Source organism: Alkalihalobacillus bogoriensis ATCC BAA-922 (assembly GCF_000621445.1).
Taxonomy (GTDB): domain Bacteria; phylum Bacillota; class Bacilli; order Bacillales; family Bacillaceae_F; genus Bacillus_AO; species Bacillus_AO bogoriense.
The window spans coordinates 1-46,152 of sequence record NZ_JHYI01000037.1 but is presented as its reverse complement, the minus strand read 5'-3'; the positions used below and the strand labels follow the sequence as shown (position 1 = coordinate 46,152).

Genomic DNA, 46,152 nt, shown 5'->3' with positions numbered 1-46,152 from the left:
ACTAAACCTATTGATACCAAGCTATTTCTGTGCATTTAAAATAAACTCTTCCGAAAATCCTTCCCAAAACCCGCATTCCACCGTTCGCTGTCATAATAAAGTTTTCCGAAAATCACCGATTTCCACTCATTTCTCACTCAAAAACAAGCGTTTTTTTCCGCACTTTTCACTCATTTTTTCACTCTTTTTCTCAAGTTAAAATAAAGTTTTCCGAAAGGGAAAACGTAAAAAGGCAAGTCCCACAAGGGATTGCCCTGATTTTTTACGAAAACTTCCCTCTTCCTTTTTAACGAAAATCGGAAATGTTTATTATTTTTCGGAAGAGAGAATTAGTGGGTCACATTTTCAATTCAAGTACTGCAACATTTTCTATATGATTCGTATGCGGAAACATATCCACTGGCTGCACTTCTTTTGTCACATACCCACCATCTTCTAATATCCGTAAATCCCTTGCTAATGTCGCAGGATTACAGGATACATACACGACCCGCTTTGGTTTCATTTGAATAATCGTCTGCAGAAGCTTTTCATCACAGCCTTTTCTAGGCGGATCCACAACGATAATGTCTGCTCGGATCCCTTGTGCATGCCACCATGGGATGACATTTTCAGCTTCTCCTACAGCAAAATCTGCATTTTCAATATGGTTTAGTTTCGCATTTCGTTTCGCATCATCAATTGCTTGTGGGACGATTTCTACACCGTATACATGTTTTGCTTTTTGCGCAAGGAAAAGCGAAATTGTTCCAATTCCACAATAAGCATCAATGACGGTTTCATGGCCTGATAAGTTTGCGTATTCGAGCGCTTTGTCATAAAGCACTTTTGTTTGTTCAGGGTTTACTTGATAAAACGAGCGCGCGGAAATCGCAAATTTAATATCGCCGATAAAGTCATAAATGTACGTTTCGCCCCATAAAACGACCGTTTTGTCTCCAAAAATAACATTTGTTTTTTTACTGTTTATATTTTGGACAATCGACTTTACTTTCGGTAGCTTTGCTTTAATTTGCTCGATGATTTCATCTTTATGTGGGAGTTCAGCTGTTCTTGTGATAAGGACAACCATTGTCTCACCTGTCATCAGTCCATAACGTGCTACTACATGGCGGAGAGTCCCACGATGAGTTTGTTCATTATACCCACGTACGCCATATTGTTCGCAAATCGTTTTAACCGTTTGTACGACTTCATCATTTTCCTCGTGTTGGATGAAACATTCGTCCATATTAATAATTTCGTGGCTGCGTTGTTGGTAAAAACCTGCAACAAGACCTCCTTCACGGTCCGCGACAGGAACTTGTGCTTTATTTCGGTAACGCCATGGGTTGTCCATTCCTATTGTAGGGTGGACTTTTACATCTGTTAGTTTTCCGATCCGTTCTAACACGTCTTTTACTTGTTTTTGCTTTTGACTTAGCTGAGCTTCATAGCTTAAGTGCTGCAATTGACAGCCACCACATTGGTCGTATATTGGGCAAATAGGCTCAACCCGGTCATTGCTTTGTTCTATCGTTTCCATGACTTTCCCAAAGCCATAGCCTTTATTTACTTTCAGTACTTTCACTTTGACCTTTTCGCCCGGTAATGCTTTCGGAATAAAAAGAGCGTACCCATCGATTTTGGCAACACCTGCGCCTTCATGGGTTAAGTCTTCTATCGTTACTTCTACAATATCGTTTTTTTTGACTGGTGCGTTTGGTTTATTACTCATTATTTAACGTCCTTTTCTGCTCATTTCTTTTTCCATCTTAGCATAGTTTTGAACAAAAAAGAAAAAGACAAACGTTAGATTGTGCTTACGTTTGCCGTTCCATTATCCCTCTTAATATGTTTGTTGCTTCTTCTACTACTTCATCTGTTGGTGGCTCGACATCTTTTAATTGATACTCTAATCCTAATGACTCCCATTTGTACATTCCTAATTTATGATAAGGAAGTACTTCTACCTTTTCCACGTTCGTTAACGTAGAAATAAAGTCTCGTAACCGAAACAAATCATGTTTATCATCCGATATTCCTGGCACTAGAACATGACGAACCCAAACCGGCACATGCTTTTCTGCTAAATACGTTGCAAAGTCAAGAATATGTTCATTAGATAGTCCTGTTAATTTACGATGCTTTTCATCATCAATATGTTTAATATCTACTAAAATTAAGTCGGTCACTTCTAGTAACTTTTCAAATGATTGGATGAAATTTGGCTTTCTTGAAAAACAGCCACCTGACGAATCAATGGTCGTATGAATGCCAAGCTTTTTACAGTGTGTAAACAATTCAATTAAAAAGTCCACATGTAGTAATGGTTCTCCACCACTGACTGTTACTCCACCAGATGAAGCTTTCATGAACGGAAGATAGTCTTTTATATCAGCCATTAATTCTTCGACAGTCATCGAATTGCCCGTTCCAATTTCCCACGTATCTGGATTATGACAATATTGACATCGCAATAGACAGCCTTGTGTAAAAATAACATAGCGTAATCCTGGTCCATCTACAGTGCCACATGATTCAACTGAATGAATTTTTGTTTGAATTTTCATCGCGATCAAATCCTTTTTGTTTCGAAGCACTAGTAAAAGAAAGAGAGAAATCTCCCCGGGGGGGATGGAGAGATTCCTCATTGTTTTTATAGTGATTCGTGGAATGTTCGATTGATTACATCAATCTGTTGTTCTCGTGTTAGTTTAATAAAGTTCACTGCATATCCAGAAACTCGAATCGTTAATTGCGGGTATTCTTCAGGGCGCTCCATCGCATCAAGTAATGTTTCTCGGTTAAAGACGTTAATGTTTAAATGATGCCCTTTTTTCTCCGCATACCCATCTAAAATTCCCGTTAAATTCGTAATTCTTGTTTCCTCTTCTCGTCCTAACGCTTTTGGAACAATCGAGAATGTGTTAGAAATTCCATCTAATGCTGATTCATATGGCAGCTTAGACACTGAACTTAATGATGCTAGTGCACCTTTTTTGTCGCGTCCGTGAAGTGGGTTTGCTCCTGGCCCAAACGGTTCACCCGCTCTTCTACCATCTGGCGTATTTCCTGTTTTCTTTCCGTATACGACATTCGATGTAATCGTTAAAATCGACATCGTCGTTTTTGAATTACGGTACGTTGGATGTTTTTTCAACTTATTCATAAACGTTGTGACAAGGTCAACCGCAATTTGGTCCACTCGATCATCGTTATTACCGTACGCTGGATACTCACCTTCGATTTCGTAATCGACAACTAACCCATTTTCATCGCGGATTGTTTTCACCTTTGCATGTTTAATTGCACTAAGTGAATCTGCAACAACAGACAAGCCCGCAATCCCTGTAGCCATTGTTCGCAGGACTTCACGGTCATGTAGCGCCATTTCAATACGCTCATAGCTGTATTTATCATGCATATAGTGGATAACATTTAACGTATTAATATACAATCCTGCTAACCATTCCATCACGTGGTCGAACTTCTCCACCACTTCATCATAGTCTAAATACTCTGATGTAATCGGTGCAAATGCTGGACCTACTTGGAATTTTTGTTTTTCATCAATCCCACCATTAATCGCATAAAGCAAAGCTTTTGCTAAGTTGGCTCTGGCGCCAAAGAATTGCATTTGTTTTCCGATGGCCATTGCCGATACGCAACACGCAATACCATAATCGTCACCGTATTCTTTCCGCATAATATCATCATTTTCATATTGAATCGAACTTGTTTTAATCGACATATATGAGCAATAATTTTTAAAATTATCTGGTAGCTGTTTTGACCATAACACCGTTAAGTTCGGCTCTGGCGATGGTCCTAAATTATCTAACGTATGCAAGAATCGGAATGAATTTTTTGTTACAAGTGGACGTCCGTCAAGTGAAACACCACCAATGGACTCTGTTACCCATGTTGGGTCACCACTGAATAATTCATTATAATCTGGTGTTCTTGCAAATTTCACAATACGGAGCTTCATCACAAAATGGTCAACAAGCTCTTGTGCTTCCTGTTCTGTTAATCTACCTTCTGCTATGTCGCGTTCAATGTAAATATCTAAAAAGGTTGATACCCTTCCTAAACTCATCGCTGCTCCATTTTGTTCTTTAATTGCTGCTAAATAAGCAAAGTAGAGCCATTGAAATGCTTCTTGTGCCGTTTGGGCCGGCTCAGAAATATCAAAACCATACGTCTTAGCAAGCTGCTTTAATTCTTTAAGTGCTTTAATTTGTTCTGCCATTTCTTCACGTTCACGGATAATTTCTTCTGACATCATGCCGTTTCCAGTTAAATCATAATCTTTTTTCTTTTCATTAATTAAGAAGTCGACACCATACAAAGCAACTCGGCGATAGTCACCAATAATTCTACCGCGTCCATATGCATCTGGAAGCCCTGTAATAATTCCTGCTTTTCTCGCTAATTTCATTTCAGGTGTATACGCATCAAATACGCCTTCATTATGCGTTTTACGATAAGCTGTAAAAATGTGTTCCACTTCTTCATCTAATTCATATCCGTATGATTCACACGCTGCTTTTGCCATTCGAACTCCACCAAATGGTTGCAATGAGCGTTTAAATGGTTCATCTGTTTGCACACCTACGATTTGCTCTAACTCTTGATTAAGATATCCTGCTCCGTGTGAAATAATCGTAGATACGATTTTTGTATCCATATCATACATGCCACCACGGTTTCTCTCTTCTTTCGATAACTGCATGACTTGCTTCCACAATTCATTTGTATTTTCTGTTGGTCCTTGTAAAAATGCTGCATCCCCAGTATACGGAGTGTAATTTTGAATAATAAAGTCACGAACATCGACACCTTTTTTCCAACTACCTTCTTTAAAACCATTCCATTGATTCATTTGAATTTGCCTCCTTATTTGAAACAAATATTTATAAAGTATTGTTTGCTCAATGATGAACAAAAGACTTTTTTCTATGAATTAAACGTAACATGTTCCTGATTTTGCAAGTGTGATCTTTATCACACTTAAGGGCCCAAAAGCGGTTATTTTGGTCATTGTTCGTTGAATTTTCACATTTTCATCAATCTGTATCACTCATTCACTTTATCGAAGTAAAACAGATACATATTCCAAACAAAGAAGATTTTAGCAAATAGTATATATGTTTTATTGTAGTATAAGCTCCCATATTCAAATCTGTTATATAGTAAAATCAGAAGGGATGTTCTTCTGTTTTATAAAAAAATGCAGGAGCGTCTTTTCGTTTCAAGCGAAGTGCGCAGCCTTCGCTCTTTTATCTTTTGAAAAACGAAACAAAGACTGGGAGTCCACCGACTCACAGTCTTTGTTATTATTTACGAAACCAACTCTTCTTCCACTTCAACACTATGTTCGCCGTTACGAATATCAATTTCGATTTCTCGGGGCACGATGAGAAAAGATGACATGCTCACATACGTATCTATAATTCCTGAGGATCTTGGAGGCTGCTTTACGGTTATATACAATGTATCTCCACTTTCATGCAAAGCCACATAATCCGACCGTTTAACTAACGGCTCAGGATCTTCTTTTACAATTTGAGCACGATATGTCCCAAACATCGATAATTCATTCTCATCTGTTCCTTCTACAATAATATATTGATAGTTCGCATCTATGACAATTCTTTCAATATGCTCAGGTATTTGCTCTTTTACAACAGGCAAATCAAATGTTCGTTCTTCTGTCGCAAGGATGCGTTGAACTTCAGGTAAAATACCAGATACATTTAAGAGCATAAACGATAACGCCACCGTCCCTAAGACGCCAACAAAGAAAATACTAAACAAATCATATTTTATATACGCCGTTTCTCGCTTCGCTAATGCTAAATAGACTAAAATTTCTACCCCTAGCACAACACATAACAGTGGCCACCATGATAAAAACAACGAGTATATATCAAGCCATTGACCTAGAAATAATAAGACTCCTAATAGGATAAGGGAAGCCCCCATTGAGATTGTTCCGACACGCCACGTTCTCATCCTTGTTCCACCCCTTTCTTTTTCTTACTTCCAGCTAGTAGTTTAATGCCGCCACCAATTAATAAGAGGCATACGACTGTTGTTTGAAGATAACTGCGATACATATAGACCATATTTGTATTAAAATATTGATCTAGCATAGGAACTACACCTGGTAAAAGGACTTGTTCGAAAAAATAATATAAGCCTAATAATAATAGTCCGATACCAATCCAACGTTGATGGTTTACAAAATAAGAAACAATTGGTTTATCTTCTAGTCGTCCCTCATCATAGGCGGCACTTTTTTGCATCGCATCAAAAATACTATAAAACCAAATAAGCGGAATAATAAACAGGAAAAATGAAATCCGCAACACATCAATAATATAAATCGCAAACAAAAACGCAGCCATTAATTGAAGACCTCTCCGTTGTAACCCTAAATACAAGTGACCTAAGCCAGGGAACACCGCTAATAATGTCGCAACCGTTTTACTCTTTTTCCCTTCGACTCTATTTTTCTCAAAGTCTTCGAAAATCGTCACGTCCTTCAGTTCTATACCTTGTTCTTTTCGTTTTAATAGTGACATAACATCAAATACATTAAATATCCAAATAATCGGTACGAGTCCAAGGAAAATAATGAAACCATCTTGTCTCGTTAAAAATGCAACAAATAAAATCATCGTTATTAATCCGAAGAAACCAACAAGAAACGGTAAGCCACGATTCATTAAGCCAATATGAAAATGCCCTAGTCCTGGGATAAACGATAATAACATCGTCTTAAAGCGCTCATCACTTTGCTTTACTTCTTCTATTTCATGCTCCCTTTCAGATGAACGGTCAGGTTTAAGAAGTAATAATATCATATCAATAAAACTCACCCCATAAAAAAATCCTGGAATAAACATGAGAAGGAGAAACCCGTATAAATCTGCCCCAAATATAAACGTTATAAATAGAACACCAAGTCCTGCCAAAATCGTTGTCAACCCGTAAAAAATACCTCTTCCTGTTTTGTTCAAATATAAAAACCCGAGTCCTGGAAAAACCGAAAGGAAAAACGCAAGTGTTTTACTTCTATTGTTCATTCTTTACCCTCCTTTAAAGGTACTATCGAAATTTTGTCTAGTATTTTTTCTGAAAATGGTTGTTCTTGGTTTGATAACACATCATATTGCATTTCAGTATTGACGACTCCTTGAAAGATACCAGATACCATTAAAACCATTGTCGCTGCAGCTGCAATTGTATAATGGAGTAATAATTGTTTCTTTTTATTTGACTGTTTTGTTAGTTGTTGAGGAGGAAGTTGTGCCATTACTTCTTCTGTCCATTGCTCAGGGTCTTTTATCGTTGGTAGCGTTACATGCTCTAACATGTCCATATAGTCGTCTAAACATTGAGGGCACGAATATAAATGAAGTTCGAGTTCTTCTTGTTGGTTACGGTCGAGTTTATTTTCAATATATAAGTTCCACATGTTTTTCTTGTAATGACTCATTTAAATTCCTCCTCTTTCCAATTTCGTTTAACCCAATGCCTTGCTCGGTATAATTTTGTTTCAATCGTTTTTACTTCTACATTGTGTTCAGTCGCCATTTGCTTATAGCTTTTTTCATGTATGTAAAAATCAATAAGGACATCTCGGTAATTCACAGGAACATCTTGCAATCTCCGTCTTATTAGCTCCACTTTTTCTTTTGTTATTACTTCTTCTTCCACCGATGTTTTGTCATCGACTTCCTGTTGGTTGATTTCCTCGTGCTCAACTTTGGCTAATTTCCTCTTTACATCAATTGCATAACGAACAGCAATTGTTGTCATCCATGTTTTAAAGCCATTCCCTTGATATTGAGGGAGAGCATGATAGACTTTTAGAAACACTTCTTGAGCCGCATCTTCTGCATCTTTTTGGTTGCGCAACACACTGTAGACCGTTTTGAAAATATGGTCTCGATACGTCGTGACAATAAGTCGAAACGCTTGCTTATTGCCCGCTTTCGCTTTCTCTATTATTCTTTCATCTAAAATAAGCTCTCCCTCCTTTCTGTCTTGCTATAGTAATAGACGATCGTTCGTAGCGAAAACCCTACACTTCTTTTGAAAAACTTTTTTCATTCGGACATCTGTTCCGCTATTTAATGTAAAATCGGGCCTTTTTGAATTTTATCGGACATTCGTTCCGTTATTGCCATGTTTTTCGGGGGTTTTTGTCTTCATTTTTCACTAATAGCGGAATAGGTGTCCATTACGTTATTAATTCTGCTGTTTTTTCCCACGTTAAAGGATTATATGTCCGTAAGATTTTGCTTCCATTACACAAAAAAGGGTGTCCAAAAACTTATTGTTTGGACACCCCGCTTAAAATAGCGAATTGACTTTATTTGTCTTTCGGTTTTGGTGCTAGCATATCAAAATGATGATATAAATTTACAAACTCACCTGGAAGCATCCCACCATATTCGCCGTCAAGATTGAGCTGCATATCGCCCGCCACTTCAACTTTCACTCGACTTGCTTGAATATACATCACTTTTTCATCATTAATATGTTCGCCACGTAATGCCCTACTAGCAATTCGAATAAATTCTGGGAATGATGTTTTTTTGACTAGCAATAAATCAAACATCCCGTCGTTCAACAGCGCTTTCGGAGCTAAACGCTCAAAACCTCCAACTGAATTAGTGTTACAAATTAAAAACATCATGATTTCGCCTTCAAACAGCTTCCCATCATACTCAATTCGAACAGCGGTTGGCGCAATAGTCGGTAGCTTTTCAAAACCTTTCATATAATAGGCTAGTTGCCCCATTAATGTTTTATGTTTGCTCGGCACTTCATACGTTAGCTCTGTCAACGTCCCGCCTGCTGCAATATTAACGAAATAATGATTTTCCGCTCTTCCAATATCGACAGGGATCGTATGACCTTCACATAAAATGTCACACGCTTCGATTATATCTCGTGGGATCGATAACGCTCTGGCAAAATCATTTGTTGTCCCTGCTGGAAGCAATCCTAATTTAGGACGATATGGTTGTTCAGCCAACCCATTGACCACTTCATTAATTGTTCCGTCACCACCAGCTGCAACGACGAGATCATAACGACGCTCACTTGCCAGCTTTGCTGCTCTCGTTGCGCAACCATCTCCAGTTGTCGCGTGAGCAGAAGCTTCATAACCAACCTTTTCTAAGCGTTCTAATATATATGGCAAATGTTTGCGCATTTGTTCTCTTCCTGATGAAGGATTATATATTACTCGAGCTCTCATACTATCTCCTACTTTTTTCAAAGAATTATTCCATCATTTAACATGTCCATTGTACCTTTTTTTAATAATGTTTTCTAGTGACGTGCATAACCTGATCTATTTTAAAGGGTTTTCTTCCAATAAACCCGAATATTTACATTAAAAAAGGAGGTATTCGATGGAAATTAAAATGAATTACATTATTTTATATGTCGACGATACAACACGTTCTGTTCAGTTTTATCATCATCTTCTCCAATTACCGATTCGTGGCGAACACGGGACCTACATTGAATTTTCCACAGGAAATACGATACTTGCAATTAATATAAAAGAAGACATTACTGAAATGACAGGTTTTACTTTTCAAGAAAGAATGTCCTCTAACACATTTGAATTAGGATTTGTTGTAGATGATGTACCTGCTACTATTGAATTTCTTCGTGAAAAAGGGGTACCTGTGTTAGTCGAACCTATTGAAAAGCCATGGGGCCAAATTGTTGCTTATGTGTCAGACCCTGATGGCCATTATATTGAAATTTGTAGTGCAATAGAGTAAGAAATAGAGCCCCTTGAACAATTTCACCAGGGGGCTTTTTATATTTCCATAACGGACATGTGTTCCGCTATTCTAGCAAAATCACGTTTTTTTCGTTTCTTATCGGACATACGTTCCGCTATTTCACAAAAATAGTACTCTAGTGCTCTCCATTTCTTACAATAACGGAACCAGCGTCCGTTACCATTGTGTAATCAGTAGAAAACCTTCAAATAGCGGAACCTATGTCCGCAAAAAATAAGGAAGCTGTCGAGATTGTCTCGACAGCTTATGAAGCAGACCTGTTTGGCTACTTCTATTCTTTATCTTTTCTTTAGTTCTTCCATTAACAATTTATTCACCATTGGTGGATTTGCTTTTCCTTTAGTCGCCTTCATAACTTGTCCGACGAGGAATCCAATCGCCTTTTCTTTTCCAGCTTTGAAGTCTTCAACAGACTGTTGGTTGTTATCGATAATTTCCGTTACTATTTTCAATAATTCCCCCTCATCTGAAATTTGAACAAGTCCTTTTTCTTTTACGATATCCTCAGGATTTCCACCTTTTTCAATTAAATCTTTAAAAACTTGCTTTGCAATTTTCGAAGAGATCGTTCCTTTTTCAATGAGTCCAATTAACGAAGCTAAGCTTTCTGGTGTTAGCGGAACATCTCCAATTTCTTGCCCATTTGCATTTAGATAAGCAGAAACTTCACCCATTAACCAGTTTGAAGCTTGTTTGGCATCAGCACCAGCCCCTACAGTTGCTTCAAAGAAATCAGACATTTCCTTCGTTAATGTTAAGACGTTAGCATCATATGCTGGCAACCCTAGCTGTTCCACATAACGCGCTTTTCGTTTATCTGGTAGCTCTGGTATTTCGGCACGAATCCGTTCTTTCCATTCATCATCAATATATAATTCCACTAAATCTGGCTCTGGAAAATAACGATAATCATCCGATCCTTCTTTAACCCGCATTAAAATCGTTTCGTTTTTCGCTTCATCAAAACGACGTGTTTCTTGATCAATCACGCCACCAGCTAGTAAAACTTTTTCTTGGCGAATTTCTTCAAACTCTAACCCTTTTCTTACAAAGTTAAACGAGTTTAAATTTTTCAATTCCGTTTTCGTTCCAAATTCTTTTTGTCCGACTGGACGTAAGGAAATATTAGCGTCACAACGTAACGATCCTTCTTCCATCTTACAATCAGACACACCTGTATATTGGATGATCGACTTTAATTTCTCAAGGTAAGCATAAGCTTCTTCAGGTGTTCGAATATCTGGTTCGGATACGATTTCAATTAAAGGTGTGCCTTGACGGTTAAAATCGACTAATGAGTAGCCATTACTCGTATGCGTTAGTTTCCCTGCATCTTCTTCTAAATGCAAGCGAGTAATGCCGATTCGCTTTTTCTCTCCATTGACTTCGATATCAATCCACCCATGTTCCCCAATCGGTTTATCAAATTGCGAAATTTGATATGCCTTAGGATTATCCGGGTAAAAATAATTCTTTCGGTCGAACTTCGTTTCTGTCGCTACTTCACAATTTAACGCCATCGCAGCTTTCATCGCAAATTCTACAGCTGCTTTATTTAAAACAGGTAACACACCTGGGTAACCTAAATCTATAACAGACGTATTTGAATTTGGTGAGTCCCCGAAATGGTTCGGACTTGCAGAGAAAATTTTTGATTCTGTTTTTAACTCGACATGGACTTCAAGACCAATGACCGTTTCATATTTCATTTTCGTTTCACCCCTTTACAATTGTGGTTTTTGTTTATGGTAATCTGTTGCTTGTTCATATGCGTGAGCAACACGATAGACAGTGCTTTCATCAAAATGCTTTCCGATGATTTGTAATCCTAGTGGAAGTCCATTTGAAAATCCGCACGGCACTGATATACCAGGTACACCAGCTAGGTTTACTGGAATCGTTAAAATATCATTGGCATACATTGTCATTGGGTCATCGATGTTTTCTCCAACTTTAAATGCAGGAGTTGGTGCTGTTGGTCCGATGATGACATCATATTTTTCAAACACATTTTCAAAATCTTCTTTAATTAACGTCCGTACTTTTTGTGCTTTTTTATAATACGCATCATAATAGCCTGAACTTAATGCAAACGTTCCAAGCATAATTCGACGTTTAACCTCTTCACCAAAGCCTTCTGCTCTCGTATTTTTGTACATATCAATGAGATTATCTGCGTTGTCTGAACGATATCCGTAGCGAACACCATCAAAGCGTGAAAGATTAGCTGATGCTTCAGAAGAAGATAGTAAATAATAAGTCGCAAGGGCATATTTAGAGTGAGGAAGAGATACTTCTTCCCATGTTGCTCCAAGCCCTTCTAACACTTTAAGGGCATCAAGAACCGATTGCTTTACCTCTGCTTGCACACCTTCCATTAAGTACTCTTTTGGCACTGCAATTTTTAAGCCTTTTACATCTCCTGTTAAAGATGATAAAAAGTCTGGGACATCAACATTAGCTGAAGTTCCGTCCATTTTGTCGACCCCAGAAATCGCTTGTAATAAATACGCATTGTCTTCGACTGTATTTGTGATTGGACCAATTTGATCTAATGATGAAGCAAATGCCACTAATCCAAAGCGAGAAACACGGCCATAAGTTGGTTTTAAGCCAACGACACCACAATAAGAAGCTGGCTGCCGAATCGACCCACCTGTATCAGAGCCTAGTGAAAATGGGACTTCTCCTGCAGCAACCGCAGCAGCCGAACCACCACTTGATCCTCCTGGTACAGTATTTAAATTCCAAGGGTTTCTTGTATCAGCAAATGCTGAATTTTCAGTGGAGGAACCCATCGCAAATTCATCCATATTAAGCTTTCCAATCGTTACAGCTTCGGCGCTTGTTAACTTTTGCACAACTGTTGCATCATAAATGGGGTTGAAGTTTTCTAAAATTCGACTTGCACATGTTGTACGTAAGTTTTTTGTCACGATATTATCTTTAATTCCAATCGGCATACCAAATAAGAGGCCATATTGATCTTTCGTTCCCACCGCCTCATCTAATTGCTTAGCATATGCTGTTGCGCGTTCTTCATCAAGGGTAATGAACGCCTTTACTTTGTCATCCACCTCATGAATGCGTTTATATGATTCACTGACTAAATCCGAAACCGATATTTCTTTTTTATGTAATTTGTTATGTAGTTCAGCTATCTTAAAATCAAATAATGACATGAACGTAAATCCTCCTCTCTATTCTAATATCGAAGGGACACTAAATTGTCCTTCTTCTTTGTCAGGGGCATTTTTTAAAACTTCTTCAACTGGCAATCCTTTTTCAGGCTTGTCCTCACGTAATACGTTTTTCATATCCAACACGTGAGAGGTTGGTTTAACGTTTTCTGTATCAAGCTCATTTAATTGTTCGGCAAATGTGATGATCGCATCTAATTGTTTCGTAAATTTAACCGCTTCCTCATCTGTAATTGAAAGTCTTGCAAGATGAGCGACGTGTTTCACTTGTTCTTCTGAAATTCGAGACATTTTCTCCACCTCCATTAGTCGTTCCGTTTACAATAAATTGATAATACCAAATTACGTTCTATTAGGCAACAAACCTCAAGCACCATGCAAGGTTTCTCCATTTCTATCACTTTTTAAAAATTATATTCGCATAATAATACTAGTCCCGTTCCGGACATCTATTCCGCTACTTTATAAAATTCTTCGTTTTTCTCTTCCTTTTCGGACATACGTTCCGTTATTTGACGAAACGAGCGACAAAAACATCTCATTTTGCGATAGTAACGGATCCTGTGTCCGTAAGCTTTTGAGAAACAGTGTTTTTCCTTTAAATAACGGAACCTATGTCCTTAAAAAAGAGCAAAGAAAGCTGTCGAGAAAGAATTCGACAGCTTTGGATGTTTAGCGGTAAATATGAATAAATGGTTCTTCATCTGGATTACGGACAATTAAGCTTTCTTGACCACTAATGGATGTGATATATACTTGGACTTTATAGCCGGATGGAAATATTTGTGTAATTTTATCAGCGACATATTGACTTAAAGCAACAACTTCCGTTTTTCCATAAAAGCGAATCGGAACTTCAATGCTTAGTTCTTGAAGCTGTTCGTTTTTATAGTAACCTTTTCCGACAACTCCAATATAATTATCAAAGAAGTCATTAACTTCTTCGTTAAATTTACTAACTCGTTCGGCGTCATTTCGTTGGTCATTATTCGCTTCAGTGGATGGGAACAAATAATAACGTTCATTTATTTTTTGCCAGTTTCCGATTTCACGATTCGGCTCTGCCACCGCTTTATAAATAAAAGTTCCAGGAATAACCGCTTCACGTTGTTGCTCTTCAAACAACGCAACGACAATCGGAATTTCACTTAAAATCCCTTCTTCTCTCGTTTCGGAACGGAGCCGCTCGACCACTTGATCTGCCATTTTTTGTCCCGCTTTAATCATCTCATCACGGTCGACTTCTTGCTCATAAAAATAATAGCCACCGTTTTCATCGATGATTCGGAAATGATAGATACTGTTCATCGAGAGGCCAACGACAATTCCACCTAGCTCAAGTTGTCCGTTGGAATTTTCAACTAAATAATTATGCTCGAGAATATGAGACAAATACCGAGGTTGGTTTTCTTCTCTTGCTTTGTCATCTTCCCCTTCACCTAATGGCGGGTTAAGACCGTTCGGGTTATCTTCAGACTCACGCATTAACCAGCTATTTAACTCATCACGTTTAATATATTTTCCTTCTCTAAAAAAATATTGTTCCGGATCAAATTGTTCTTGTGCGATAACCGTTAAACCTAACTCTAGCTGTTCTAAATCAAGACGGTTATGAACAACAGCCGTGCTAAACCCTCTTGCTTCCCCGTGTTGATATTTCCCATCATACAATACACTGCGATAATAATTTTCCGGTGTATATACATCAGGACTTAACTCCACGACTTGTTCTTCTTCAATCGGACCTTCTTCTACGATTTCTTCCTCAGGCTGTAAGAACGGTGAACATCCTGATATGAAAACTATACTTCCTACTATAGCAAGCCATATTCGTTTAACCACCATTGTCCCTCCTCTTCCACACTGTTCTCTCGTTTTTACTTTTCTAACGCTGCTAGCTCATCAACAAGGCGATTTTCGTCCCAAACTGGAATGCCTAGCTGCTCTGCTTTTTCTAATTTTGAACCGGCATCTTCACCAGCAATGAGAAAGTCGGTCTTTTTACTGACACTTCCCGTCACTTTCCCACCGAATAGCTCGATTTTTTCTTTTGCTTCATTTCGCGACAACTGTTCTAACTTGCCTGTCAATACAACGGTTTTCCCTGAAAACGGATTGTCTTCACTTTGTTCTTGCACGACAAGCTTCGGACCTTTATATTCCATATTAACACCAAGCCTGCGAAGCTCTGCAAGTAATTCTACTACTTCTTCATTTTCAAAATAGCGGACAACTGAAGCCGCCATTTTATCGCCAATTTCATGAACCGCAACTAATTCTTCAAATGAAGCTTGCTGGAGGTTTTCCATTGTTTCAAAATGCATCGCCAATGTTTTTGCTGCTTTCGCACCAACAAATCGAATGCCTAGTCCAAACAATAATCGTTCAAGAGAGTTTTGTTTTGTTGCTTCTATCGCTTGTAATAAATTATCAACAGACTTTTCACCCATTCGTTCTAATTGAAGAAGCTCATCACGGTTTAATTTATATAAATCAGCGACATCTTGCACTAATTCATGAGCAAACAATTGCGCGATGACTCGTTCACCTAAACCATCAATATTCATCGCATTTCTCGAAACAAAGTGAATCAACCCTTCCCGAATTTGCGCTGGGCATTTTGGATTAATACACCGAAGAGCGACTTCTCCTTCTAACCGAACAAGTTCACTTCCGCATTCTGGACAATGTGTTGGCATTTGAAAATCTACTTCTTCTCCAGTCCGTAGCTCTGGTAAGACATTGACGACTTCTGGAATAATGTCTCCTGCTTTTTTTACAATAACAGAGTCGCCAATTTTAATGTCTTTTTCGCGAATTAAATCTTCATTATGCAAAGAAGCACGTTTAACTGTTGTTCCCGCTACAGTAACAGCCTCAAGCAATGCAGTTGGTGTAATTGCTCCTGTTCGTCCAACAGTCAGTTCAATTCCAATCAGCTTTGTCATGACTTCTTCTGCTGGAAACTTATAAGCTACCGCCCATCTAGGACTTTTCGCAGTAAATCCTAACTCTTTTTGATGAGCTAACTCATCGACTTTAATGACAATGCCATCAATTTCATATGGCAATGATGCCCTTTTTTCTACCCATTCACTAATATAGGCAATTACTTCATCTATCGATTTACAATAACGATTTTGTTCATTCACTTTAAATCCAAGCGCTTTTAAATACGCTAATCCTTCATGATGGGAGACAAGCTCTTTGCCTTGAAGTAACCCGATCCCATATAAAAAAATATCTAAATTCCGTTTTGCCGCAATTTTCGGATCTAGTTGTCGGAGTGAGCCGGCAGCTGCGTTTCGAGGATTGGCAAACTTTTCTTCACCCGCTTCCTCTTTCGCCTTGTTTAACGCTTCAAACGAGCGTTTTGGCATAAAGGCTTCTCCTCGCACTTCGATATCAACGGCTTCTTTTAAGCGAAGTGGAATTGATCCGATCGTACGAAGGTTTTGCGTAATATCTTCACCAACCGTACCGTCGCCACGAGTTGCTCCACGAACAAGTCGACCTTCTCGGTAAAGTAAAGAAACAGCCAAACCATCAATTTTTAATTCACAGCTATACGTTGGCTCACCGTCAATTCCTTGACGAACACGACGATCAAAGTCACGTAAATCTTGCTCATTAAAAGCATTTCCTAGGCTAAGCATCGGAACTTCATGCTCTACTTTCACAAAATGAGGCAGAGGCTGTCCCCCTATGCGAACAGATGGAGAATCTTCCGTTTGGAGCTCCGGGAATTGTTGTTCGAGTTCTACAAGCTCTCGCATGAGTGAATCATATTCTGCATCTGACACTTTTGGTTGATCTAAGACATAATAATGATAACCATAGTCCTCAAGTAATGCTCGTAATTTTTGGATTTGTTGTTGTGCTGCCGTTTTTTCCATGATCGTCGTATCCTTTCCTTACACCTTTGTAATTGGGGCAAATTTAGCAAAAAGCCGTTTAATGCCAGTAGGTTGTGGGAATGCGATATCTAATTCGATATGCTCTCCTTCCCCTTTTATGCTAACGATTGTGCCAACTCCCCACTTTTTATGTTCTGCTTTATCACCAACACTCCAGCCAAACTTTTCTCCACCTGTCGTCTGAATTTGCGGACGTGGAATTTGTTTTTTTGTCATTGGGGCTGCTTGCGGTCGAGATGATTTCATCCAAAGTGGTTCTGGCTTTTCTTCTTGCATTGATTCGAGTAACTCACTTGGAATTTCGTTAATAAATCTTGATGGCGGATTTGTATTTGTCCGTCCGTATAAAGTTCTAAGTCTAGCACTTGTTAAATATAATGTTTGTTCGGCTCGTGTAATTCCAACATACGCGAGTCTTCGTTCTTCTTCCATTTCATCATTTTCAAATAACGAACGGCTGTGAGGGAAAATCCCTTCTTCCATTCCAATTAAAAAGACAATCGGAAACTCTAATCCTTTAGCGGAGTGTAATGTCATCAGGACAACCGCATCTGCCGGTTTCGCTTCATCTTCATCTAGTTTATCAATATCGGCAACAAGAGCCAAATCAGTAAGGAATGCGATTAATGATTTATCATCGTTTTTCTTTTCGAAGTCCTGTGTAACCGATAAAAACTCATCGATATTTTCAAGCCGGCTTTGTGACTCAAGCGTATTTTCTACTTTTAACATTTCACGATAGCCTGTCCGGTCTAGTAACTCTTCAACTAGCTCTGTTACGGATAAATAGTCTTGCATCGCAATCCAATTATTCATCTGATTCACAAAATCCCGTAGCTTTGTAACAACTCTTGCACCTAAGCCAAGTTCCTCGACTTCTTGTAGTGCTTGAAACATCGAGATATCTTGGTCAAGCGCAAATGCTCCAATTTTATCAACGGTTGCTGCACCAATCCCACGTTTCGGAACATTAATAATTCGTTGTAAACTAATATCATCATCAGGATTGGCGACAAGACGTAAATAAGCAAGAATGTCTTTAATTTCTTTTCGGTCATAGAACTTTGTGCCGCCAACGATATTATATTCAATATTTGCTTTAAGAAGCATTTCCTCAATCACACGTGATTGTGCATTTGTTCGGTATAAAATTGCGATATCTGCATTTTTATACGTTCCTAATCGTGTTGCTTCTTTTATTTTATCCGTCACAAAAAATGCCTCATCTTGTTCTGTGTCTGCCTCGTAATAAAAAATCTTCTGACCATCTTCATTTTCTGTCCAAAGATTTTTCGGTTTACGATTACTATTATTCGCAATGACTTCATTTGCTGCTTGTAAAATGGTTTTTGTTGAACGATAGTTTTGCTCAAGCATAATGACAGTCGCATTCGGGTAATCTTCTTCAAAAGACAGGATATTGGCAATATCGGCCCCACGCCAACGGTAAATCGATTGATCGGAATCCCCTACAACACAAACGTTTTTATATTTCTCACTTAATAGATTCACGAGCTCATATTGCGCTTTGTTTGTATCTTGATACTCATCCACATGAATATATTGAAATTTATTTTGATAATAATCAAGCACTTCTGGAACGAGCTTAAATAATCGAATCGTTGTCATAATTAAATCATCAAAGTCTAAGGACTGATTTTTCTTTAACTGCTTTTCATATTCAACATAAACTTCTGCCGCTGTAGAACGGAATAAATCTTGGTTGCTTGTCGTTTTCATAAAGTCATCGGCTCGTTTTAATTCGTTTTTAGCCGAGCTTATCGTTGCTAATATACTTCTTGCATCAAATTTTTTTGGGTCGATGTTTTTTGTTTTTAAAATTTGCTTTATAACGGATAGCTGGTCAGACCCATCTAAAATCGTAAAATTACTATTTATTCCGATTCGATTACTATCTCTTCTTAAAATTCGAACACACATCGAATGGAATGTTGAAATCCAAATATCTTCTGCGACTGGTCCAACAAGCTTAGCGACACGGTCTTTCATTTCACGTGCGGCTTTGTTTGTAAATGTAATCGCCAAAACATTCCAAGGGGCAACTCCCTTTTCTCGTAATAAATAAGCAATACGATGCGTTAACACTCTTGTCTTTCCACTACCTGCTCCCGCCATAATCAAAAGGGGACCTTCTGTTGTTTTCACGGCTTCTCGTTGCTCTGGATTTAATCCTGCTAGCATTTTCTCAATGATTTTACTTTGCACATTCCCCACCACCAAACGTTTGTTCTTCTATTTATTGTACCTGAACTTGTCTTTAATCACAATCTATCGTTTCACTGCATGAACGGTTTGTAATGCCGCTTGTATGTCATCATATATAATATTTCCTACTATTACAGTGTCTGCAAATTGAGCCATTTCTTTTGCTTGCTCTGCAGTCGTTATGCCTCCACCGTAAAAAAGCTTTGTTTGCTGTAACACTTCTTTCACTCGTTTTACTACAGAAGGCGAGCCATAAGTGCCACTATATTCTAAATAAAAGACTGGTAAAGAAAACATTTTCTCTGCCATTTGCGCATAGGCTACAATGTCATCTTCATCGATATCGGTCATTGCGCTTGTTAACTTCGCTGCCTTGGAATCGCCATTAACGATACAATACCCTTCCATGACGATTTCATCCCAATTCATCATATGTCCAAACTGCTTTACTGCTTGATGATGCAATTGCGTCACCCACATGACATCTTCACTGTTTAACACAAGTGGGATAAAATAATAATCAAAACCAGGAGTAATTGATTCAATATTCGATATTTCTAACACACACGGCACAGAATACCGACGAATACGAGAAAGTAATTGTAACGTATTATCTAATGTTACACCATCCGACCCACCAACGATAATGCCATCTGTACCTGACTCACAAATTAACTCTAAACCTTCATCCGAAATCTCTTTATTCGGGTCTAATTTAAATATATGTTTCCATTCTCTATATTCTCGCATTTCCATTTCCTCCGATACACCATGCAAATTCCTTCCTTGACGATTATATCAAAAAAAGCACCGCATTCTAAGTAGGAAGCGATGCTTTTCAATATTTCTCTTTTTTTCTATTATTTTGTTGAACCTGTCGACACAATGGTAACTTCCACATGAGTCGTCATTTCTGTTTGTGCAAACACATCTCGCCACCTTTCCTTATCCCACTCTTTCGCATTGGCAATACGGAAGCTTTCACCGAATCCTGCTGAATCGGTTTTATGGTTTTGAAACTTAGTGACTAATTTCATCACGTTCGCTTCTAGTGCCTCTTCAACTTGTTTTTCCACTTTTTTTCGTTCTTCCTTAACACCTAAATCATGCTCTCCATTATAATCTTCAATCATGCCTCTAACGTATAAATGTAGAAACATTTTAGGATTAGCCATGTCTGTATTTGCCTTAACATTAAATCTTGATTCAACAAACATTAATAGTAATGTGCTCATTGAACCATCTTCCTCTGTTAATTCCACTTTAATATTCGGTACACGTTTTCGCTTTTTAAACGCTTCAACTAATTTCCCTTCTTCTGGTGTTATCGTGTCAACCATTTTCTCATCTTTAAATAAAGCAACACTCGTTAATTTAATTGTATCATCAACAATTTCTAAATATGGCGTTGTCGGGTCAGAAACATCATCTCTCGCTCGGAAAATAAAATGATGAATCGTGGAATAAGGATTAAACGTTTCTTCTGCTTTAGGTGTTAGCATTTCATTTAAATAGACGTTGATTTCAGGTTTATCTTTATACTCTTTCATTAAAAACTCTTCTGCTGTTCCTTTCACAACAGCAACAAATACATTTGTACCAATTTGAGGGTCACGGTACAAACTATGTAATGCTTTCCATAATCCGACTTCACGGGCATATTCCTCACTAAATAATACGACCCGTAATTGAGAAGTCGACAATACTTTTTCAGACATTGATGATACTTCAAGAATGGCTTCATGTGGTAAGGTCACTTCCGCGGAATAACGTTGCGTTTTTTCTTCTGCATCTTTTTGCGGTTGTGGAAAAGTGACTGTCACTTTCATTTTTTCATCATCAACATAGTCAAAGCCTAATACTCCAACCATACCTAAATCTTCAATAACTGGTTTATCAAGTTCTGGACTACACGCTGATAGCAAGAAGATGCAAACGAAAAGTATATTAAGCTTCGTGAGTATTTTCATGATTCCCCTCTTTTTTTAACTTTGATTTCAACCAATGAACGCATAGTAAAAATACAGGTAAAACAATGACAGCATATTCTGAATAGACATTAATATCACCAAAAATCACTTCTTGTAGCTCCACCGATAATGGACCTAAAAACAACATAATAGAAATAAAAGCAACAGGATATACATGCCAAGCTTTGTCTTTATAGTTAGAAAAAAGCGCATCGACACCTTTTTTGGCCACCCATAAATAAGCAGAGGATGTTGATAACACTAAAAACACCCAAATACTGACACCAAAATTTTCAATCCTTTCCACTAACGGAAGTTGAACCGACTGAAATAAATTTAAAATGGGCAAGACAAGATTGGCTTGTTGCCATGTTGAAAAGTAAACAACACTTGCTAAACATACGACAACATAATACGTAACTGCAATCCAAATTCCAATGGTCATATGGCGGAATGTCTTTTTTTGATTTTGAATATATGGGAAATAAAACAAAACTAACACATACCCAAACATGACACCTGCCCCGCTATGCATCGAGGAAAGCCATATCGATAAATCATGTTCTAATGTTGGTACAGCATGCATTAATTCGCCTTGCTGAAACGCCCATTTTACAAAATAAAGCATCCAGCCCGTAATAAAAAATGAAAAAATACAAAAACGGGCTACCGATTTAATTCCACCTAACACAATTAAGACAAGGACAAAATACAAAGACAAGCTACTAATTAATATTGTATTGTCTGGATATGAAACCGTTTGAAGTACACGTACATAAGAATGGCAGACTGAGGAAGTATGAATAATTGCAAAAAATATGATGAGAACATTAAGTCCTTTACCCACATACTTCCCCAACAGTTTTTCATTAATGGAGTACAACGAACTATCTGGATACCTTTTACATAATGCTAAAATCGGAATTAACGTCAAAGTTGCAATAACCCCATAAATCAATGGTAAAATCCATAAATTATATCCTAACGAGCTAATATCATGAGGCAATGAAAACAAGCCAATTCCGATTAGAACATTTTGTGTTAAAAAGACAACATGATATTTGTTTAGCTTTTTTATTTTTCCTAAGTCCATGCGTTACTCCTCTTCAACTGGTCGGACAAGTTTCTTCTTCGCTCTTGCCATGCCAGACCGTTCTTTAACGTATTTGGAAGGAGCTCGTAATACACTATTTAATAGATCACTCCACTTTCTTGGTATCACTGGTGAGATATATGGTGTTCCTAATGAAGTAAGGTTCGAGATATGATTAATCATCCACGCTAATACAACCATTTGCCCAAACATTCCAAACACACCTGCACCTATAATAAAGAAATAGCGAACAAGTCGAATCGCATTACTCATTAAAAAGTTTGGAGGAATGAATGACAATAAGGCCGTAATCGCAACTAATACAATTAACACATTACTCGCAAGTCCTGCTTCAACTGCAGCTGTCCCTATTACAATCCCTCCAACAATACCAATCGTTTGCCCGATTTTTGTCGGCATTCTTGCCCCAGCTTCACGTAGCACTTCAATAACTAGCTCAATTAACATCACCTCAAAAAGGGGAGGAAATGGTACTTGTGCACGTGACTCTGCTAAAATCGTTAATAATTGCGGTGGTAACATTTCTGGATGAAACGTTAAAACCGAAACATATGTTGACGTTAAAAAAATCGAAATAAAAAAACCTACAAATCGTAACCCTCTTAATAAAGTTGCTGTTGTCCACCGGTTATAATGGTCTTCAGGAGTAATCAAAAAATCCATAAATGTCGCTGGTAATATCGCTGCTTCAGGACTTCCATTCATCATCACAATAATTTTTCCGTCTAATAAACCAGCCATCGTATTATCTGTTCTAACTGTAATACCAAACTGAGGAAAAGGAGACAGTGGTTTATCTTCAAGCATCTGTTTTAACATCGGAAAACCACTAAAGCCATGGAATTCAATATGTTGTATTCTAGAAATGACTCGGTCTACATTTTCTTTATTTGCAATGTTATCCATGTATAAAACGGCTACTGTGTTATTTGTTTCTGTACCTAATATAAACTCTTTCATTTTTAAATGATGAGACCTTATTCTCGTTTTTACTAAAGCTATATTTAAACTTAAGTTTTCAACAAATGAGTCTTGTGGTCCCATTACGGTCGTTTCATTTTCAGGTGCTGCCACAGAGCGGTTTACATCACTTAGAGTGAAAAATTTAATGACTAATTGTCGATTCGTAAAAAACAAAAGGGAATGACCACTCACTACATCGTATACCGCTTGGTCAACATCATCGTTGAGGATTTTGTCACTATTTTTAAAAATATCTTCTGGCTCACGTTCATACGCTTGATTTAATGGTTCATAAATTAAACGTTGCAAGTTTTTCACTTCGACTAATGAGCTTAAATAAATTAAAAAAACAATCTCACCTTGGATTGTGAGTTCTTTAATAATTAAATCGTCCATATTAGACAGTTTCTCTTTTATTGCTGCAACAGTAAGCTGAGGTTTTGTTATTCGTTCAACTTGTTTTTTTGGTTGTTGTAAATGTTTTCGTTTAATTTTTGAAAGTTTTAACAACAGAACGAATCTCCTTTTTCTCATTTTTGTTAGATTTCCCCTATTTTAAGAACAATTATGTATTTCGGTTTGATCCTTCTTATGAAAACGCGGGAGTGTTTTTCATAAGAAGGATCAAAGCTTCACTGCTAGACCAAAATTTTCATACTCCCTTATTTGTCTCATTTTTGCGGTCAGAGCAGCCGTTATTTGTGAACATGATACGGGTTTCCGTTTTTTAGCGGTCACAGGAGCACTTATTCACGCAAAAGCAACTCTATTCCTAGCGATATATTATGATTAACTGCTCCTGTGTCCACCAACGTTCCAAAACGCTAGCCTATAAGAGTTTTCATGGCCGCTTACTTCCCATAAACAACAAAATCGATAACGCGATAACCCCGCCTCAAGTGTTAATGATTCACTTCGGTCTTTTCTTGCTTCTCTCATAGTACCAAGTCCCTAATTCAGTCTAAGAATTTATTAGAACATGTTATACACAAGTCGACTATTTTATAGTTTTGCACAGCCCTGTCCGCTTTTAACAGTTAAAATTTTTATGCTTTCTTATATGACAAAAAAAGCATGAGCCGACCAAAAGGTCACTCACGCTTTTTTTTGTTCTTCTTCTTTTACTCGATCTAACGTCATTTTATATCCATCATTGCCATAGTTTAAGCACCGCTTCACCCTTGAGATTGTCGCTGTACTTGCTCCTGTTTCCGTTTCAATTTTATGATACGTATAGCCATTTTGAAGCATTCTTGCAACTTCAAGCCTTTGTGCAAGCGATTGAATTTCATTAATCGTGCATAAATCATCAAAAAATTGATAACATTCCTCTAAGTTTTGTAGCGTTAAGATCGATTTAAAAAGTTGGTCTAATTCTTTTCCTCTTAGTTTATCAATCTGCACCGTATGCCACTCACCTTTCCTTTATTCAAACACAACATCACCTTGTAAGCTAGGAACTATGTTAATCCATGTTTGCCCTGGAAGAAATGGGAGAATTTGTCCATTTTCTGCTGGAAGTAATCGACCATTGTCATTTACCCACTCAACTTCTTTTGCAACCCCTTGCTGAATAAGTAGTCCTTTTCCCCCAGACGTTAAATCAATATCTCTTCGTCCTTGCTTATCAATGACTTCATGTCTTGTTTCTAAAATAAACACATTTTCAACTGAAACAGGCGCTTCCGTTTCTTTATCAAGTGTTGGTGTTGATCCATTATAGCGATCATAGCTTTGTTCACCTTCATTATATCGGAACGTCACATTATTTGAACCATAATTCACAGCAACAGTTGTCGCAACAGTGCCTTCAATAGACTCATCACTTTCTATAAAAGGTAATGGTTCAAACTCTCCTTCTAATCCATAACCTTTATCTTCTAAACCTTGTTTCATCGATGCGAATGAAACATAGGAGTTATGTGGAGCTTTTCTATCACTAGATCTTTGGAAAATCGTGCCATCAAGATACATTCCATTAATAAACTCCGCTTTTCTTTCTTCTTCTAACAATCGCTTTGCTTCTGGACTCCAACCATGTGCGACAAACAGGGCATTATACCCGTTTGATAAATCAATATGGTACTCTCTCGCACTTCGAACAGGTCCAATTCTCTCAGGTTGTTGACTATGGTATACAGCAACAAAACGGGTGATTGATCCTTCGACTAACAATTCATAAACAACATCTGCCATATATAACCCTGATTGAGGTCTAGCAGCAGGGTCATTGTTAATAATGACGGCAAATGGTCGCAATGTAGATATATCTTCATCCGTCTTAACGCCTGTTAGTGGCTGTATATTTTGTGGTTCTGGCTCAATTTCTACTGTTGGTACTTCAGTTTCGGGTTCTGGAGCAACTTCTTCTTTGCCACACCCAGAAATAACAAAGAAGCAAATCGTAATCATCATAATGGCTTGACTCACTTTTTTCATCTTATAACACACTCTTTTCTCTTTATTGTACCCGCATTTACTTTTATAGTTTAACGCATAATTGAAGGAAAGAGTACATTTTTATTAAATACGTCATAAATTCCCTTTTGTGTTATGCGAATATATGGTAGATGGGTAGAAGAGAAAAAAAGAATACTATAAATTGGGTCTTCGTGCTTATATCCTTTCTCCTTTAATATCGAAACAATCTCTTTTTGTTTTTGAATAACTACGTCCATCGATGCATTTGACATACATCCTAATAATGGCAACTCTAAGTTCGATAATACTTTCCCATCTTCAACGATAACGATACCGCCACCTTGCTTTTTAAGTTGCTGGAACGCTATTATCATATCTTGTTTCTTTTTCCCAATTAAAATGACATCACCCGTATTAGAATAGGAGCTAGCAAAACCACCTAATGAATCTGCAAACCCTTTGATGATTGTGTTGATTCTCCATTTACCATGTTTGTCTAGCATGACAAAATAACACTCATCATGTGAAGTTTCTAAAGCGTCCATCGTATCTTCCAAGCCAATTTGATACGGTTTTAAAATGACTGCGTTCGTCATTTCAATTCCAAGTGGCATTGAAAAATGAAAGTCATCCATTGTCACATCAAAATCAAGTTGTAGTGATGTAACCCCATACTCACCCCAAGGAAACGTTTCTTCTTCATCAACAACGGCATTATATTTTCGTACCCATTTTCCTTTCGCTAACACGGAATGAGGAACTGGATTTTCTTGGTGACTTAAAATATTTAAATGGGCCATTCGACCAGGCGCTATCATTCCTAGTTTTGAGTCCATATTATAATGCTTAGCAACATTATATGATGCCATATGATAAGCCTCGACAGTAGGTACTCCTTTTTCAATCGCAATCGCAATCATTTTATCAATGATACCTTGCTCATAAAAAGCAGGTGTAGATCCATCGGTTGTAAACAGACAACGACTAAAATCGTCAATTCCAAGCTCTAACATTTCTTCTATTATTTTTGGTAAATCCGGACGAATCGATGAATATCGAAGTGAGGTTGTATACCCCATATCTAAACGCATAACGGCTTCTTTCCCCGTCATCGCTTCATGGTCACAGTTTACTCCTAATATTGCCATTTGGGCCAAGGTCCGTTCAGAAGCTCCAGGTAAATGTCCTTCAATCGGCTTCCCAATTCGTTTCGTTTCTTGCATCCAATGAAGAATACTATCATCTCCACCAAGTACTTTCGGCCAGGATGTGAGTTCTCCTCCTTGAACGACTAAATGATGTTCTAGCCACGCTTTCATTTTTGAATAAGAAAACACTTCTTCCTCTTCTTCTAACTCTGTTTGAGCATCATAACGGCACCACCAATACATAGATGTTGGTAATGTTTGGTCTAAAGTCTCAATTAAAGTAAGCGCTTTCTTTTTCTCGAGAGATAAAAAAAACATCATATTGTCATTAATTAAGGTTGTCGTCCCTTTTTGTGATGCATACTTCGCAAAGCTGTGGGGATTATATAATTGAAACGGATGTGCATGATGTTCAATATATCCTGGAACAACAACGTCATTTTGACAGTCAACAATTTCTGTCCCAACAAGGTTGGTTGGCATTAATTCACCAACATAAACAATCCGGTCTTCGTAAATCCATATATTTGCTGACAGCCATTTTCGTCTTGCACTATTTAAATATGTTGCATTCGTTAATAAAATTGTTGGTGCTTTTTCACCACGAATGACAGCTAATTGTTGTCTTAATAATTTTTTTGTCCAACGATAAATTCTATCTGCCATAATATTCACCCAACTTTCATGTAACCGTTGTAATTTTTATCTTACCATAATTTCATTAAGTACAGTATTAAAGTTGTGAAAACTTTATAAAAATCGTGTAAGGAAAGGTGACAAAAACAAATGAAACCTAATATCGGTATTGTAAACTCGCTCATTCGAATTACATGTGGACTTACTCTTCTATCATGGTCTACCGCAAAATTTGTACGAAAGCCAAATCATAGTATGCCACTGCTTGTCGCTATGGCAGGAGCTATGAAAGTCGCTGAAGGATTCACACGTTTTTGCCCCATTACGTACATGATTCAAGAGCAAGCTATCCAAATTCAAAAGCAAAACAATGAAAACAAACAACAAAATGAGCCTCAAACGAATTTTGCAGATGCATTCAACCCATATTAATAAAATCGGTCTAAAACAAAAAAACCTTATAAGAAATTCTTCTTATAAGGTTTACTTTATATATAAGGTTAGGAGATGATAATTATGTTAATGTTTACCGAATTTGCTATTGATTCTTTATTTATCTATGCGATGGTGATTGGTAGTATCATTGCGATTATTTTTGTTTACCTTCGGAAGAAACGCTCGAAATAGCTTTGTTAGCTATATCTGAACGATAAAATAAACCATCAGACTTAATTTTCTTTATTTCATCATACACTTGCTGCTGAGCCTCGACTAGTGTAGGGGCTGTACGCGCCACTAGTAACACTCGTCCTCCGTTCGTAACAAACTTCTCATTGACTTTTTTTGTTCCAGCATGAAACACAACCGTATCCTGCTCCAATGCTGAAAAGCCATCAATTTGAACGCCTTTTTCATATTCCAAAGGATACCCTTTAGATGCCATGACAACACCAACAACGGCATCTTGTTTCCATTGCAACTCCGGTTTTTCACCGTCTAGTAACGAAATGATGACATCGACTAAATCTGATTCTAATCGTGGCAACACAACTTGTGTTTCAGGGTCACCAAAACGCGCATTAAATTCGATTACTTTTGGTCCATTTTGGGTCATCATTAAACCCGCATACAAAATTCCTGTAAATGAACGCCCTTCTTGTTCCATTGCTTCTGCCATCGGTTGCAGTATTTTTTCAACCGCTTCTTGAACATCAGCTTCTGTAAATTGTGGGACAGGCGAATATGCACCCATTCCTCCTGTATTGGGTCCTTTGTCGTCATCATACGCACGTTTATGATCTTGTGCTCCAACCATCGGTACAACAGTTGTGCCCCGAACAAAAGCCATAAGTGAAAGCTCTTCTCCATCCAAATACTCCTCAATGACAACTTTGGCACTAGACGCTCCAAATTGGTTGTTTTCTAGCATTTCATACAAGCTTTCAATCGCTTCTTCTTCTGTCATGGCTACAACAACACCTTTTCCTGCTGCAAGGCCATCTGCTTTAATGACAATAGGCGCGCCTTTTTCTTGCACGTACGCTTTCGCTTGTTCAAAATTAGTAAAGGTCTCGTAGTAGCCTGTTGGAATATTGTATTTTGCCATAATTTCTTTCGCAAACGATTTACTTCCTTCAATTAAAGCGGCAGTTTGCTTCGGACCAAATACACGAAGGCCATTGCTTTCAAATTTATCGACAATACCCGCTAGTAGCGGAACTTCTGGACCGATAATCGTTAATGCAATTTCTTCTTGTTTCGCAAATTGAACAAGAGCATCCTGATCAGCTTCAGAAATATTTATAATTTCGGCTACATCCGTCATCCCTGCGTTTCCAGGGGCAACAAATACTTTCGTTACTTTCGGGCTACGAGAAACTTTCCAGGCAACGGTATGCTCGCGACCGCCACTTCCAACGATTAATACTTTCATGAGATTCCCTCCTGTTTTAATGTTTAAAGTGTCGAACTCCTGTAAATACCATTGCAATTCCTAGCTCATCTGCTTTTGCAATAGATTCTTCATCACGGATTGACCCACCTGGTTGAATAATCGCCGTTACCCCAGCTTTTCCTGCTGCTTCCACTGTATCTCCCATTGGGAAAAATGCATCTGATCCAAGAGCAGATCCTGTTGCTTTTTCAGCAGCTTGCTCAATCGCAATTTTCGCTGCTCCGACACGGTTCATTTGGCCAGCGCCAATTCCAACCGTCATATTATCTTTCGTTAACACAATGGCATTGGACTTTACATGCTTTACAACTTTCCAAGCTAGCTTTAAGTCTTCCCATTCTGTTTCCGTCGGTTCACGCTTTGTTACAACTTGTATCGTTGCATCATCAAATCCTAGTGTATCTTCTTCCTGTACAAGTGCTCCACTATGAATCGACGTTACTTTTAACTCTGGCTTTTCATGCTGTCCAACCGGTAGCGTAAGCAAACGAAGGTTTTTCTTTCCCGTTAAAATCGCAAGAGCTTCATCTGAGAATGATGGTGCAATAATAATTTCCAAGAAAATCTCTTTCATTTTCATTGCTGTTGCTGCATCAATTTCACGGTTAGCTGCAATAATTCCACCAAAAATAGAAACCGGATCAGCTTCATATGCTTTATCATAAGCCGTTTCAATCGACGGACCGCTTCCGACTCCACAAGGATTCATATGTTTAATCGCTACGATTGCAGGCTCAGAAAATTCTTTCACAATCGCTAACGCTGCATCAGCATCGTTAATATTGTTATACGATAATTCTTTCCCATGAAGCTGTTTTGCTTCAGCAATCGAGCTTGTTGCGCCTAACGGTTTTTGATAAAATGCAGCTTTTTGGTGTGGATTCTCACCATATCGTAACGACTGTTTTTTTGTATATGTAACAGTCAATGATTCAGGGAACTCTTCCCCTACTTGATCTGTTAAGTATTGTGCGATTACAGCATCATATGCTGCTGTATGTCGGAAAACCTTTGCCGCTAGTTTTCTTTTTGTTTCCGCAGTTACTGCACCATCTTGTTTCACTTCAGTTAATACTGTTTCATAGTCTGCTGGGTCGACTACGACTGTAACATGCTTGTGGTTTTTCGCTGCAGAACGAAGCATGCTCGGTCCACCTATGTCAATGTTTTCAATCGCATCCGCAAAGTCTACATCTGGTTTTGCAATCGTTTGTTGGAAAGGATATAAATTAACGACAACTAAATCAATCGGTGTAATATTATGCTGTTGTAACTGGTCTACATGTTCCTGTCTTTCTCTCATTGCTAAAAGACCACCATGGATGTTTGGATGTAATGTTTTTACACGACCATCCATAATTTCAGGAAAACCTGTAACTTCTGAAATGCCAATGACGGTAACACCAGCTTCCTCCAATGCTTTTTTCGTTCCACCAGTTGAAATGACTTCTACCCCTTGCTCTACTAAAGCTTGAACAAATGGGACGATTCCCTCTTTATCTGACACGCTCACAAGTGCTCTTTTAATTGTCATTATTAAGCTCCCTTCTTACCTTTTCACTGAATAGTGTCTGTAATGTTGCAGGATATAACTCATGTTCTACTTTTTGAATTTTTTTCGTCACTGCTTCAATCGTATCTTCTTTATCGACTTGGATTTTGCCTTGAGCAATAATTGGACCTGTATCCATTCCTTCATCTACATAATGAATAGTGACTCCTGTTTCACTAACCTTTGCCTGAAATGCTTGTCCAATCGCATCTTTCCCAGGAAAGGCAGGTAAAAGAGAAGGATGAATATTAATAATTCGTCCTTCAAAAGCTTGCAATAGCGTTGGACCAATGAGTCTCATATAACCTGCTAATGCGATATAATCGACGTTACAGTTTTGTAACTGCGCCAATATTTCTAATTCGAATGCCTCTTTGTTCGAATATTGCTTCGGCTGAAACACAAACGTTGGAATCTGATGGGCATTTGCTCGTTCAATCGCTTTTGCTTCTGGTTTATCACAAACTAATAACACGAGCTCAGCTTGAAGGCGACCGTCTTCAACCGCATCAATAATCGCTTGAAAGTTCGTACCTGAACCAGAAGCAAAGACTGCTAGCTTCATCATGAAATGCCTCCAATCGAAACTCCTTCGCCTTGTTTTACTCTGCCAATTTCAAACGCCGTTTCTCCGTTAGCTTCTAATTCTGCTATGACTTGCTTCGCCTCTTGTTCAGAAACAACGAGGGCCATTCCAATTCCCATATTAAACGTGGAGAACATATCTTTTTTCGAGATAGAGCCTTTTTCTTCAATAAAAGAGAAGATAGGAGGAATCGACCACGACCCATATTGAATGTCTGCTCCTACTTGTTTAGGAAGCATACGTGGGATGTTTTCATAAAATCCCCCACCTGTAATATGAGAAATCCCTTTGACTTCAAATTTTTCTAAAACCTTTAGGACTGGCTTCACATAAATTCTTGTCGGGGTTAATAATTCTTCTCCTAATGACTGAGAAAAGCCATCATATGTCTCTTGTAGCTGTAATTGATTTTCTTCAAGCAATACTTTCCGAACGAGTGAGAATCCATTGGAATGAACACCGTTGGATTGTAATCCGATAATGACATCCCCCTCTTTAATGTGCTCTCCCGTTATAAGCTTTGACTTTTCTACAATTCCAACCGTAAAACCAGCGAGGTCATACTCCTCTTCACTGTACATCCCTGGCATTTCCGCTGTTTCTCCGCCTACAATGGCACACCCAGCTTGTTGGCAGCCATCTGCTAGTCCTTTTACGATCGCTTCGATTTTTTCGGGGTCGGCTTTCCCGCAAGCAATATAATCAAGGAAATATAATGGTTCAGCTCCTTGTGCAATAATATCATTTACACACATCGCCACTGCATCTACACCAATTGTGTCATGCTTGTCCATCAAAAAAGCAAGCATCAACTTTGTTCCAACTCCATCTGTACCTGAAATAAGCACAGGTTCTTTTAAATTAAATTGAGACAAATCAAACATGCCACCAAATGAACCTAATCCACCAAGAACTTCAGGACGTTTCGTTCTCGCTACGTGCTTTTTCATTCGTTCTACTGCTTCGTAACCGGCTTCAATATCAACACCAGCTCGTTTATACGCTTCCGACATTTATAGGTCCCCCTATCGTGTAATCTTTTTCATTAACATTTGTCATGCGGATGAAGTGTATCAGGGTAAATTTCCGTTGGGTACTGTCCTGTAAAGCATGCAACACATTGACCACAATTTGTTACTTCCTTTGAACGTCCAATCCCTTCATACAAACCGTCTACACTTAAAAATGCCAGCGTATCAGCGCCCATCATTTCTCGCATTTCTTCTATTGTATTTGTTGCCGCAATAAGTTCTTCTTTTGTTGACGTATCAATTCCGTAAAAGCAAGGATTTTTAATTGGTGGTGAACTAATTCTGACATGGACTTCAGTAGCTCCAGCTTCTCTTAACATGTTAACGATACGTTTACTTGTTGTTCCTCTTACGATAGAATCATCGATCATAACCACTCGTTTTCCTTCAACAACACCTCGAACAGCCGAAAGCTTCATTTTTACCCCTTGCTCCCGTAATTCTTGTGAAGGTTGGATAAACGTTCTTCCCACATATCTGTTTTTTATCATCCCTAACTCATAAGGAATTCCCGTTTGCTCGGCATAACCGATGGCTGCTGAAATACTAGAATCAGGTACCCCTGTTACAACATCAGCTTCAACAGGAGATTCTAGTGCTAGTTGCTTGCCTAGATTTTTTCTCGCTGTATGAACATTGATTTCATCTACATTGCTATCTGGTCTTGCAAAATAAACATACTCCATACTACAAATAGCACGAGGTACACTAGTTGCAAATTGCTCTGAATACACACCTTCTTCAGAAAACACAACGAGTTCTCCTGGCTTTACTTCACGTTCATATGTTGCTCCAACAACATCAAATGCACACGTTTCAGAAGCAACAACATAAGCATCACCTAATCGACCGATGGAAAGTGGACGTAATCCGTTCGGATCAAGGGCAACAACCATCTGGTCTTCCGTTAATACCGCAAATGCATAAGCTCCTTTTAACATCGTTAAACTGTTTTTTATCTTATCTACTAAGCGTGGATAAGCACTTCGCTTAATTAAATGAGCAAGCACTTCTGTATCTGAAGTTGACTGAAAAATACTTCCTTGACTTTCAAGCTGATGTTTCAGTTGGTTCGCATTCACTAAATTGCCATTATGGGCAATCGCAAGACTTCCTGTTTGGGAACGAAAGAGAAGAGGTTGCACATTGGCAATTCCTCCCCCTCCGGCTGTTGCATAGCGAACATGGCCGATAGCAGCTTTCCCATGCAATTGGTTTACATCATTTTGGCTAAACACTTCATTTACTAATCCATTTCCTTTATGGATAGATAGCTTTTCACCATCTGAAACAACAATGCCTGCTCCTTCTTGTCCACGGTGTTGAAGACTGTGTAATCCGTAATAAGAAATTTGAGAAGCATCTTTATGCCCCCAAATGGCAAACACACCGCATTCTTCATTTAAGCCTTTGATTTCAGCAAGCATGGAATAGCTCCTTTCCAAGATGTTTCAATTTCTTTATGAGAGGCAGAAAGGACTTCACCTTCTGTTTCATGTGTAATAACTACACCCGTTTCTTCTGTTACTGCTCCAACGACTTTTGCATCTTTGACGATTTGTTCGAATGCCGCTTTGTTTTCTTCCTTTACTGTAATAAGAAAACGAGATTGTGTTTCTGAGAACAACTCTGTTACAACATCACCGGAAATTGTTGCTTTTGCGCCGACATTTCCATCCATCACACTTTCAGCTAAAGCAACTGCAAATCCACCTTCTGCAAGATCATGTGCAGATTGAACAAATCCAGCTTGGATTGCTTGTAACACTTGAGCTTGCCTTGCTTTTTCCACTTCTAAATCTAACGCTGGTGATTTTCCTGAAATTTGGCCTTCCGTCAGTTTTTGAAGTTCACTTCCACCAAACTCTTGCTTTGTTTCTCCTACTAAATAGATAACATCGCCAGCTTCTTTAAAAGACTGTGTTGTAATATGAGCCGTATCTTCAATTAAGCCAACCATCCCAATTGTAGGGGTCGGATAAATAGCTTCTCCATTTGTTTCATTATATAAAGACACATTTCCACCGATAACTGGTGTTTCTAATGTCCGACATGCTTCACTCATACCATCTGTTGACTTTTCTAACTGCCAGAAAATTTCTGGTTTTTCTGGATTTCCGTAATTTAAGCAGTCTGTAACACCTAATGGAACGCCTCCAGAACAAACAATATTTCGGGCCGCTTCAGCAATCGCGATTTTTCCACCGACTTCTGGGTCAAGATATAAGTACCGGGAATTACAATCGGTCGTCATCGCCAATGCTTTTTTCGTATCACGAATACGAACTACGGCTGCATCTGAACCTGGACTTACTACCGTATTTGTTTGCACCATGTAATCATATTGATCATACACCCACTCTTTGCTTGCGATCGTAGGTTGTGATAGTAACGCTAACATTGTTTCTTTCGGGTTTTCAACTGTTGGTACTTTATTTTCTTGTTGTTGGAATTCACGATAATATTCAGGCTCTCTTGATGGCTTATGATAAACTGGAGCATCTTCTGCTAATGCATCAACAGGAACCTCTGCAACGATCTTCCCTTGGTGCAGAAGGCGTAATGTTTTATCATCTGTTACACGTCCGATATCTGTACACGCTAAGCCCCAACGCTCAACAATTTCACGAATTTCATCTTCTCTACCTTTTTTTACAACAATTAACATTCTTTCTTGTGATTCAGATAGCATCATTTCATACGGTGTCATTTCTGTTTCACGTTGTGGAACAGCATCAAGGTTCATTTCAATTCCTGAACCCGCTTTACTTGCCATTTCAGCTGAAGATGATGTTAATCCAGCAGCCCCCATATCTTGAATACCAACAAGGGCATCTGATTGAATAAGTTCTAGGCATGCTTCAAGTAATAATTTCTCCATAAAAGGATCCCCAACTTGAACAGCTGAACGCTTTTCTTCGGACGTTTCACTTAAATCTTCTGAAGCAAATGTCGCTCCATGGATTCCATCACGACCTGTGGAAGCACCAACATACATCACTGTATTGCCGACACCTTTTGCCTGTCCTTTTTGAATGTCTTTATGGTCAATTAAACCAACACACATCGCATTTACAAGCGGATTTCCTTCATAGCAAGGGTCAAATTGTACTTCTCCCCCAACCGTTGGAACGCCGACACAGTTTCCATAACCGGCAATCCCAGCTACAACTTCTTCAAATAAATATTTAACTTTCGGAGAGGTTAACTCACCAAATCGCAATGAATTTAAAATCGAAATCGGTCTTGCTCCCATTGAGAAGACATCACGAAGGATTCCACCAACACCTGTTGCTGCTCCTTGATATGGTTCAATCGCTGACGGATGATTATGGCTTTCAATTTTAAATACAACCGCTTGGTTATCACCTATATCGATAATTCCAGCACCTTCACCAGGCCCTTGAAGTACTTTTTCTCCATCAACAGGGAATTTCTTTAATAATACTTTTGAGTTTTTATAAGAACAGTGTTCTGACCACATTACTGAAAATAAGCCAGTTTCTGTATAGTTCGGAAGGCGACCTAAAATATTTTCTACTAATTGAAACTCGTCATCCGTTAGACCCATCTCACGATAAATCTTTTGTTCTTTGATCTGTTGTTCGTTAGGTTCACGATGTAACGACATTGGTTTCCCTCCAGTTTCGTAAAATAGATGTAAATAACTTTAATCCGTCCTCACTACCTAAAAGCTGCTCTACCGCTCGCTCTGGATGAGGCATCATTCCTAATACGTTCCCTTTTTCATTCGTAATTCCAGCGATTTGTTCTAGTGACCCATTGACATTTGTTTCATAAGTGAAAACAATTTGTCCGTTTGCTTTTAACTTTGCGAATGTCTCTTCATCACAATAGTAGTTTCCTTCACCATGAGCAACAGGAATGGAAATCACTTGATCTGTACTATAATCAGACGTAAACATTGTCTCGTTGTTTTCAACAACTAAATTAACGGGGCGACAAATAAATTTTAAATTTTCATTTCGTTTCATCGCACCTGGTAATAAGCCGGCTTCTAATAAAATTTGAAATCCGTTACATACGCCTAACACGGGTTTCCCTGCTTCGGCTGCTTGAATCACAGACTCCATAATATTTGAAAATCTTGCAATGGCACCTGAACGTAAATAGTCCCCATAAGAGAAACCACCAGGTAATAAAATCGCATCAAACTCATCTAAATTCGTTTCTGCATGCCATACGTATTCAACATCTTCACCTAAACCATCTTTTATCGCATGGTACATATCTGCATCACAGTTTGAACCAGGAAAGACTATGACGGCAAATTTCATGATGATTGAACCTCCTCCACCTCATAACGAAATACTTCAATAACAGTGTTGGCAAGAAGCTTTTCACACATTTCTTTCACTCTTGTATCTAAATCATAGTCACCTTTTTCAAGTGTCAATTCCATATATTTTCCGATACGAACTTCTTTTACTTCATTATATGAAAGGGCGTGTAGCGACGATGTTACGGCACTTCCTTGTGGGTCTAGTACACTTTCTTTTAATGTTACGAATACTTTTACTTTTAACATGATGAGCCTCCTAAGCGATTTAAAATTTCTTGGTATCCATCTTGTAAATTTCCTAAGTTACGACGGTAAACATCTTTATCAAACTTTTGGTTTGTATCTTTATCCCATAATCTACATGTATCTGGTGAAATCTCATCAGCAAGAAGTAAGACCCCTTCTTCTGTTACTCCAAATTCTAATTTAAAGTCAACAAGACGGACATTAATGTTAGCAAATAATTGCTGTAGGGCTTTATTTACTTCAAGCCCCATTTGTCTCATCTCTTCTAATTGTTGTGGTGTTGCAATATTCAAAATTTGAATATGGTCTTCGGTAACGATTGGGTCGCCTAAATCATCGTCTTTATAGTAAAACTCTACGATTGGTTGGTCTAGTTGTGTGCCTTCTTCCATTCCAAGTCGCTTTGAAAGACTTCCTGCAATGATATTGCGGACAACAACTTCGAGTGGAACGATTGTCACTTTTTTTACTAGCTGTTCTGTTGGAGAAAGTCGTTCTACAAAGTGATTCGCGATGCCCATTTTTGTTAATGTTTGAAAAATAATCGATGTAATCTCGTTATTTAATCTAGCTTTCCCTTCAATGGTATCTTTCTTTTCTCCATTAAAAGCAGTTGCCTCATCTTTGTATTGCACCCATAACACTTGTTCATCTTCTGTTGCATAAATGCGTTTTGCTTTACCTTCATAAAGTAGCTCTTTTTTCTCCATCCCAATCGCCTCCACTTCTTCGTTCTCTTTAGAGTAAGCCAACCCGTTGAAAAATCGTATCGACATTTTTTAAGTGATAGTTATAATCAAAGCAATCATCAATTTCAGCTGGTGAAAGAACTGACGTAATACGTTCTTCAGCTTCCACTAGCTCTCTGAACTGAATTCCTTTTTCCCATGCTTCCATTGTTTTTGGCTGAACTAAATCATATGCTTCTTCACGTGCCATGCCTTTATCAATAAGAGAAAGCAATACGCGTTGAGAGTAGATTAAGCCGTATGTTCTAGTCATGTTTCGTTTCATGTTTTCAGGGAATACCGTTAAGTTTTTCACGATATTTCCAAAACGGTTAAGCATGTAATTTAACGCAATCGTTGCATCTGGAATAATGATACGCTCAGCCGATGAATGAGAAATATCACGTTCATGCCATAATGGAACATTTTCATAAGCTGTTAGCATATGACCGCGGATAACACGAGCAAGACCCGTCATATTTTCTGAACCAATTGGGTTACGTTTATGTGGCATCGCCGATGATCCTTTTTGCCCTTTAGCAAAAAACTCTTCCACTTCTCTTGTTTCACTTTTTTGTAAACCGCGAATTTCAACTGCAAATTTTTCAATCGACGTTGCAATTAAAGCTAATGCTCCCATGTATTCTGCATGGCGGTCACGCTGTAATGTTTGCGTAGAAATAGGAGCCGCTTGTAATCCTAGTTTCTCACAAACAAACTGTTCGACTTTCGGGTCGATATTCGCATACGTTCCAACTGCACCGGAAATTTTCCCAAAACGAACACGTTCTGCTGCATTTTTAAAACGTTCTAAGTTTCTCTTCATTTCTTCATACCATAATGCTAATTTCAAACCGAATGTTGTCGGTTCCGCATGAACACCATGAGTACGTCCCATCATCACTGTATCTTTATGCTCTAATGCTTTTTCTTTTAAAATATCAATGAAGTTTTCTATATCTTTTTGTAAAATTTCATTAGCTTGACGGAGCAAGTAAGATAGGGCTGTGTCAACAACATCTGTTGATGTTAATCCGTAGTGAACCCATTTTCTTTCTTCTCCTAATGTCTCGGAAACTGCTCTTGTAAATGCAACTACGTCATGACGTGTATCTTGTTCAATTTCTAAAATACGGTTCACATCAAAACTAGCATGCTCACGAATTTTCGCAACATCTTCTTTTGGAATAATTCCTAATTCAGCCCATGCTTCACAGGCTACGATTTCTACCTCTAACCATGCTTGGTAACGGTTTTGCTCTGTCCAAATCGCTCCCATTTCCGGGCGTGTGTAACGTTCAATCATTTCTTTGTCCTCCTATTATTCATTAGGCCAGATGGCTAATTTTTCAATTTCAAGTAGTGCGTTTTCTACAGAATCAGCTAGAACATTAAGATGTCCCATTTTTCTTCCTTCTTTTGCTTCACTTTTTCCATATAAGTGGAGTTTCATCGTTGAATACTTTGGTAGATTATCTAACACAGATTGAAGATGTTCTCCCAATATGTTAACCATCACAACAGGTTTCACAAGGGTTGTTCCACCTAACGGCCATCCACATATTGCTCGAATATGTTGTTCAAATTGAGAGGTCTCACAAGCATTCATCGTATAGTGACCAGAATTATGAGGCCTCGGTGCTAGCTCATTAATATAAAGGTCAAACGATTCTGTTAAAAACATTTCCACCGCAAGTGTCCCCTTCATATTTAACCCTTCTGCTAAATCAACCGCCATTTTTCTTGCTTGTTCTTGAACATGTTCCGGAATTCTTGCTGGTACAATTGTTTGATGTAAAATATTGTTCCGGTGAATGTTCTCAGCGACAGGAAATGTTGTCACTTCACCATGAACGCTTCTCGTGACAATTACGGAAAGCTCTTTAATAAAGGGAACCCACTGTTCTACAATTAGTTCTCCTTTTCCTTGTAACTGTTCAAAAGCATAGTTGCTGTCTGACTTTTGCTTAATGACAGCTTGTCCCTTCCCGTCATATCCTCCCGTACACGTTTTTAATACGGCAGGAACTCCAATTTGTTCAAGTGCATTGTCTAACTTTTCCAATGAATCAACTACATGATATGGTGCAACAGGTAAACCAAAAGAAGTAATGGCTTGTTTCTCTCTTGCTCGATGTTGAGTCATTTCTAATAACTGATACCCTTGAGGTAAGTATAAATGATTTTCTAACCATTTCGCTGTTTCTTTGTTTATATTTTCAAATTCATATGTCAAGACATCACAGGTTTCTGCTAGTTTCATTGCTCCTTCACGACTATCGTAAGTTGCAATGATTTCAACATCAGATATTTGTCCACACGGAGAATGTTCAGTTGGTTCCAAAACAGCAATGCGATATCCCATTTCACGTGCAGATAGGGCCATCATCCTTCCGAGTTGGCCCCCTCCTAATATCCCGATTGTTTGTCCTGGCTTTATGACTGTCATAGTTGGTCACTGCTTTCCATTACTTGTTGTTTTGTTTGTTCTCTTCTTTTCTCCAAACTTTCGGCGACTTTCTCATCAAACGCACCAACGATTTGTGCAGCCAATAAGCCAGCATTTGTAGCACCTGCTTTACCAATGGCTACAGTGGCTACTGGTACTCCACCAGGCATTTGCACGATAGATAATAAAGAATCTAGTCCATTTAACGCTTTCGATTGCACAGGTACCCCAATGACAGGCACGACGGTTTTCGCTGCGACCATACCTGGTAGGTGTGCGGCACCTCCAGCTCCTGCAATAATGACTTTTAGTCCTTTTTCTCTTGCCGCTTCAGCATAGTCAAACATTAAATCTGGTGTACGGTGAGCAGAGACAACTTGTTTTTCGTATGGGATTTCTAGCTCGTCCAACATATCACAGGCATGTTTCATTGTTTCCCAATCTGAAATACTTCCCATTATGACACCTACAAGTGGCTTCATTGCTTTTTTCCTCCTAGTGCAAACGTTTAGTATGTAAATGAAGGCATAAAAAAGCCTTGCGATGGCTATAAGCGAGAGAAAGCTTCCATCAGCAAGGCTTCATGACCATTGCAAAAAACAAAACTCTTAGTTAATAAGAGCTTCTGCCTTCCCTCATAGTCTAATGATTTAAGGTCATTAGGTAGATACTTACGGGCCATATCCCCGATATTATATGAGGTAACGTTCAATTTTTTTCGATATGTTCATCTTATATTTTGTTAGAAGATTTGTCAATCAAATATCGAACGTTATATTGCTGATTTAGAATAATGTTCGTTTTCTACTTACTATTAGGAGTGATTCTCCTTGATTACTCCTTCAAATACTATTTTTTGGCGAATTGGAATGTATTCTGTTTGACCACTGTTTTTCACTTCTTGAAATACGGGTTCTTCAGTTCTTCTCACTGGTGTATACCCCTCATCATCCATTCGTTTTAAGCATGAATCTATTGTTTCATCCTCTTCTAAATAGAACTTTTTCTTTTTACTCATATTTACCTCCTAATTCCTTTCACCCAAAATCCACCGTAAAATGCTTTTGGTTCATGAGAAATAATAAATGCTTTTTCATCTAGTTCTTTTATCGTTTTATATAAATGCATTTCCGACTTCCGACTCGTTAAAATTTCCATCATGAGCCGTTCCCCTTCACGTCCATACGCAACCCAATTTGTAACACCATAGCCCTTGTCCCGTAAAGCATTTGGAATATCAGGTTCATACTCCTTCGTAATGACGTTAACTGTAATATAACCTAATGCTAGCTTCTCTTCCACTTTCATCCCTATTAATACTCCAATCGCATATCCAACTGCATAGGCAATTAAGTTTTCTAAACGGTCTAAATTCTCTAACACGAGACCTAACCCAATAATATAAATAATCACTTCTATAATACTAACCGTGGCTGCAAAATAGCGTTGTCCTTTTAACGTAAAAATCATCCGAACCGTAAATAACGTCACATATACGATATTGATAGCTAAAATAATGACAATCATCATAAACGCATTTTCTAATAACCAATTCAACTCTCATTCCCCCTCATTCTTGCCTTTCGCCTTTCTTCCCCTATACCCGTTTTCTAAAGAGGCAACCATTCTCTAACAGAGTAAAAAAGTATAGAAATAGCACATTGCTCCTTTCTATACTATGATTCATCTGTTTTCGGATAAAAAACAGCTTGGTAATTTGTTGCCTCCATTAACGCCTTTTCTTCTAACGGAATTCTAATAGACAAAATCACTAGTTTGAGGAACAGAAAACAACATACTGTGAAGTACGCTTGAAATAAGAGTGGTAGTGTGATGAGCTCAAGTAGGACAATGCAATAATTAGGATGGCGGATAAAGCGATAAGGTCCCTTTGCTACAACCTTTGCCCCAGGTAAAATCATAATTCTTGTATTCCAAAAGCGTCCAAGTGACGATAAACTCCATACTCTTCCTGCTTGCGCTAACACAAATAGACTGAAGGGAATCGGCCACAAATGAAGAAGTGGCCGCTGCGCGACAAGAACCTCGATTAATAATGAAGCAAAAAAGCCGATATGAAGCATTACCATATATTTATAGTGATTTTGTCCAACTTCATATCCCCCTTGTTTTTTTATCCATGTAGCATTTCTATTTGCAATGAGTAACTCTAACACCCGTTGCAAAACGACAATTGATATAATCATTAAAAAAAAGAGCATTTTATCACTCCTATTTCCATTGTAGTAATAATAATTCTGAACTAAATCCGGGACCAAGTGCAGCAATTAAACCATACTGATCTGGTTGCCCACCTTGTTTCATAACGTGGTTTAATACATATAAAACCGTTGGGGACGACATATTTCCATAGTTCTCTAATATATATCGTGATGGTGTTGTTTTCTCTTTTGATAACTTAAGGGCAGACTCATAAGCATCCAAAACTTTTTTTCCACCGGGATGAGCAATAAATTGTTCAATATCTTTGCTGGTCAATTCAAATTCTGATAGAAAGTCGGAAACAACCGGTTCAAACCAATTAAGTATCAAGTTCGGAATACTTCTTGAAAAGACTACATGTAAACCTGAGTTTTTCACATCCCAGCCCATAATGTCTTCTGAGTTTTTCAATAAACGAGAGTTTGTTCCTTGCAATTGTGGGATAGCCCGTTTTCCCGTATATTGTTCTTGTTGTACATCGTCACCAACAACTAACGCACAAGCAACACCATCAGAAAATAAAGATGTCCCCACTACATTGCTTTTTGACCGATCATTTACTTGAAACGTTAAGCTACATAACTCCACACATAATACGAGTACTTTTGCTTTTGGATATGCTAAACAATAATCATAGGCTCGACTTAATCCGGCTGCCCCTCCTGCACATCCTAACCCCCAAATAGGGATTCGTTTTGTCGTCGGCTTAAAAGGGAGGGTATTCATAATTCTCGCTTCAATACTTGGTGTGGAAATACCCGTACTTGAAATAAAAAACAAAGCGTCAATTTCTTCAATAGGAATCGATTGCTGTAAATAATCGTGATTTGTTACACACGCTTCTATCGTTTTTTTTCCATACTCTGTCGCTTGCTTAATATACGTGTCATTTTTCTCTTCAAATGTATGATTTTCACTATGCCATGAAAGAGGCACTGAAAAATGTCGCTTCCTGATTTCTCCATTTGAAAACACTTGTAACAGACGGTCAATATCTTTAAAATCTTCGTGAAAGACTTCCCTTGCAAATTCAGTGATGTCCGTTTGGTTCATTTCGTACGGAGGGTCATAAATACTAGTGGAAAGAATTTTCGGCATAATATCCTCCTTTTGGAATCTTAATGTTATTTTTTCCAAACGAAACAAAACCATGCAAAAAAAGAAGGTGGAATGATTCTTTTTCCACCTTCTTTATGAATTGTCGGCTGTCGGTTCTTTCGTTACAATAATCGCTTGTAGTGTGGCTCCTGCCGCTTGAAGCCAATTTCCTATTGATGATAGGAGAAGGCCTTTTTGCTCATCACTCTTAATTTCAAACAAGCCCCCTGTTGCTTCTATTGCTGCCCCAATCGTTTGAAGATTATTTCCAACAATAAACCTTGAGTCTTCTTCTACAAGATTAGAAATCGCTGGGCCTAGTGACTGTAGCGCATCACCTAGTACTTCAAGCTGTTGGTATTCTAAAGTTACTTGTTCGATTTGCCGTGCATTCGCATACGAACTTGTCGCTGCACCTGCAGCTTCTACCCAATCTCCAATCGCTCCAATCGGCTCTTCCTCTTCCACCGCATTTAAGGCATTCCCAACGGCCTGTAATCCTTCTCCAACAACAATCATTCGTTGATACAGTTCTTCTTCTTCAGGGCGTCGAACTCCTCTTAGCAAAGAAGTGTAAGCAATAGCCGACAGAGTTTGGCCGATCGCATCAAGCCAACTCCCGATTATCGTCAACTGTCCATCAGTCATGACAATCACCACATTTTTTATCCTTTCTCTTTAGCATATTCTCAAAAAAAATAATTGATTAGCGACTTGCCCCTACCTTTGAGAATTTAGACTTTTCTTTTGTCGGTGTTTGTCGTTTTGGGCTCTTTCTTTAGTTCTTCTTGTTTCAATTTTCCATATAAATAGACATTTTCATATTTTTCATTGATACGATAGTATTGTCTTAAAATGCCTTCTTTTTTAAAATGATTTTTTTCTAATAATTTCACGACAGCTTTATTTTTTGTAACAGTGTACGCATGAAGTTTATTTAAGTTAAAAGTATAAAACCCATATCGTACTAGAGCAGGTACAATTTCTGTTGCAAAGCCCTTCCCCCAACAAGAACTTATTATGTTCCCACCGATTTCAGCATGAGATGAAGTTCGGTCCCAATTCCGAAACCCACAAGTACCGATCATTTGATTTGTTTCTTTTTCAATAATGGCAAAGCGTACAGTGTGGTACTGAACGTATGGATGCGCTAACTGTGATATAAAGGATTCAACTTCTTCCATTGATTTTATTCCATTTGTATTATCAAAACGAATGACTTTTGGATCAGTATATAATTGATAAATAACTTCTTTGTCAGTCATCTTTATGCTTCTCATCGCTAGACGTGCTGTTTCAAATAGAAAATCATCAGATTTACTCATCGAACTCACCTTCAAAAACCCCTTTCGTAAAAAAAAGTGGATGTTCAAAAGGAATATTCCTTTTGAACATCCAGGAGTTATTACCAAACATATGGGTAAGGTAAAAATGCTAACGATGCAATGGCACCAAGCCCAATCCCAAATAAAGCACCGGCTGCTAATCCTGGGCCAAAGCCCCAAAAGAACATTCCTGGACCACCTGGTCCTGCTTGCGGAGGCATTTGCGCTCCATCTAATGGTCGTAAATACACCGTTTCATGGTCAACTCTTTCAATAATTCCTCGATGCACTTGACCATGAATATCTCTAATTTCAACAGCTCGCCCTACACTTTTTTGACATAAATCATAGTAATGAGCAACAGACATGGAAATCCTCCTTTTACTCGCTTTTTCATGATCAAAAAAGATCATTTCAACGTTTCACTACTAGCATATTGAAAAGATTGGAGATTGTTTGGACTTCTATATCCATTTTGGGATTAATATACAAAAATAGGCTTTGAAAACGATTTGTGTCTGACGACACAGTGTTACAGCCCTTACGGACATATGTTCCGCTATTTTAAGAAAAAGGTAAGTTTTCGAGATACTATCGGACATCTGTTCCGTTACATTAGAAAAACAGAAGTTTATTACTTGTGTTTTCGTCAAATAACGGAAAAGATGTCCAAACGAAGTCCAAAAGAGCTTGTTTTTTATAAAATAGTGGAATATATGTCCAGACACAAAAAAACATTACGTCATTTGACGTAATGTTTTTTTATTTTGCTTAGCAACGTCCTACTCTCACAGGGGGAAGCCCCCAACTACCATCGGCGCTGATGAGCTTAACTTCCGTGTTCGGCATGGGAACGGGTGTGACCTCATCGCTATCGTCACTAAACTAATTAACTTGAATTACTTTGTTTAGAAGTAATCCTGTTATGTAGTTGAGTTCATCATATGATTCCCTCAAAACTAGATAGTGTGTGTATTGAATTATGTCAAAAAGACTTCGCCTTTTTTAAATCTTGGATAAGTCCTCGACCGATTAGTATCTCTCAGCTCCACATGTCGTCATGCTTCCACCCGAGACCTATCAACCTCATCATCTCTAAGGGGTCTTACTGGATTAACTCCATGGGAAATCTCATCTTGAGGGGGGCTTCACGCTTAGATGCTTTCAGCGCTTATCCCGTCCACACGTAGCTACCCAGCTATGCTCCTGGCGGAACAACTGGTACACCAGCGGTGTGTCCATCCCGGTCCTCTCGTACTAAGGACAGCTCCTCTCAAATTTCCTGCGCCCGCGACGGA

The 46,152-nt window shown here is 38.3% G+C and carries 43 protein-coding genes, 2 rRNA genes and 1 riboswitch; of the genes, 3 read left to right on the top strand and 42 right to left on the bottom strand.

Translation table 11 applies throughout. The features are described from left to right. Positions 1 to 337: 337 nt before the first annotated feature. From rlmD to T323_RS0113995, 8 genes are all read right to left on the bottom strand, one after another. Positions 338 to 1,717, bottom strand: a complete 1,380-nt coding sequence (gene rlmD, locus T323_RS0114030) for a 23S rRNA (uracil(1939)-C(5))-methyltransferase RlmD (protein ID WP_026673860.1) — start codon at positions 1,715 to 1,717, stop codon at positions 338 to 340. Positions 1,718 to 1,802: 85 nt separating this feature from the next. Next, positions 1,803 to 2,552: a pyruvate formate-lyase-activating protein gene (gene pflA, locus T323_RS0114025; RefSeq protein WP_026673859.1), complete on the bottom strand. Its 750-nt coding sequence runs from the start codon at positions 2,550 to 2,552 to the stop codon at positions 1,803 to 1,805. Positions 2,553 to 2,638: 86 nt separating this feature from the next. Continuing rightward, positions 2,639 to 4,867 (bottom strand): formate C-acetyltransferase, encoded by a 2,229-nt coding sequence (gene pflB, locus T323_RS0114020; protein ID WP_026673858.1) that lies wholly within the window; start codon positions 4,865 to 4,867, stop codon positions 2,639 to 2,641. Positions 4,868 to 5,325: 458 nt separating this feature from the next. Further along, positions 5,326 to 6,000 (bottom strand): hypothetical protein, encoded by a 675-nt coding sequence (locus tag T323_RS26760; protein WP_035178766.1) that lies wholly within the window; start codon positions 5,998 to 6,000, stop codon positions 5,326 to 5,328. Further along, complete coding sequence (locus tag T323_RS0114010) at positions 5,997 to 7,076, bottom strand: hypothetical protein (RefSeq protein WP_026673857.1); 1,080 nt, start codon at positions 7,074 to 7,076, stop codon at positions 5,997 to 5,999. The genes T323_RS26760 and T323_RS0114010 overlap by 4 nt, the downstream gene beginning before the upstream one ends. Further along, positions 7,073 to 7,489: an anti-sigma factor family protein gene (locus T323_RS0114005; protein WP_026673856.1), complete on the bottom strand. Its 417-nt coding sequence runs from the start codon at positions 7,487 to 7,489 to the stop codon at positions 7,073 to 7,075. Before T323_RS0114005 ends, T323_RS0114010 begins: the two co-directional genes overlap by 4 nt. Next, the gene (locus T323_RS0114000; protein ID WP_026673855.1) at positions 7,486 to 7,959 is read right to left on the bottom strand and encodes a sigma-70 family RNA polymerase sigma factor; all 474 of its coding nucleotides are present in this window, start codon (positions 7,957 to 7,959) and stop codon (positions 7,486 to 7,488) included. Before T323_RS0114000 ends, T323_RS0114005 begins: the two co-directional genes overlap by 4 nt. A 409-nt stretch (positions 7,960 to 8,368) precedes the next feature. Next, positions 8,369 to 9,262 carry a diacylglycerol kinase gene (locus T323_RS0113995; protein WP_035178757.1) on the bottom strand — a complete coding sequence of 298 codons (894 nt, stop codon included), beginning with the start codon at positions 9,260 to 9,262 and terminating at the stop codon, positions 8,369 to 8,371. Positions 9,263 to 9,419: 157 nt separating this feature from the next. Between T323_RS0113995 and T323_RS0113990 the strand changes: the two genes are divergently transcribed. Then, the gene (locus T323_RS0113990; RefSeq protein WP_026673853.1) at positions 9,420 to 9,800 is read left to right on the top strand and encodes a VOC family protein; all 381 of its coding nucleotides are present in this window, start codon (positions 9,420 to 9,422) and stop codon (positions 9,798 to 9,800) included. A 302-nt stretch (positions 9,801 to 10,102) separates the two neighbouring features. Here the strand turns inward: T323_RS0113990 and gatB are convergent, their stop codons facing one another. The 13 genes from gatB to T323_RS0113925 all read right to left on the bottom strand — a co-directional run bounded on the left by gatB (position 10,103) and on the right by T323_RS0113925 (position 27,449). Beyond that, complete coding sequence (gene gatB / locus T323_RS0113985) at positions 10,103 to 11,533, bottom strand: Asp-tRNA(Asn)/Glu-tRNA(Gln) amidotransferase subunit GatB (protein ID WP_026673852.1); 1,431 nt, start codon at positions 11,531 to 11,533, stop codon at positions 10,103 to 10,105. A 15-nt stretch (positions 11,534 to 11,548) separates the two neighbouring features. Continuing rightward, positions 11,549 to 13,006, bottom strand: a complete 1,458-nt coding sequence (gene gatA / locus T323_RS0113980) for an Asp-tRNA(Asn)/Glu-tRNA(Gln) amidotransferase subunit GatA (RefSeq protein WP_026673851.1) — start codon at positions 13,004 to 13,006, stop codon at positions 11,549 to 11,551. Between the two features lie 18 nt (positions 13,007 to 13,024). Further along, positions 13,025 to 13,315, bottom strand: a complete 291-nt coding sequence (gene gatC, locus T323_RS0113975) for an Asp-tRNA(Asn)/Glu-tRNA(Gln) amidotransferase subunit GatC (protein WP_026673850.1) — start codon at positions 13,313 to 13,315, stop codon at positions 13,025 to 13,027. 381 nt (positions 13,316 to 13,696) lie between these two features. Further along, complete coding sequence (locus tag T323_RS0113970) at positions 13,697 to 14,869, bottom strand: CamS family sex pheromone protein (protein ID WP_035178755.1); 1,173 nt, start codon at positions 14,867 to 14,869, stop codon at positions 13,697 to 13,699. 32 nt (positions 14,870 to 14,901) lie between these two features. Continuing rightward, the gene (gene ligA / locus T323_RS0113965) at positions 14,902 to 16,920 is read right to left on the bottom strand and encodes an NAD-dependent DNA ligase LigA (RefSeq protein ID WP_026673848.1); all 2,019 of its coding nucleotides are present in this window, start codon (positions 16,918 to 16,920) and stop codon (positions 14,902 to 14,904) included. Between the two features lie 18 nt (positions 16,921 to 16,938). Further along, positions 16,939 to 19,143 carry a DNA helicase PcrA gene (gene pcrA / locus T323_RS0113960; RefSeq protein ID WP_051556538.1) on the bottom strand — a complete coding sequence of 735 codons (2,205 nt, stop codon included), beginning with the start codon at positions 19,141 to 19,143 and terminating at the stop codon, positions 16,939 to 16,941. Positions 19,144 to 19,230: 87 nt separating this feature from the next. Beyond that, positions 19,231 to 19,917 carry a heptaprenylglyceryl phosphate synthase gene (gene pcrB, locus T323_RS0113955; protein WP_026673846.1) on the bottom strand — a complete coding sequence of 229 codons (687 nt, stop codon included), beginning with the start codon at positions 19,915 to 19,917 and terminating at the stop codon, positions 19,231 to 19,233. A gap of 110 nt (positions 19,918 to 20,027) precedes the next feature. After that, complete coding sequence (locus T323_RS0113950) at positions 20,028 to 21,137, bottom strand: Ger(x)C family spore germination protein (RefSeq protein ID WP_026673845.1); 1,110 nt, start codon at positions 21,135 to 21,137, stop codon at positions 20,028 to 20,030. Next, on the bottom strand, positions 21,115 to 22,230 hold the full coding sequence (locus tag T323_RS0113945) for a GerAB/ArcD/ProY family transporter (RefSeq protein WP_026673844.1): 1,116 nt from the start codon (positions 22,228 to 22,230) through the stop codon (positions 21,115 to 21,117). Before T323_RS0113945 ends, T323_RS0113950 begins: the two co-directional genes overlap by 23 nt. Before the next feature lie 3 nt (positions 22,231 to 22,233). After that, complete coding sequence (locus T323_RS0113940; protein WP_245613729.1) at positions 22,234 to 23,724, bottom strand: spore germination protein; 1,491 nt, start codon at positions 23,722 to 23,724, stop codon at positions 22,234 to 22,236. A gap of 585 nt (positions 23,725 to 24,309) precedes the next feature. Further along, positions 24,310 to 24,618, bottom strand: a complete 309-nt coding sequence (locus T323_RS0113935) for a YerC/YecD family TrpR-related protein (protein WP_026673842.1) — start codon at positions 24,616 to 24,618, stop codon at positions 24,310 to 24,312. A gap of 21 nt (positions 24,619 to 24,639) precedes the next feature. Beyond that, complete coding sequence (locus tag T323_RS0113930) at positions 24,640 to 25,653, bottom strand: DUF3048 domain-containing protein (RefSeq protein WP_026673841.1); 1,014 nt, start codon at positions 25,651 to 25,653, stop codon at positions 24,640 to 24,642. A 50-nt stretch (positions 25,654 to 25,703) separates the two neighbouring features. Then, positions 25,704 to 27,449 (bottom strand): adenine deaminase C-terminal domain-containing protein, encoded by a 1,746-nt coding sequence (locus T323_RS0113925; protein WP_026673840.1) that lies wholly within the window; start codon positions 27,447 to 27,449, stop codon positions 25,704 to 25,706. Positions 27,450 to 27,569: 120 nt separating this feature from the next. Here T323_RS0113925 and T323_RS0113920 point away from each other — a divergent pair, with 120 nt between their 5' ends. Then, positions 27,570 to 27,851 carry a YgaP family membrane protein gene (locus T323_RS0113920; RefSeq protein WP_026673839.1) on the top strand — a complete coding sequence of 94 codons (282 nt, stop codon included), beginning with the start codon at positions 27,570 to 27,572 and terminating at the stop codon, positions 27,849 to 27,851. Between the two features lie 75 nt (positions 27,852 to 27,926). Further along, the gene (locus T323_RS29775) at positions 27,927 to 28,046 is read left to right on the top strand and encodes an EYxxD motif small membrane protein (RefSeq protein ID WP_373279337.1); all 120 of its coding nucleotides are present in this window, start codon (positions 27,927 to 27,929) and stop codon (positions 28,044 to 28,046) included. Here T323_RS29775 and purD read toward each other — a convergent pair. The 21 genes from purD to T323_RS0113810 all read right to left on the bottom strand — a co-directional run. Next, positions 28,009 to 29,292, bottom strand: coding sequence for a phosphoribosylamine--glycine ligase (gene purD, locus T323_RS0113910; protein ID WP_026673838.1), 1,284 nt, complete (start codon positions 29,290 to 29,292; stop codon positions 28,009 to 28,011). The genes T323_RS29775 and purD overlap by 38 nt on opposite strands. A 16-nt stretch (positions 29,293 to 29,308) precedes the next feature. Further along, positions 29,309 to 30,847, bottom strand: coding sequence for a bifunctional phosphoribosylaminoimidazolecarboxamide formyltransferase/IMP cyclohydrolase (gene purH / locus T323_RS0113905; RefSeq protein ID WP_026673837.1), 1,539 nt, complete (start codon positions 30,845 to 30,847; stop codon positions 29,309 to 29,311). Beyond that, positions 30,837 to 31,433, bottom strand: coding sequence for a phosphoribosylglycinamide formyltransferase (purN, locus tag T323_RS0113900; RefSeq protein ID WP_026673836.1), 597 nt, complete (start codon positions 31,431 to 31,433; stop codon positions 30,837 to 30,839). The genes purH and purN overlap by 11 nt, the downstream gene beginning before the upstream one ends. Further along, positions 31,430 to 32,464 (bottom strand): phosphoribosylformylglycinamidine cyclo-ligase, encoded by a 1,035-nt coding sequence (gene purM, locus T323_RS0113895; RefSeq protein WP_026673835.1) that lies wholly within the window; start codon positions 32,462 to 32,464, stop codon positions 31,430 to 31,432. Before purM ends, purN begins: the two co-directional genes overlap by 4 nt. Before the next feature lie 32 nt (positions 32,465 to 32,496). After that, positions 32,497 to 33,909 carry an amidophosphoribosyltransferase gene (gene purF, locus T323_RS0113890; protein WP_026673861.1) on the bottom strand — a complete coding sequence of 471 codons (1,413 nt, stop codon included), beginning with the start codon at positions 33,907 to 33,909 and terminating at the stop codon, positions 32,497 to 32,499. Further along, complete coding sequence (gene purL, locus T323_RS0113885; RefSeq protein ID WP_026673834.1) at positions 33,885 to 36,113, bottom strand: phosphoribosylformylglycinamidine synthase subunit PurL; 2,229 nt, start codon at positions 36,111 to 36,113, stop codon at positions 33,885 to 33,887. The genes purF and purL overlap by 25 nt, the downstream gene beginning before the upstream one ends. Then, entirely contained in the window at positions 36,097 to 36,780 is a 684-nt protein-coding gene (purQ, locus tag T323_RS0113880; RefSeq protein ID WP_026673833.1) for a phosphoribosylformylglycinamidine synthase subunit PurQ, read from the bottom strand. The genes purL and purQ overlap by 17 nt, the downstream gene beginning before the upstream one ends. After that, positions 36,777 to 37,031, bottom strand: a complete 255-nt coding sequence (gene purS / locus T323_RS0113875; protein WP_026673832.1) for a phosphoribosylformylglycinamidine synthase subunit PurS — start codon at positions 37,029 to 37,031, stop codon at positions 36,777 to 36,779. The genes purQ and purS overlap by 4 nt, the downstream gene beginning before the upstream one ends. Then, the gene (purC, locus tag T323_RS0113870) at positions 37,025 to 37,741 is read right to left on the bottom strand and encodes a phosphoribosylaminoimidazolesuccinocarboxamide synthase (protein ID WP_026673831.1); all 717 of its coding nucleotides are present in this window, start codon (positions 37,739 to 37,741) and stop codon (positions 37,025 to 37,027) included. The genes purS and purC overlap by 7 nt, the downstream gene beginning before the upstream one ends. A 28-nt stretch (positions 37,742 to 37,769) precedes the next feature. Beyond that, positions 37,770 to 39,065: an adenylosuccinate lyase gene (purB, locus tag T323_RS0113865; protein ID WP_026673830.1), complete on the bottom strand. Its 1,296-nt coding sequence runs from the start codon at positions 39,063 to 39,065 to the stop codon at positions 37,770 to 37,772. Positions 39,066 to 39,080: 15 nt separating this feature from the next. Next, positions 39,081 to 40,208 (bottom strand): 5-(carboxyamino)imidazole ribonucleotide synthase, encoded by a 1,128-nt coding sequence (purK, locus tag T323_RS0113860; protein WP_026673829.1) that lies wholly within the window; start codon positions 40,206 to 40,208, stop codon positions 39,081 to 39,083. Then, positions 40,205 to 40,690, bottom strand: a complete 486-nt coding sequence (gene purE / locus T323_RS0113855) for a 5-(carboxyamino)imidazole ribonucleotide mutase (protein WP_026673828.1) — start codon at positions 40,688 to 40,690, stop codon at positions 40,205 to 40,207. Before purE ends, purK begins: the two co-directional genes overlap by 4 nt. Before the next feature lie 136 nt (positions 40,691 to 40,826). After that, positions 40,827 to 40,928: riboswitch (purine riboswitch) on the bottom strand. Between the two features lie 94 nt (positions 40,929 to 41,022). Next, the gene (locus T323_RS0113850; protein WP_026673827.1) at positions 41,023 to 41,226 is read right to left on the bottom strand and encodes an NETI motif-containing protein; all 204 of its coding nucleotides are present in this window, start codon (positions 41,224 to 41,226) and stop codon (positions 41,023 to 41,025) included. A gap of 2 nt (positions 41,227 to 41,228) precedes the next feature. Then, positions 41,229 to 41,738 (bottom strand): DUF2179 domain-containing protein, encoded by a 510-nt coding sequence (locus T323_RS0113845; RefSeq protein WP_035178760.1) that lies wholly within the window; start codon positions 41,736 to 41,738, stop codon positions 41,229 to 41,231. Between the two features lie 146 nt (positions 41,739 to 41,884). Beyond that, a complete protein-coding gene (locus T323_RS0113840; protein ID WP_026673825.1) occupies positions 41,885 to 42,430 on the bottom strand; it encodes an isoprenylcysteine carboxyl methyltransferase family protein in 546 nt (181 codons plus the stop codon). Between the two features lie 10 nt (positions 42,431 to 42,440). Further along, positions 42,441 to 43,529, bottom strand: a complete 1,089-nt coding sequence (locus tag T323_RS0113835; RefSeq protein WP_026673824.1) for a type III polyketide synthase — start codon at positions 43,527 to 43,529, stop codon at positions 42,441 to 42,443. A gap of 93 nt (positions 43,530 to 43,622) precedes the next feature. Beyond that, positions 43,623 to 44,189 carry a DUF6944 family repetitive protein gene (locus T323_RS0113830; RefSeq protein ID WP_026673823.1) on the bottom strand — a complete coding sequence of 189 codons (567 nt, stop codon included), beginning with the start codon at positions 44,187 to 44,189 and terminating at the stop codon, positions 43,623 to 43,625. A 74-nt stretch (positions 44,190 to 44,263) separates the two neighbouring features. Beyond that, positions 44,264 to 44,854, bottom strand: coding sequence for a GNAT family N-acetyltransferase (locus T323_RS0113825; protein WP_156942453.1), 591 nt, complete (start codon positions 44,852 to 44,854; stop codon positions 44,264 to 44,266). A gap of 80 nt (positions 44,855 to 44,934) precedes the next feature. Beyond that, on the bottom strand, positions 44,935 to 45,222 hold the full coding sequence (locus T323_RS0113820; RefSeq protein WP_026673821.1) for a hypothetical protein: 288 nt from the start codon (positions 45,220 to 45,222) through the stop codon (positions 44,935 to 44,937). A gap of 401 nt (positions 45,223 to 45,623) precedes the next feature. Then, positions 45,624 to 45,739 (bottom strand): 5S ribosomal RNA (rrf, locus tag T323_RS0113815). A 127-nt stretch (positions 45,740 to 45,866) separates the two neighbouring features. Then, positions 45,867 to 46,152, bottom strand: a 23S ribosomal RNA gene (locus T323_RS0113810); the annotation flags it as partial.

Coding starts and splice junctions, on each gene's coding strand:
- rlmD (WP_026673860.1), bottom strand. CDS start 1,717: ATGAGTAATAAACCAAACGCACCAGTCAAAAAAAACGATATTGTAGAA.
- pflA (WP_026673859.1), bottom strand. CDS start 2,552: ATGAAAATTCAAACAAAAATTCATTCAGTTGAATCATGTGGCACTGTA.
- pflB (WP_026673858.1), bottom strand. CDS start 4,867: ATGAATCAATGGAATGGTTTTAAAGAAGGTAGTTGGAAAAAAGGTGTC.
- T323_RS26760 (WP_035178766.1), bottom strand. CDS start 6,000: ATGAGAACGTGGCGTGTCGGAACAATCTCAATGGGGGCTTCCCTTATC.
- T323_RS0114010 (WP_026673857.1), bottom strand. CDS start 7,076: ATGAACAATAGAAGTAAAACACTTGCGTTTTTCCTTTCGGTTTTTCCA.
- T323_RS0114005 (WP_026673856.1), bottom strand. CDS start 7,489: ATGAGTCATTACAAGAAAAACATGTGGAACTTATATATTGAAAATAAA.
- T323_RS0113995 (WP_035178757.1), bottom strand. CDS start 9,262: ATGAGAGCTCGAGTAATATATAATCCTTCATCAGGAAGAGAACAAATG.
- T323_RS0113990 (WP_026673853.1), top strand. CDS start 9,420: ATGGAAATTAAAATGAATTACATTATTTTATATGTCGACGATACAACA.
- gatB (WP_026673852.1), bottom strand. CDS start 11,533: ATGAAATATGAAACGGTCATTGGTCTTGAAGTCCATGTCGAGTTAAAA.
- gatA (WP_026673851.1), bottom strand. CDS start 13,006: ATGTCATTATTTGATTTTAAGATAGCTGAACTACATAACAAATTACAT.
- gatC (WP_026673850.1), bottom strand. CDS start 13,315: ATGTCTCGAATTTCAGAAGAACAAGTGAAACACGTCGCTCATCTTGCA.
- T323_RS0113970 (WP_035178755.1), bottom strand. CDS start 14,869: ATGGTGGTTAAACGAATATGGCTTGCTATAGTAGGAAGTATAGTTTTC.
- ligA (WP_026673848.1), bottom strand. CDS start 16,920: ATGGAAAAAACGGCAGCACAACAACAAATCCAAAAATTACGAGCATTA.
- pcrA (WP_051556538.1), bottom strand. CDS start 19,143: ATGCTAGCAGGATTAAATCCAGAGCAACGAGAAGCCGTGAAAACAACA.
- pcrB (WP_026673846.1), bottom strand. CDS start 19,917: ATGCGAGAATATAGAGAATGGAAACATATATTTAAATTAGACCCGAAT.
- T323_RS0113950 (WP_026673845.1), bottom strand. CDS start 21,137: ATGAAAATACTCACGAAGCTTAATATACTTTTCGTTTGCATCTTCTTG.
- T323_RS0113945 (WP_026673844.1), bottom strand. CDS start 22,230: ATGGACTTAGGAAAAATAAAAAAGCTAAACAAATATCATGTTGTCTTT.
- T323_RS0113930 (WP_026673841.1), bottom strand. CDS start 25,653: ATGAAAAAAGTGAGTCAAGCCATTATGATGATTACGATTTGCTTCTTT.
- T323_RS0113925 (WP_026673840.1), bottom strand. CDS start 27,449: ATGGCAGATAGAATTTATCGTTGGACAAAAAAATTATTAAGACAACAA.
- T323_RS0113920 (WP_026673839.1), top strand. CDS start 27,570: ATGAAACCTAATATCGGTATTGTAAACTCGCTCATTCGAATTACATGT.
- T323_RS29775 (WP_373279337.1), top strand. CDS start 27,927: ATGATAATTATGTTAATGTTTACCGAATTTGCTATTGATTCTTTATTT.
- purD (WP_026673838.1), bottom strand. CDS start 29,292: ATGAAAGTATTAATCGTTGGAAGTGGCGGTCGCGAGCATACCGTTGCC.
- purH (WP_026673837.1), bottom strand. CDS start 30,847: ATGACAATTAAAAGAGCACTTGTGAGCGTGTCAGATAAAGAGGGAATC.
- purN (WP_026673836.1), bottom strand. CDS start 31,433: ATGATGAAGCTAGCAGTCTTTGCTTCTGGTTCAGGTACGAACTTTCAA.
- purM (WP_026673835.1), bottom strand. CDS start 32,464: ATGTCGGAAGCGTATAAACGAGCTGGTGTTGATATTGAAGCCGGTTAC.
- purF (WP_026673861.1), bottom strand. CDS start 33,909: ATGCTTGCTGAAATCAAAGGCTTAAATGAAGAATGCGGTGTGTTTGCC.
- purL (WP_026673834.1), bottom strand. CDS start 36,113: ATGTCGTTACATCGTGAACCTAACGAACAACAGATCAAAGAACAAAAG.
- purQ (WP_026673833.1), bottom strand. CDS start 36,780: ATGAAATTTGCCGTCATAGTCTTTCCTGGTTCAAACTGTGATGCAGAT.
- purS (WP_026673832.1), bottom strand. CDS start 37,031: ATGTTAAAAGTAAAAGTATTCGTAACATTAAAAGAAAGTGTACTAGAC.
- purC (WP_026673831.1), bottom strand. CDS start 37,741: ATGGAGAAAAAAGAGCTACTTTATGAAGGTAAAGCAAAACGCATTTAT.
- purB (WP_026673830.1), bottom strand. CDS start 39,065: ATGATTGAACGTTACACACGCCCGGAAATGGGAGCGATTTGGACAGAG.
- purK (WP_026673829.1), bottom strand. CDS start 40,208: ATGACAGTCATAAAGCCAGGACAAACAATCGGGATATTAGGAGGGGGC.
- purE (WP_026673828.1), bottom strand. CDS start 40,690: ATGAAGCCACTTGTAGGTGTCATAATGGGAAGTATTTCAGATTGGGAA.
- T323_RS0113850 (WP_026673827.1), bottom strand. CDS start 41,226: ATGAGTAAAAAGAAAAAGTTCTATTTAGAAGAGGATGAAACAATAGAT.
- T323_RS0113845 (WP_035178760.1), bottom strand. CDS start 41,738: ATGATGATTGTCATTATTTTAGCTATCAATATCGTATATGTGACGTTA.
- T323_RS0113840 (WP_026673825.1), bottom strand. CDS start 42,430: ATGCTCTTTTTTTTAATGATTATATCAATTGTCGTTTTGCAACGGGTG.
- T323_RS0113835 (WP_026673824.1), bottom strand. CDS start 43,529: ATGCCGAAAATTCTTTCCACTAGTATTTATGACCCTCCGTACGAAATG.
- T323_RS0113825 (WP_156942453.1), bottom strand. CDS start 44,854: ATGAGTAAATCTGATGATTTTCTATTTGAAACAGCACGTCTAGCGATG.
- T323_RS0113820 (WP_026673821.1), bottom strand. CDS start 45,222: ATGTCTGTTGCTCATTACTATGATTTATGTCAAAAAAGTGTAGGGCGA.